51 protein-coding genes and 2 tRNA genes (1 of these 53 running past the window's edge) are annotated in these 57,671 nt (G+C 41.2%); 23 read left to right on the top strand and 30 right to left on the bottom strand.

Annotated features, from left to right (window positions below):
• Nucleotides 1–913: the 5' portion of a phospholipase D-like domain-containing protein gene (locus RI561_RS06090; RefSeq protein WP_395079341.1), read on the bottom strand. Its footprint begins 1,025 nt before the window's first position; only the first 913 of its 1,938 coding nucleotides appear in the window; the start codon lies at nucleotides 911–913; its stop codon lies beyond the left edge, outside the window.
• Between the two features lie 79 nt (nucleotides 914–992).
• Between RI561_RS06090 and RI561_RS06085 the strand changes: the two genes are divergently transcribed.
• From RI561_RS06085 to RI561_RS06075, 3 genes are all read left to right on the top strand, one after another.
• Complete coding sequence (locus RI561_RS06085; RefSeq protein WP_395079340.1) at nucleotides 993–1,298, top strand: septum formation initiator family protein; 306 nt, start codon at nucleotides 993–995, stop codon at nucleotides 1,296–1,298.
• A gap of 78 nt (nucleotides 1,299–1,376) precedes the next feature.
• Entirely contained in the window at nucleotides 1,377–2,321 is a 945-nt protein-coding gene (locus RI561_RS06080; RefSeq protein WP_395079339.1) for an ROK family protein, read from the top strand.
• 12 nt (nucleotides 2,322–2,333) lie between these two features.
• Nucleotides 2,334–5,033 (top strand): putative LPS assembly protein LptD, encoded by a 2,700-nt coding sequence (locus RI561_RS06075; RefSeq protein ID WP_395079338.1) that lies wholly within the window; start codon nucleotides 2,334–2,336, stop codon nucleotides 5,031–5,033.
• On the opposite strand, the gene RI561_RS06070 is transcribed toward RI561_RS06075, so the two are convergent.
• The 6 genes from RI561_RS06070 to RI561_RS06045 all read right to left on the bottom strand — a co-directional run bounded on the left by RI561_RS06070 (nucleotide 5,034) and on the right by RI561_RS06045 (nucleotide 11,233).
• Nucleotides 5,034–5,639 carry a riboflavin synthase gene (locus RI561_RS06070; RefSeq protein WP_395079337.1) on the bottom strand — a complete coding sequence of 202 codons (606 nt, stop codon included), beginning with the start codon at nucleotides 5,637–5,639 and terminating at the stop codon, nucleotides 5,034–5,036.
• Nucleotides 5,640–5,642: 3 nt separating this feature from the next.
• On the bottom strand, nucleotides 5,643–6,770 hold the full coding sequence (ribD, locus tag RI561_RS06065) for a bifunctional diaminohydroxyphosphoribosylaminopyrimidine deaminase/5-amino-6-(5-phosphoribosylamino)uracil reductase RibD (RefSeq protein WP_395079336.1): 1,128 nt from the start codon (nucleotides 6,768–6,770) through the stop codon (nucleotides 5,643–5,645).
• 100 nt (nucleotides 6,771–6,870) lie between these two features.
• On the bottom strand, nucleotides 6,871–8,625 hold the full coding sequence (locus tag RI561_RS06060) for a SurA N-terminal domain-containing protein (RefSeq protein ID WP_395079335.1): 1,755 nt from the start codon (nucleotides 8,623–8,625) through the stop codon (nucleotides 6,871–6,873).
• 153 nt (nucleotides 8,626–8,778) lie between these two features.
• Nucleotides 8,779–9,711, bottom strand: coding sequence for an MlaD family protein (locus tag RI561_RS06055; RefSeq protein ID WP_395079334.1), 933 nt, complete (start codon nucleotides 9,709–9,711; stop codon nucleotides 8,779–8,781).
• Between the two features lie 10 nt (nucleotides 9,712–9,721).
• Nucleotides 9,722–10,471: an ABC transporter ATP-binding protein gene (locus RI561_RS06050; protein ID WP_395079333.1), complete on the bottom strand. Its 750-nt coding sequence runs from the start codon at nucleotides 10,469–10,471 to the stop codon at nucleotides 9,722–9,724.
• A gap of 3 nt (nucleotides 10,472–10,474) precedes the next feature.
• Entirely contained in the window at nucleotides 10,475–11,233 is a 759-nt protein-coding gene (locus RI561_RS06045) for an MlaE family ABC transporter permease (RefSeq protein WP_395079332.1), read from the bottom strand.
• 88 nt (nucleotides 11,234–11,321) lie between these two features.
• On the opposite strand from RI561_RS06045, the gene porQ reads away from it, so the two are divergent.
• The 6 genes from porQ to RI561_RS06015 all read left to right on the top strand — a co-directional run bounded on the left by porQ (nucleotide 11,322) and on the right by RI561_RS06015 (nucleotide 16,263).
• Complete coding sequence (gene porQ, locus RI561_RS06040; RefSeq protein WP_395079331.1) at nucleotides 11,322–12,305, top strand: type IX secretion system protein PorQ; 984 nt, start codon at nucleotides 11,322–11,324, stop codon at nucleotides 12,303–12,305.
• A gap of 43 nt (nucleotides 12,306–12,348) precedes the next feature.
• A complete protein-coding gene (gene aroC / locus RI561_RS06035) occupies nucleotides 12,349–13,536 on the top strand; it encodes a chorismate synthase (RefSeq protein WP_395079330.1) in 1,188 nt (395 codons plus the stop codon).
• Entirely contained in the window at nucleotides 13,529–13,855 is a 327-nt protein-coding gene (locus RI561_RS06030; RefSeq protein WP_395079329.1) for a hypothetical protein, read from the top strand. The genes aroC and RI561_RS06030 overlap by 8 nt, the downstream gene beginning before the upstream one ends.
• 10 nt (nucleotides 13,856–13,865) lie before the next feature.
• Entirely contained in the window at nucleotides 13,866–14,843 is a 978-nt protein-coding gene (locus tag RI561_RS06025) for a LysM peptidoglycan-binding domain-containing protein (RefSeq protein WP_395079328.1), read from the top strand.
• Nucleotides 14,836–15,561, top strand: coding sequence for a CPBP family intramembrane glutamic endopeptidase (locus tag RI561_RS06020; RefSeq protein ID WP_395079327.1), 726 nt, complete (start codon nucleotides 14,836–14,838; stop codon nucleotides 15,559–15,561). The genes RI561_RS06025 and RI561_RS06020 overlap by 8 nt, the downstream gene beginning before the upstream one ends.
• Before the next feature lie 126 nt (nucleotides 15,562–15,687).
• Complete coding sequence (locus RI561_RS06015; protein WP_395079326.1) at nucleotides 15,688–16,263, top strand: sigma-70 family RNA polymerase sigma factor; 576 nt, start codon at nucleotides 15,688–15,690, stop codon at nucleotides 16,261–16,263.
• Here RI561_RS06015 and RI561_RS06010 read toward each other — a convergent pair.
• The 5 genes from RI561_RS06010 to RI561_RS05990 form a co-directional block, all read right to left on the bottom strand.
• Nucleotides 16,250–17,584 carry an ATP-binding protein gene (locus RI561_RS06010; protein WP_395079325.1) on the bottom strand — a complete coding sequence of 445 codons (1,335 nt, stop codon included), beginning with the start codon at nucleotides 17,582–17,584 and terminating at the stop codon, nucleotides 16,250–16,252. The genes RI561_RS06015 and RI561_RS06010 overlap by 14 nt on opposite strands.
• Nucleotides 17,585–17,650: 66 nt before the next feature.
• On the bottom strand, nucleotides 17,651–18,904 hold the full coding sequence (gene clpX / locus RI561_RS06005; protein ID WP_395079324.1) for an ATP-dependent Clp protease ATP-binding subunit ClpX: 1,254 nt from the start codon (nucleotides 18,902–18,904) through the stop codon (nucleotides 17,651–17,653).
• Nucleotides 18,905–18,932: 28 nt separating this feature from the next.
• On the bottom strand, nucleotides 18,933–19,586 hold the full coding sequence (clpP, locus tag RI561_RS06000; RefSeq protein ID WP_395079323.1) for an ATP-dependent Clp endopeptidase proteolytic subunit ClpP: 654 nt from the start codon (nucleotides 19,584–19,586) through the stop codon (nucleotides 18,933–18,935).
• Between the two features lie 18 nt (nucleotides 19,587–19,604).
• Complete coding sequence (gene tig, locus RI561_RS05995) at nucleotides 19,605–20,900, bottom strand: trigger factor (protein ID WP_395079322.1); 1,296 nt, start codon at nucleotides 20,898–20,900, stop codon at nucleotides 19,605–19,607.
• Between the two features lie 68 nt (nucleotides 20,901–20,968).
• Nucleotides 20,969–21,052 (bottom strand) — tRNA-Leu (locus RI561_RS05990).
• A gap of 155 nt (nucleotides 21,053–21,207) precedes the next feature.
• Here RI561_RS05990 and cutA point away from each other — a divergent pair.
• From cutA to RI561_RS05965, 5 genes are all read left to right on the top strand, one after another.
• Entirely contained in the window at nucleotides 21,208–21,549 is a 342-nt protein-coding gene (gene cutA / locus RI561_RS05985) for a divalent-cation tolerance protein CutA (protein WP_395079321.1), read from the top strand.
• 84 nt (nucleotides 21,550–21,633) lie between these two features.
• A complete protein-coding gene (locus RI561_RS05980) occupies nucleotides 21,634–22,398 on the top strand; it encodes an enoyl-CoA hydratase/isomerase family protein (RefSeq protein WP_395079320.1) in 765 nt (254 codons plus the stop codon).
• Nucleotides 22,399–22,407: 9 nt separating this feature from the next.
• The gene (locus RI561_RS05975; RefSeq protein ID WP_395079319.1) at nucleotides 22,408–22,800 is read left to right on the top strand and encodes a DUF2784 domain-containing protein; all 393 of its coding nucleotides are present in this window, start codon (nucleotides 22,408–22,410) and stop codon (nucleotides 22,798–22,800) included.
• 267 nt (nucleotides 22,801–23,067) lie between these two features.
• On the top strand, nucleotides 23,068–24,072 hold the full coding sequence (locus RI561_RS05970) for a TolB family protein (protein ID WP_395079318.1): 1,005 nt from the start codon (nucleotides 23,068–23,070) through the stop codon (nucleotides 24,070–24,072).
• Between the two features lie 175 nt (nucleotides 24,073–24,247).
• Nucleotides 24,248–26,668 carry a T9SS type A sorting domain-containing protein gene (locus tag RI561_RS05965; protein WP_395079317.1) on the top strand — a complete coding sequence of 807 codons (2,421 nt, stop codon included), beginning with the start codon at nucleotides 24,248–24,250 and terminating at the stop codon, nucleotides 26,666–26,668.
• A 172-nt stretch (nucleotides 26,669–26,840) separates the two neighbouring features.
• Here RI561_RS05965 and RI561_RS05960 read toward each other — a convergent pair whose 3' ends face one another.
• The 5 genes from RI561_RS05960 to RI561_RS05940 form a co-directional block, all read right to left on the bottom strand.
• On the bottom strand, nucleotides 26,841–28,718 hold the full coding sequence (locus RI561_RS05960; protein ID WP_395079316.1) for a serine hydrolase domain-containing protein: 1,878 nt from the start codon (nucleotides 28,716–28,718) through the stop codon (nucleotides 26,841–26,843).
• 123 nt (nucleotides 28,719–28,841) lie between these two features.
• Entirely contained in the window at nucleotides 28,842–29,981 is a 1,140-nt protein-coding gene (locus RI561_RS05955; RefSeq protein ID WP_395079315.1) for a DUF2911 domain-containing protein, read from the bottom strand.
• Between the two features lie 531 nt (nucleotides 29,982–30,512).
• Nucleotides 30,513–31,154, bottom strand: a complete 642-nt coding sequence (locus RI561_RS05950; protein ID WP_395079314.1) for a DsbA family protein — start codon at nucleotides 31,152–31,154, stop codon at nucleotides 30,513–30,515.
• A gap of 227 nt (nucleotides 31,155–31,381) precedes the next feature.
• The gene (locus tag RI561_RS05945) at nucleotides 31,382–33,031 is read right to left on the bottom strand and encodes a M28 family peptidase (protein ID WP_395079313.1); all 1,650 of its coding nucleotides are present in this window, start codon (nucleotides 33,029–33,031) and stop codon (nucleotides 31,382–31,384) included.
• Nucleotides 33,032–33,516: 485 nt separating this feature from the next.
• Nucleotides 33,517–34,599, bottom strand: a complete 1,083-nt coding sequence (locus tag RI561_RS05940) for a Kelch repeat-containing protein (RefSeq protein ID WP_395079312.1) — start codon at nucleotides 34,597–34,599, stop codon at nucleotides 33,517–33,519.
• Nucleotides 34,600–34,716: 117 nt separating this feature from the next.
• On the opposite strand from RI561_RS05940, the gene RI561_RS05935 reads away from it, so the two are divergent.
• Genes RI561_RS05935 through RI561_RS05925 form a run of 3 tightly spaced genes read left to right on the top strand, consistent with a single transcriptional unit; the run spans nucleotide 34,717 to nucleotide 37,911 of the window.
• Complete coding sequence (locus RI561_RS05935) at nucleotides 34,717–35,541, top strand: SDR family oxidoreductase (RefSeq protein WP_395079311.1); 825 nt, start codon at nucleotides 34,717–34,719, stop codon at nucleotides 35,539–35,541.
• The gene (locus RI561_RS05930; protein ID WP_395079310.1) at nucleotides 35,538–36,905 is read left to right on the top strand and encodes an aldehyde dehydrogenase; all 1,368 of its coding nucleotides are present in this window, start codon (nucleotides 35,538–35,540) and stop codon (nucleotides 36,903–36,905) included. Before RI561_RS05935 ends, RI561_RS05930 begins: the two co-directional genes overlap by 4 nt.
• Before the next feature lies 1 nt (nucleotide 36,906).
• Complete coding sequence (locus RI561_RS05925) at nucleotides 36,907–37,911, top strand: YhdH/YhfP family quinone oxidoreductase (protein WP_395079309.1); 1,005 nt, start codon at nucleotides 36,907–36,909, stop codon at nucleotides 37,909–37,911.
• Between the two features lie 3 nt (nucleotides 37,912–37,914).
• On the opposite strand, the gene RI561_RS05920 is transcribed toward RI561_RS05925, so the two are convergent.
• Nucleotides 37,915–38,649, bottom strand: a complete 735-nt coding sequence (locus RI561_RS05920) for a hypothetical protein (protein ID WP_395079308.1) — start codon at nucleotides 38,647–38,649, stop codon at nucleotides 37,915–37,917.
• A gap of 534 nt (nucleotides 38,650–39,183) precedes the next feature.
• Nucleotides 39,184–39,585, bottom strand: coding sequence for a response regulator (locus RI561_RS05915; protein WP_395079307.1), 402 nt, complete (start codon nucleotides 39,583–39,585; stop codon nucleotides 39,184–39,186).
• 129 nt (nucleotides 39,586–39,714) lie between these two features.
• On the opposite strand from RI561_RS05915, the gene RI561_RS05910 reads away from it, so the two are divergent.
• Entirely contained in the window at nucleotides 39,715–39,981 is a 267-nt protein-coding gene (locus tag RI561_RS05910; RefSeq protein WP_395079306.1) for a hypothetical protein, read from the top strand.
• A gap of 6 nt (nucleotides 39,982–39,987) precedes the next feature.
• Here RI561_RS05910 and RI561_RS05905 read toward each other — a convergent pair whose 3' ends face one another.
• The 4 genes from RI561_RS05905 to RI561_RS05890 are packed head-to-tail and all read right to left on the bottom strand — an operon-like array spanning nucleotide 39,988 to nucleotide 42,536.
• The gene (locus RI561_RS05905) at nucleotides 39,988–40,368 is read right to left on the bottom strand and encodes a DUF1801 domain-containing protein (protein ID WP_395079305.1); all 381 of its coding nucleotides are present in this window, start codon (nucleotides 40,366–40,368) and stop codon (nucleotides 39,988–39,990) included.
• Between the two features lie 53 nt (nucleotides 40,369–40,421).
• Nucleotides 40,422–41,174, bottom strand: a complete 753-nt coding sequence (locus RI561_RS05900; RefSeq protein WP_395079304.1) for a helical backbone metal receptor — start codon at nucleotides 41,172–41,174, stop codon at nucleotides 40,422–40,424.
• Nucleotides 41,167–42,021: a fructosamine kinase family protein gene (locus RI561_RS05895; protein WP_395079303.1), complete on the bottom strand. Its 855-nt coding sequence runs from the start codon at nucleotides 42,019–42,021 to the stop codon at nucleotides 41,167–41,169. Before RI561_RS05895 ends, RI561_RS05900 begins: the two co-directional genes overlap by 8 nt.
• Complete coding sequence (locus RI561_RS05890; RefSeq protein WP_395079302.1) at nucleotides 42,021–42,536, bottom strand: low molecular weight protein-tyrosine-phosphatase; 516 nt, start codon at nucleotides 42,534–42,536, stop codon at nucleotides 42,021–42,023. The genes RI561_RS05895 and RI561_RS05890 overlap by 1 nt, the downstream gene beginning before the upstream one ends.
• Before the next feature lie 208 nt (nucleotides 42,537–42,744).
• On the opposite strand from RI561_RS05890, the gene ileS reads away from it, so the two are divergent.
• From ileS to RI561_RS05875, 3 genes are read left to right on the top strand one after another with little or no spacing between them, the layout of a single operon-like run.
• Nucleotides 42,745–45,900: an isoleucine--tRNA ligase gene (gene ileS / locus RI561_RS05885; protein WP_395079301.1), complete on the top strand. Its 3,156-nt coding sequence runs from the start codon at nucleotides 42,745–42,747 to the stop codon at nucleotides 45,898–45,900.
• Nucleotides 45,901–45,910: 10 nt separating this feature from the next.
• The gene (locus RI561_RS05880) at nucleotides 45,911–46,312 is read left to right on the top strand and encodes a TraR/DksA family transcriptional regulator (protein WP_395079300.1); all 402 of its coding nucleotides are present in this window, start codon (nucleotides 45,911–45,913) and stop codon (nucleotides 46,310–46,312) included.
• A gap of 8 nt (nucleotides 46,313–46,320) precedes the next feature.
• Nucleotides 46,321–46,914, top strand: a complete 594-nt coding sequence (locus RI561_RS05875) for a signal peptidase II (protein WP_395079299.1) — start codon at nucleotides 46,321–46,323, stop codon at nucleotides 46,912–46,914.
• A 12-nt stretch (nucleotides 46,915–46,926) separates the two neighbouring features.
• Here RI561_RS05875 and ribB read toward each other — a convergent pair whose 3' ends face one another.
• The 6 genes from ribB to RI561_RS05845 all read right to left on the bottom strand — a co-directional run bounded on the left by ribB (nucleotide 46,927) and on the right by RI561_RS05845 (nucleotide 55,498).
• Nucleotides 46,927–48,117, bottom strand: coding sequence for a 3,4-dihydroxy-2-butanone-4-phosphate synthase (gene ribB, locus RI561_RS05870; RefSeq protein ID WP_395079298.1), 1,191 nt, complete (start codon nucleotides 48,115–48,117; stop codon nucleotides 46,927–46,929).
• Between the two features lie 232 nt (nucleotides 48,118–48,349).
• Entirely contained in the window at nucleotides 48,350–48,667 is a 318-nt protein-coding gene (gene yajC, locus RI561_RS05865) for a preprotein translocase subunit YajC (protein ID WP_395079297.1), read from the bottom strand.
• A gap of 315 nt (nucleotides 48,668–48,982) precedes the next feature.
• The gene (locus RI561_RS05860) at nucleotides 48,983–49,894 is read right to left on the bottom strand and encodes a universal stress protein (protein WP_395079296.1); all 912 of its coding nucleotides are present in this window, start codon (nucleotides 49,892–49,894) and stop codon (nucleotides 48,983–48,985) included.
• Between the two features lie 11 nt (nucleotides 49,895–49,905).
• Nucleotides 49,906–51,534 (bottom strand): BCCT family transporter, encoded by a 1,629-nt coding sequence (locus tag RI561_RS05855; RefSeq protein WP_395079295.1) that lies wholly within the window; start codon nucleotides 51,532–51,534, stop codon nucleotides 49,906–49,908.
• A gap of 331 nt (nucleotides 51,535–51,865) precedes the next feature.
• Nucleotides 51,866–53,977, bottom strand: coding sequence for a 3-hydroxyacyl-CoA dehydrogenase NAD-binding domain-containing protein (locus tag RI561_RS05850; protein ID WP_395079294.1), 2,112 nt, complete (start codon nucleotides 53,975–53,977; stop codon nucleotides 51,866–51,868).
• A gap of 216 nt (nucleotides 53,978–54,193) precedes the next feature.
• A complete protein-coding gene (locus tag RI561_RS05845; RefSeq protein WP_395079293.1) occupies nucleotides 54,194–55,498 on the bottom strand; it encodes an acetyl-CoA C-acyltransferase in 1,305 nt (434 codons plus the stop codon).
• Nucleotides 55,499–55,618: 120 nt separating this feature from the next.
• On the opposite strand from RI561_RS05845, the gene RI561_RS05840 reads away from it, so the two are divergent.
• Nucleotides 55,619–55,696, top strand: a tRNA-Val gene (locus RI561_RS05840).
• A gap of 118 nt (nucleotides 55,697–55,814) precedes the next feature.
• Nucleotides 55,815–56,948, top strand: coding sequence for a hypothetical protein (locus tag RI561_RS05835; protein WP_395079292.1), 1,134 nt, complete (start codon nucleotides 55,815–55,817; stop codon nucleotides 56,946–56,948).
• Nucleotides 56,949–57,006: 58 nt separating this feature from the next.
• Here RI561_RS05835 and RI561_RS05830 read toward each other — a convergent pair whose 3' ends face one another.
• The gene (locus RI561_RS05830) at nucleotides 57,007–57,429 is read right to left on the bottom strand and encodes a VOC family protein (RefSeq protein WP_395079291.1); all 423 of its coding nucleotides are present in this window, start codon (nucleotides 57,427–57,429) and stop codon (nucleotides 57,007–57,009) included.
• Between the last annotated feature and the right edge of the window lie 242 nt (nucleotides 57,430–57,671).

The raw sequence follows: 57,671 nt of genomic DNA, 5'->3' as shown, positions 1-57,671 counted from the left end.
GAAGCAGTATCTGCCCATCAGCTGTTTGGTTCCACATAGCTTCACTGAGGGGAATAGTCGGAGTAATGGCAAATGCCTGGAAGTTGATATCATGCTGTGCTTCGTTGTTAACGAGTTGAACCAAACGATCACTTACACTTGGCTTGGAACGGTCTCTGTTAATGGGGGCGAAATACACTTCAACTTTAGTTCCGTCTACATCAAAAATATTTTGGCTGACATTTTCTTTGTCTTTGTGAAAGTCGGCTTGGGAAGCATTGGGAGTTTCGTCGTCATCGCCCCACATTTGCTCAAATTCATCCGTGTACACTTTAGCTATTTCGGTGTCTTTGATGACAATGGTATGATTCGTGTTATAGGGTCCGGTATAGGTCATGTTGGTTGAGCCGGTCCACACATAATCATCATCCGGTGACGGACTGAGGTAGTCAATGACGGCAAATTTGTTGTGCATGTCAGAACTGTTGTTCACCAGGTCATTATCGGTAATGCTGCCGTCAGGATTATAAATGTCTCCGTCGTCATCAATGGAAATAATGCCGGCTGATGCTAAGATAGCCCACACTTCGAGGTCATATTTACCTGCATCCGTTCGGTTATGGTCGTCGGTTACAACTCGAACGCGCATCCCTCTTTCTGCCGCCCGGGAAAGAGCATGAGCAATGCGTTTGTGTTCAATATCATAAATACAGAAATCAACGCTGGTGGTTGCCGAGTCGATTAGGTTTTCCAGAGTTCCAATCAAATCCCAATTACTGTTATTTTCGTTTCCCGGGAGGGCTACAGAATGATCTGCCGGCATATTAAAATAGACTTCGATCCATTCTTCACTTTGTGCTGAGACAGAAAAACTGCTCAAGCCAAAAAGGCATATCATCAAAAGCTTTTTATAGCATAAAATGCTGAGTTTCATAAGAGAATAAACTCTGAATTGTACTTAATAGCCAGATTAATGTATTTTAGAAATATAACTGAAATCTACAGGCTTAAGTATGAATCTACAATTTTTTAATCCACTGCGTTGGAAAAAATCTTTTCTGGTGTTATTGCTCACCGCATTTGTAGTTGCATGGTTTGCCTTTATAGATACCTATAGCCTGAAAACCCGCTGGGACCTTAACTCACAGAAAAAAGAGCTGAAAGAAAGAACCGAACAGTTAAACGCAGACTCTGAAGAGCTAAAGAAAAAGATTGAAGAATTAGAAAACGATCCTGCACTCCTTGAGAAAATTGCCCGTGAAGAATATGGGATGAGAAAACCGGGTGAGACCGTATATAAAGTAAAGCGTGAGAAATAAGAGTTCTGTTTGGTTCGGGCAAGTTTGCCCATTATCTTCTTTCAAAATAAACCAAAGCTTCTATCTAAGATAAACCAAATGAAAGTAATTGGAGTAGACCTTGGTGGCACAAATATAAAAGCCGCTGTAGTTGATCGTGATAAAGGTATTATTGAACAAGTTACCACTCCAACACAAGCTAACCTGGGCAGAGACCATTTATTAGACCGCATTGCCGAGACCATAAAGGATTTGATAAAAAAAAATGATATTGTGGGCATTGGAATGGGTATGCCGGGGATGGTTTCTAAAGATCAAACAACGGTGAATAATCCACCAAATTTACCGGGTTGGATTTCAGTTAATGCTTCCAAAGAAATTGAGGGTCGGATAGGAATTCCCTGTAAAATTGAAAATGATGCCAACATTGCTGCACTGGGTTCCATGCACTTTGGAGCCGGGCAAAATTTCGATAGTTTTATCATGATAACACTTGGCACCGGTGTTGGTGGAGGAATCATTTATGAACGCACCCTTTTTAAAGGAACACAAGGCATGGCCGGCGAATTGGGTCACGTGATTATAGATTATCACGGACCACTTTCAAACAGTGTAACCCGTGGGACTGTAGAGGCTTATTTAGGACAGCGTTTTTTGAGTCGCTTTGCAACAGACCTGATTACCCAGAATCCCGGCAATCCATTGTATAAAAAATTTGCCAACGACTTTGATAAAATGGAGCCTGTTGATATAACAAATGCAGCGAATCAAGGCAACGAATTGGCCATGGAGATTTTAGCCAAAAGTGGACAGCGGCTAGGATATGCTATCATAAATTATGTGCACATGATGGATATAAGAAAATTCGTGGTAAGCGGCGGAGTCTCAAAAGCAGGCGATTATTTATTTGAACCGGCCAGAGAAATTGTACGAAAGCATATGATGGAACCGTTTAAAGAAGGCTTTGAGCTGGTCCATGAAGAATTAGGTAACGACAGTGCTTTATTAGGTGCAGCAGGGCTCGCTTTTGACTCTTTTTCATAACTAACAAGCCGTATGCTTTTTACCATACCAAAAAATATAGGTACCTGCCTTTTTGCTATATGCCTGTATTTTTTACTGTCTGGTACCGCATTCGGACAAATTACCCCGCCCGATCAATTATCCCCGGACACATCGGCGACCTCAAACGCTTCAGCTCCCCTCGATTCTTCGCTGCCTGAAAATGCAGTCCGGTTTCAATCATCAGATTCGTTGGTTATAGATTTTCGGTCTGGTAAAAAGGCTTTTCTGTTCGGTTCTGCACAAGTAAAACATAGTTCGGGAGAGTTGCAGGCCGGTGAAATCAATGTAGATATTGATAACACTACGGTCGAAGCCCGAACGCTAACTCCGCAAGATAGCCTCTCCCGGCCGGTGTTGATTCGGGAATCGGATGAGATTAAAAGCACGCGCATCCTCTTCAACTATAAAACCGAGAAAGGGAAGTTTGAGGAGGCCCAGGTTAATGTAGCCGAAGGAAATTTGATTGGCTCTAAAATCAAAAATGTAAACGACACTGAAGTGTTTATTGAAGATGGCGTTTACTCAACTTGTCCGCCTGAGTATATGTATTATTATCTGAAGGCAAAAAAAATGAAAGTAGTTGATCAGGATGAATTGTTTTTTAGCAATGCGCAGTTGTACATACTCGATATCCCCTACCCTATTATATTTCCGTTTGGGTACGTACCAACTGATATTGAGAAGAAACGGTCAGGTTTACTGACTCCAACTTATGCTTTTCAGGATCAGCAAAATCGTGGGTTGGGTTTACAAAATGTGGGATGGTTTCAGTATTTCAATGATTACTTAACCGGGCAGGTTAGTGGTGATATCTACACTTCGGGGACTATCTACTTAAACAGCTCAGTACAATACAGAAATACCGATGAATATAGTGGATCCGTTCAATTTGGATATTCCAAAGACCGCGGACTTGAGCCTACGGATCCCGGATATACCGAGACCACTCAAAAGTCATTATCGTTGCAGCACAGTCAGACGATTTCACCCTTTGCCTCTTTATCTGCTAATGTAAACCTTCGTACTGCAGATTATAATCGCCGAAATTCCTATGATATTGATGACCGGGCAGAAACAAATTCAAGTTCTCGAATTTCTTATAACTATAAACACCCTGAGAACTTGTTTACCTTTAGTACAAACACTCAGCTGGTTCAAAATTTCACCAACTTTTCTACGCGGGTAAGCGGACCTACCATGAACTTCAGGCTAAAAACTATTTCCCCATTCCAAAGTAATAGTGGGGGAGGCGAACAAAGTTGGTACGAATCCATAAGTTTGAGTTATGATAATACACTGAGGTCCCGATTTAATTTCGATCCCATTGATGCTGACAGTTCCGATATATCATTTTTTGATGCATTAACAGATCCTGATTTGTACGAAGAGGCAACAGGTAATGACGATTATATTCAGGCCGGATTTCAGCAATCGGCGAGTGTTCGGGTTGGGCGGTTGATTCCCAGTCGTTATTTGAACACCTCAGCAAATTTCAATCTTGAGGAAAACTGGTATCCTTCGTATACCCAAAAGACATTCAATGCAGATTCAAACCGGGTTGAAGAAGAGAAAAAATATGGATTTAAAGCGGGACGGGAATTTAGTACCGGATTGAGTTTTAGTACGACCTTTTATGGGGTTTCGAATATAAAGATTGGGAATTTTGAAGGATTTCGACATACCGTACGGCCATCTATTGGTTTCAGCTACAGCCCTGACTTCAGTACAGAAAAATGGGGTTATTACAGAACCGTTCAAACCGATACATCCGGAACAACTCAGAAGTATTCCATCTTTGAAGACCAAATTTTCGGAGGGCCGGGGAGAGGGGAGGTACGATCCCTGAACTTTTCGGTGAATAATAATTTTGAAACAAAGTTAGTAAAAAGAGACAGCACAGGGGAAGTTTCAGAAAAGAATATTCGGTTCATTGACAACCTTTCATTAAGCTCGTCTTATAACTTTGCAGCAGACAGTCTCAAACTCAGCGATTTAAATGCTCGGATAAGCTCAAGTGCTATATCCGGGCTAAATTTAAGTGCAAACGCCCGTTTTTCTTTTTATCAGTTTAATGAGAATGGCAGGGAAGTTGATAAGTTTTTTATAGAAGAGGGTAAAAAGTTGGCACAACTTCAGTCGTTTTCATTGAATGCAAGCACCTCATTTCGGGGTGGACAAAGAGGTGTTGAAGTATTTACACCGGTATATAGAAAACGATATGACCCTTTCAACCAATCAAGGTTTGAAGCTATAGACCCGAATTTTGGATATGAACCGATTGCTCCCATCAGTTCCCCATGGAGCATTTCACTAAATTTCAGTTATAGCTGGAATTATAGGTTTGGGGAAGATCCGCAGAAAAGAGCAACGTTACGGGCATCAAATATTTCATTCAACCTCACCCCAAAATGGCAATTTAATACAGATATGGGATACGATTTTATTGCTAAAGAATTTACTCCTTCCCAATTTTCACTTAGAAGAAATTTAGAGTGCTGGGACCTTTCATTTCAAATCAATCCCTTTGGAGAATTTCAATACTATTTCTTCAGGTTAAGTGTGAACAGCTCTCAAATTCAAAGCCTGTTTCAGAAGCTGCCAATTCTCAAGAATCTTGAAAGAAGTTCCAGTCCATCAGGCCGGGGAAGAAGAGGCGGCGGTATTGGTGGCGGACCAGGTATCTTTAATTGATCAGATAAAATCTTGTCCTAATCCGGAAAGGTATTTGACAACGTATTTTCCAATTACATCGAATTCCAGATTCACAGCATCCCCAAGCTTTTTATCTTTTAGGTTTGTGTGATTCCACGTGTAGGGTATAATGGCCACAACAAATGCGTTCCCCTGATCCCGGGCTACTGTTAAACTAATTCCTTCCATGGTAATGCTGCCTCTTCCCACAATCATATTCTTAAATTCATCGGGGTATTCTATAGTGAGCAGCCAACCGGTTTCTTCCTTTTCCATTTCAAGGATTTTTCCAGTGGTATCAACATGCCCCTGCACCAAATGTCCTTCGATGCCGGTTTCTAAGGTCAGCGAACGTTCAAGGTTTACCGGATCTCCTTTTTGAAGTTCACCAATAGAGGTTTTTCGGAGGGTTTCTTCAATACTCTGTACCGTAAAAATATCTTCATTAAATGATGTAACAGTATGGCAGGCTCCGTTGATGGAAATACTTTCATCCACATGACAAGATTTGGCAAAAGAGCATTGAATGGATATTTCTTTACCGCCCTCATTTAAAGATTTGATAGACGCTACGGTTCCTACTTCTTGTATAATTCCTGTAAACATAAGCTAAAAATATCCGGTTAATAACATGTCATCGCCCACTTTGGTCCAACTTACATCCTTAAGCTCAGCAATTTCATTCATCTTGTTGATCCCAATATTGAGGATTGATCGTGTACCGGCACCTAACAATTTGGGAGCTATAAATAGTTCAAGTTTGTCCACCAAACCTTGCCGTATTAGAGCGGAAGATAATTGCTGTCCGCCTTCAACTAAAATAGAAGAAATTCCTTTTTGCCCTAATTCTTTGAAAGCTTGCCGCAAATCGACATGACCTTCCAGTTTAGGCAGTTGAAGAACTTCACCCCTAAAATAATTTTGTTGCATCATTCTCAGCATGGGATCGGCATCCGTTGCTGAGGCTTCTTTATTCCAAGTCAAGACAATGGTTTTTTCTTCGAATTTATCTGAAAACAAGTTCAGTTCCTTCGGCAGCTCATAAGGGCCGTCAATCACAATTCGCTTGGGTTGACGGCCCGCAACATGCCGTACAGTTAAACTGGGATTATCGACCATAGCAGTAGTGCGTCCAACAAGTACGGCGTCATATTCTGAGCGCCATCTGTGGACCTGTTTTCGAGCTTGTTTGCCTGTTATCCACTGGGAATTTCCGTCGGCAGCGGCTAAAAAGCCATCGGCGGTTTGTGCCACTTTTAAAGTGATAAAAGGACGTCCAAAGGTTTGGTGGTGAACAAAAAACTCGTTCATTTTTTCAGCTTCTTCTTTTAAAACACCAACCTCAACCTCAATGCCTTTATTGCGGAGATGAAGAATTCCCTTGCCATTCACTTCAGGATTGGGATCTTTCATGCCCACAACCACTTTTTTGAGTGGAAGTTTACCCAACATGGTAGCACATGGTGGGGTTTTTCCGTGATGTGAGCAAGGTTCAAGGGTCACATAAACAGTGGCATTTTTAAATTTATTTTTGTCCTTAACCGATTCTATGGCATTGACTTCTGCATGGGGTTTGCCAAATTCTTTATGATAACCGCTGCCAATTTCTTTTCCTTCCTCTGAAACAACCACACACCCTACCATGGGATTCGGAGAAACATAGCCCTTTCCTTTCTCAGCCAGTGCAAGAGCTTTTTCCATCCAGAAGGCATCAGATTGTAGTTGTTTAGGAGACATGAGATTAAACTAAGGCTTTTGTATTAACTGTACATTAGCTAAAACAAAAAAGGGTGAGAAGAAAACTTCTCACCCCTTTAAAATTTCACTCTAAAAATTTTTACTGTAGTAAGCGAGATCGATTATCTGTTATATCTGCATTTTCCCGGAGCTCGTCTAACCAGACGGAAGTGAATTCCTGGAATTTTTGTTGTTCAAGTCGTTCACGAATTTCGTCTCTTGTTTGAGCATCAAGGTTGGCAACATCGGCTTCTGTTTTTTCAACAACTTCCACTACAAATGTTGCGCTGTTTCCGGCAATTGCACCAGATGTTTCGCCTTCATTCAGAGAGAAGATAGCGCCAATCACTATGGGTTCTCTTCCCGCACCGCTGATAACCGTTGCATTAGCACGTAGGTTGTTCGCAGTTTGAATTTCATTTTCAGTTGCTTCAGCAATGGCATCTAAAGTTTGGTACTGTTCAACTAAGTTTTGAGCACGTTCTTTGGTTAATTCTTTTCTGCGCTCAATTTTGACGGCATTTTCAACCTGAGCTTGTACTTCTTCAAAAGGTCGATAGCCCTCCGGAGTGATTTCCAATACTTCTAAAACTACAAAGTTCGAATTGAGTTCTATTACATCAGATACATCTCCCTCATCAGCATTTTCAAGAAAACTCATAATTTGTTGACTGCTTCCAAGTCCCGAGATAAAGGTGTTCCCTTTTGTTGCAAAAGCTTCATCGAGTTCAAGGTTTCTTGATTCCGCTTCTTCTTCAAAACCGGTTTCTTCGGAAGCGAAAAATTCAAAGTCGGCAGCTCGTTCGTTAGCGTCATCAATGGTAGCAGGCAGAGCTTGAATATTATAGCTCATTGTTTGAAACTTAACCTGACCATCCTCTTCAGCTTCTTTCTTTAGAATAGCTGCTTGGTTTGAAGTAAGAATTACATCGCTTACTTCACCAACTTCAAGGTCAAGAACAGCTTGGTATTCTTCGCGAATATCTTCTGGCGCTACAAATGCAGAACGGTAAGGCGTTGAAGAACCCTGGCGGGCAATGAATAGTGAGTCATTTTCAGCATTGGCAAAATCTTCTCGCAATTCCCGTACATCATCAACAATAACAGAGGTATCAGAAGCGGTCGGAAGTTTGCTAAAGGTTACATATTGAAACCGGTAACTTTCTTCACGCTGATATTGTTCTCTGTTTTGGTTGTAATAATCACGGAGTTCACTGTCAGAAATATTTAATTCTTCTTCAGATACCTCACTGTAGGGGAACCGCACATAATTAATAGCTGCGGTACTGTTTGATCGAATAAATTCTTTCTCAACTTCTTCTTCAGTAACCTGAAGCCCGGCAGAAATAAAGTTGTTGAGTTTTTGTTGACGCTTTTGCTCACGCAATTGAAGTTCCAGGGCAACAGCTTGTTGCGAAAATTCATTAGATGAGAGTACCTGTTGAATGGCAGCACGATCAATGGTTCCATCTTCCCTGGTAAAGTTTTGCCGGATTACCGGGGCGGGATTATCGCCAAAAACCATATCCAATACTTCCTGATCGGAAACGGTGATACCGAGTTCATCCATTTTTTGATTGATAAGACGTGAATTAACCAATTCATTCCATGCCTGATTTTCATAATTAGCACGCATTTCGGGAGTAAGAGAATTCCCGGTTTGCTGGCTGTAAGCGTTTGAATAATATTGAACTCGGCTTTGGTACTCTTCATTTGAGATTTTTTCACCGTTTACAGTGCCCAAAGAACTTGGGCCGGCTTGCATAGCATCAAAAAAGTTAACATCAGCTAAAACCCAAAGAAGGCCAAAAGAACCGATCAGCACCCAAAGGATAAAAGCGGTGCTGTTTCTCATTTTTTCCATTAAACCCATAAAAGGTTACCTCTAAAAAAACATTTGTTAGTTTGCGATTTGAAAAATGTCTGGGCAAAATAAGCCACTGACAGTAAGCTGGGAAATATAAGCGAATACCCAAGGAATTGAAAGAAAATTAACCTTAATATTTGGTTAAAATACCTCAATCAGGCGCATATGCTTTAAGTACTTTCCGGGATTCTCGTTTATATTCTTAATCAGCTCGTTAAGATTAACCGAAAGGCTGTCAATATTATTATATAAAGAAGGGTCGTTTACCATCTTCCCGAGAGACCCTTCCCCGTTATTAACTTTGGTAAGCACCTCATTTAAAGTCAGGTTTGTTTCATTTAAACCCTGACTTAGTGTTTCAAGCTCCACACTGGTGGCTTCAAGGTTATTGATGAAAGAGGTCAGCTGTTCTTTATTTTCTGAACTCATTTCATTTAAGTTGCCCAGGGTATTTTTGGCATCTAAGATCATTTGATCCAAATCATTTCTTCGTTTTTCGATCAATTCGCTTAGTGAGTTTGTGGAATTTTCCAGGTTACGGATGATCCCCGAGATATTTTCCTTATTCTCATCATCAAGGGTTTCGTTGAGGCTGCCTACTAATTTTTCAACTCCTTGTATAGAGCCTGAAATATCATTGCTCAATTTTTCGCCTTCTTCTGCAAAGCTATCCATAATGCCCTGCTCAAAAACACCTTCTATAGTACCCTGATCCGGAACCATTTCGGTAGAATCAGATTTTTGAATTTCGATAAACTTACCCCCAAGCACACCACTTGATTTCAATACGGCAATAGATCCTTTTGGAATTTGATAGTCTTCTTCAATATTCATGGTTACTAAGGTAGAATCAGAAATCAGTAAGTCCATCTTTTTTACCGTCCCGATCTTAAAGCCTTTTACATTTACAACATTACCCGGAATGAGGCCATAAACCTGGTCAAACTTAGTATAGATGGTTGTCGAGGTTTTGAATAGCGGTTGATCTTTCATCACACTGTAACCTAAGAACGCCACAATAATGGCCACAATAATGGTAACGCCAATCTTAAGTTCGTTGGAAACTTTTGCCAAAACAGTTCTCCTATGCAGTTTTAGAATTTATTTGGTATTCACTTGCTGTAATAAAGTTAAGCAAACTCTGGTTGCCACTGTGTTTCATATCGTCTGTTTTTCCAAACCAGCTTAGTTTTTGGTCATCCAAGAAAGCAACTTTTTCCGATATAGACAATACACTGTGCATATCGTGGGTAATTACGATGGATGTTATGTCAAGGTTGTCGGCCATGGTAACAATCAGCTCATTTATTTCTTCTGATGTTCTCGGGTCGAGACCGGAAGTTGGTTCATCATACAATAAATAATCAGGTTTAAGTATTATGGCCCGTGCCAAACCCACTCGTTTTCTCATCCCTCCTGATAGTTCTGAAGTAGATTTATTTCCAGCCTCTACCAGGTTAACCATTTCCAGAGCTTCATTAACATTATGTGTTATTTCTTCTTCACTTTGTTCTGTAAAATACCGCAGAGGGAAAGCAACATTCTCGAAGGTACTTATGGAATCAAAAAGGGCGCCCCCCTGAAAAAGAATACCGAACCGTTGCCTAACTTTTCTCAAAGCGGAATAGTTCAGGTCAAAAACATTTTCACCATCAATAAGCACTTCTCCTTCGTCGGGATAAAGCAAGGCATTCAGGTGTTTGAGCAACACAGATTTTCCGCAACCTGAACGGCCAATTACTGCCGTGGTCTCTCCGTCTTGAATCTTGAATGAAACATCACTCCATACAAGAAGATCACCAAAACTTTTTGTGAGGTTTTTAATCTCTATCATGGTTTATAATAATATAGCGGCTAATGCAAAATCGGCCAATAGCACAAAGATACAACTTAAAACTGTGGCTTGTGTTGTTGCTGTTCCTACGCCTTCGGCTCCTCCAAAAGCGTAGTATCCTTTATAACAAGCGATGGATGTAATCACGAATCCAAATACAATCGATTTAATCAAACCAAAAATAATATCTGATTCAAAAAAGAAGGCTCTTGCTCCTTCCAAAAATTCCGCAGCAGGTAAAATGCCGTCCACTGCACCGGCAGTAATACCGCCAATAATTCCAAAAACAGCAGCCGTGACATAGAGAATGGGAAACATCATAATACCTGCCATAATACGAGGGACAACTAAAAAGGATACGGAGTTAAAGCCTAAGGATTCCAACGCATCAATTTGTTCGCTTACACGCATAGTCCCCAACTCGGTTGACATTCGGGCGCCTACTTTACCCGCCAACACCAAGGCACTTATTACAGCGGCTAACTCAATGACTATTGATTGCGCTACAATGGACCCAATGATAGTACTTGGATAAATATCGGTATCTAATTGGTAAGCAGTTTGCAGGGTAAGCACAGCTCCGGTGAATATACCCGTGAGAAAGATAATGGGAATAGATTCATAGCCTACCTTAACAAATTCCTGGAACAGGTTTTTGTGGTACGTGCTATACTCGGTAGAGGATCGTAGTGCCTGATAAAGTAGTTGGGCATACCGGCCAAATTCTCTCAGCCCGGCAGCCCCCGGAAAGTTAGAAATCATTTCTTAATTAATAATCTTGACGTATTGCCGAAGCATTTGATTATATTACAAAACATTTTCACCAATTGTGATTTTAAATATTTAAATAGTGCGACTGTTAACGTCTTTATTAATATTATTAGTTGCTACCCAACTTACGACAGCACAATCTAATACGTCAAATATTTTTCGATTTTTAGAATTAACACCAACTGCTGCTTCTGCCGCACTGGGTGGGAATCATGTGGCTGTGTATGACGGTGATTTTAGTTTAATTCATTTAAATCCAGCTTATTTGGGTGAAGATGATTCCGGTCATGCATCCGCTTCATATATTAATTTTTTGGCTGATGTAAATATGGGATTCACCAGCATGGCATATGACCTTGGCTCAAAAGGCATGCTTGCAGCAGGCATCAGGTATGTTGGATATGGTGAATTTGATCGCTTAGACGAAGACGGAAACAACTTGGGGAATTTCAGTGCTAATGATGTTTCGCTAACAGGGGCGTATAGCATTATTTTGAATGAAAATCTGAGAGCAGGGGGAGCACTTGATGTTATATACTCCTCTTATGCCACATTTAAATCTATGGCTTTGGCGGTTTCAGGCGGAGTGTATTATCAGGATGAGACAAATAATTTTAGTGCGGGAATTTCTGTGCGCAATGTAGGTACCCAAGTAAAAGCTTTTGATGACAACCGGGAACCCTTGCCGCTGGATATCTCCGCCGGTATTTCAAAAAAACCTGAAGCTTTTCCATTTCAGCTTATACTTACATTAAAGCAGTTAAACAACTGGGATATGCGTATTTTTGGTGAAACAGAAAGGCCGACATTCGCAAATAATTTATTTCGCCATGTTTTATTTGGTGGAGAAACAAATGTTGCAGAGGTCATGCGTGTTCGGTTAGGATACGATCACTACCTGCACGAGCAAACAAAAACCGGTAAGAATTTTGATTTAGCCGGACTCGCTTTTGGAATTGGTTTTGATATCAAAAATTTTACTTTCGACCTGAGCCGTAATTCTTATAGTAAATTAGGAGGAATTACGAGACTCAGTATTAAGACAAGCATATTTGAACAATAGATTTTATTAATAACTAAATGTCATTTTAAGTGACACCTATTTTATGATACGATATTTAACAGCGGGAGAATCTCACGGACCGGCATTAACTGGAATTGTGGAAGGCGTTCCCGCGGGACTGCCCATTACAGAAGAAGATATTGCAACCCATTTAGTGCGACGCCAAAAGGGATATGGTCGTGGTGGTAGAATGGCTTTTGAAAAAGATTTTGCCACGATATCCTCAGGTTTGCGTTTCGGAAAAACCATGGGCGGCCCTATTGCTATGACCATGCCAAACCGAGCATTCGAAAAAGATGATGCCGGGTGGCCTACCGTCATGAATAAGAAGGAAGAAGCCGAAGGCATTGAGAAAATCACCTTGCCCCGACCCGGACATGCAGATTTAGTAGGTGTTCAAAAATATAATTTTGATGATATACGTCCGGTTATAGAACGTTCAAGCGCCCGGGAAACTGCGATGCGTGTAGCTTGCTGCAGCATAGCCCGACAATTTTTGAAGCATTTTGGAATTGAAATTGGTGGACATGTAATGCGTATTGGGTCCATAGGGTACGAAAGTTGGGATGAAGTCAGAGAGATAGCAGACCCACTTGCTGAACATGGAGCAGAAACAATTTATAAAGCCGCCGATAAATCTGATGTGCGCTGCCTTGATGAAGACCTTTCAGCCCAAATGAGAGAAGAAATAAAAGTTCGCCGAAAAGAAGGATCTTCACTGGGCGGTATTTACGAGATTGTGATCACAGGCTTACCGGCCGGATTGGGAAGTTATGTCCATTGGGATCGAAAACTTGACGGGCAGTTGGCCCAAGTAATTATGGGAACACAAGCCATGAAGGGGGTTGAAATTGGCCTTGGGTTTGAATCCGGCCACCGCCACGGCCAACAGGTTCACGATGAAATTACCCATGACGGTAATACCTTCAAAAGAAAAACAAATCGGATGGGAGGTATTGAAGGCGGAATGAGTACCGGCATGCCCATTATTATTCGCGGAGTGATGAAACCCATTCCCACCATGCTTAATCCATTAGGCACGGTTGATATGGAAACCAAAGAACCTAAAGAAACCCGGTACGAGCGCTCGGATGTATGTGCCTTGCCGCGGGCTATTGTAGTGGCGGAAAGTGTAGTGGCGCCCGTATTAGCGAATGCTTTTTTAGAGAAGTTTGGTGGAGACTCTATCTCGGAGATTGAAGAAAATTTCAAATCTGCCCGCAATGAATAAGCGAATTTCAACGTTGGCTAAAGCAGTGAAAGAGAATCCCGATGATTCCTTTTATAAGTTTACTTTAGCATTAGAAATGTTGAAAATAGATGAAACCGGGAAGGCCAAAGTATTATTCGAAGCGATTAAGAATAATGACCCGGAATATGTAGGAGTGTATTACCATTTAGCTAAATTGTATGAGAAGCTGGACGAAAACAAAAAGGCACTTAAAACGTACAAGGAAGGAATAAAGATAGCTGAGAGCCAAAACGATTTACATACAAAATCAGAATTATCCTCGGCACTGCTAAATTTAGAATTTGAAATAGAAGATTAGATCTAAAGCGATGATCAAAGCATTTGTAAAATATGGGTTGCTATCGATTCTGCTTTTTGCAGGAACGGATATATTAGCTCAAGAGAAGGCAACATATACGGTTAAACAGGGCGATACTTTATACGGAATCTCTAAAAGTTTAGATGTTACCATTGCCGAACTCCAGGAGTGGAATAATCTGTCAGGTAATGAAATAGAACTCGGGCAAGAGTTAGTGTACTACATCCCACAGGAAGATTCTGATGGTACGGACTTACCTGAAGAGAACGGGCAGTCGCTGGTAAATCAATCACCGGAAACACAAAATGTATTCTATACGGTAAAAAGTGGTGATACCTTATATCAAATCGCCAGAGATCATGACATGACGATAGATCAGTTGAAAGAACTGAATAATCTCACAAGTAATACCTTGAGGATAGGTCAGCAGTTAGCAGTTAAAAAAGGAGCAGAAGCACCACCCTCAGTTTCTCGATTTTCGGAAGAGTCTTCTCCGCAGGGAGTTTTTACAGTTTATGAAATGCAGCGGGGGGAGACGGCCACGGAGTTATTTGATAGATTTAAAATGACGCAAGATGAATTCAAAAAACTGAATCCCGAATTGAATATTGACCGCCTTGCAACAGGGCAAGAAGTGACAGTGTTGCTCCCTCCCTCTCAAAATTATGAGAACCCTTTTCTACAAAAAGCCAACTTGCAGGATTTGGGAAGGGTTCCCGTTTTTACTTACCAAAGTTCTGAATCCGGAGAAACTACTACAAACGGAGAGCTTTACGACCCACAGGCATTGACAGCAGCACACTCTAACATTTCGTTGGGAAGTATCATATTTGTTGAAAATACTGAAAGCGGCAACGGCGTATATGTCAGAATTAATGATCGTATAACCAATTCAGGGCTTAAGCTTTCTGAAAAGGCATTCAGTATTTTGAAGCTAAGTAATGCAGCGCAACCGGCAGTTACCATTTATACGGAAACGAATGACTAACCAAATATCAAAATATTTTAAGGATACCAACACCCTCCTGTACAGCTTCTTGGTAAGCCTGCCATTATTTTTGTTGTATGAATTATTGATTGTAATATCTCAGCCTTCCGGTGATGCTATTGTACGCATTAGTGTTGATGTTTGGATTAAATCGTTGTTTACCTTTTTGGGTGTAAACGCCGTTTCATTTTCATTGCTGATCGTTGTTTTGGTAGGCCTTTTTATTCTATATAAAGAACGTCACCGGCTGAAGGAGCTACAGGTTTCGTACTTTCCTGTGTTGATTTTAGAGGCAACTGTATACGCCATTGTGGTTGCATTTATTACTCAGTCAATGACTTCACTAATTGTCAATATTGCAGCTTCAGATCCCATTGAAAGTTTATCAACCCTTCAGCAGTTAGCACTTTCTTTAGGGGCTGGCTTATATGAAGAATTATTTTTTAGAGTGATTTTGGTAACCGTTTTCATTCTGGGGTTTACAAAATTATTTGGAAAAAAATGGGCCGGTATAACTGCTGCAGTCGTGCTATCAGCGCTGTTATTCTCTGCGGTACATTACATTGGCTCAATGGGAGATGCCTTTACCTTTGGTTCTTTTTTATATCGCTTTATATTTGGATTAATTCTAAATGGAATTTATGTTTGGAGAGGGTTTGGTGTTGCCGCATGGACGCATGCCATTTATGATATAATGGTGATCGCCTTTCTATCATAAAGAAAAATATTAACGGGTTTATCAATACAATCTATTTAATATTGAAGTATTCTGTAGGTATTATTAGGTAATATTATTAGTCAATAAAACAGAATTATATTTTTATTTACGAAAAGGGATGGTTTAATGTCTCAGTTAACGAGGGATGAAATACAGAAACAAAAGGATTTTGATGAAGAGATCATACCTCACATGGATGCGTTGTATAACTTTGCCCTTCGATTAACAACAGATCCAAACGATGCCGAAGATCTTGTACAAGATACGATTGTAAAAGCTTATCGATTTTTTAGCAGTTACGAAAAGGGTACCAATGCGAAGGCGTGGATGTTTAGGATTTTAAAAAATTCGTTCATCAACAATTATCGTAAGAAATCAAAGAAACCGTCTCAAGTAGATTATGACGAAGTTTCATCCTACTACGAATCAGTGCGGGCTGAACGAACAGAAACTTCAGATTTAGAAAGCCTGATGTTTCGTGAGATGATGGACGATGACCTTTCTGAGGCGTTAACAAGGTTACCGGAAGATTTCAGAACGGTAGTATTGCTTTGTGATGTAGATGGCTATACCTATGAAGAAATAGCAAATATGCTTGATGTTCCTATTGGAACTATTCGTTCGAGGTTACACCGGGGCCGGAATTTATTGAAGACAGAGTTACTCGAATATGCCAAGAAGCGAGGCTTTACTGGCGACTAACCGTTTGTATAGGAACGTTACTTTTCTTCCCCAATGTTTTCAGTGTAAGTCGCATAGTAGTCCCCTCATCCAACTCAGATCGAAGTACGAATATACTTCCTTCATGATATTCTTCTATGATTCGTTTAGTCAGGCTTAGCCCAAGTCCCCACCCTCTTTTTTTGGTGCTGAAACCCGGCCTGAAAATATTTTTCACATTTTTGATATCTATACCACTTCCGGAATCTTCTATGTCAATTATGACTTCTCCCTCTTGTACTTTGGATGAAATAGCAATGTAGGTTTCGCCTTTTGACTCCCGGAGAGAATCCATGGCATTTTTAACCAGGTTTTCGATTGCCCACTGCAGTAACTCAGGGTTGGCTTTAACTGTAGCTGCGGCTTGAAGGTCTTTTCGAACTTCAATCGCTTTACCAAGCCTTGGCAAGCGACGTTCCATATAGCTCATGACTTGCTCAAGGATGGGAGCAATCTCTATTTCTTTCAACTCCGGCTCAGAACCAATTTTTCCAAACCGCTCGGCAACTCCCCTCAACCGCTGAATATCCTTTTCAATTTCATTCGCAATATTGACAGCCGTTTCTTCATACCTATATTCGTCTTTAAGGAGTTGCAGCCAACCATATAAACTCGAAATAGGGGTCCCCAGTTGATGTGCAGCTTCCTTAGCCATTCCAACCCATAAATTTGATTGTTCTGACCGGGTTATACTTCGATAGGTTGTATAGCCGATGCCAAGAAGTAATCCCAGTAGAATGAACTGGATGTATGGAAAATAGCGCAACATTTGCACGGTAGGGCTTTCTCCATAATGCACAAATTGGGTTATTTGCCGATTTTTATCTCCGATTACAAATTCTATTGGAGGATTCATTCCTTTAAGTTCACGAATAACTTCTTGTGTACCCTTCTGCGTTTGCATTCGAAGAGAATCAATATTTTTGAAACCAAGTAGCATGTCATTAGAGTCTAACATAACGGTTGGTATGTTAAATCGGTCCTGAACGATAATCTCTTCGGCAACAAAATCATTACTTCCTTTAGCCGCTTCTGCATCTTCAATCATGCGAATTACGGTATCAGGTACCTCTTCAATACCCTCTAAAATCCGAATGGCATTAAGCAGTTTTGTTGAAGCTTCTTCATTCACAAGCTGGCTGTTGAACTCAATTCCCTTAGTCCACAGTTGTACACTGGCTCGTTCCTGTTCCAATATTTTTGAAACGAGATACTGATTATATGCAATAGAGCCAATGCCCAAAAAGATGAGAAGGAATATCAGTATAACCTTAATTCTATTTGAAGGGAGAAGAAGTTTCATGAATGAAGGGTACTCATTTTGGGCAAAAATAAAAAAGCCTGTCTTTTAAATAGACAGGCGGTGTATTTAAGCTGAAGCTTTTTGTTTTTCGTAAACCGGGGGAGCTTCTTTCTCAATGGTATCTTTTGTAATTACACATCGGGCAATATTCTTCATGGATGGAAGTGTAAACATAATATCAAGCATGGAAGCTTCCATAATGGAACGTAAACCGCGGGCACCGGTCTTGCGTGCCTTGGCCTTTTTGACGATAGCCTCAAGTGCTTCTTTTTCAATTTCCAGTTCAACATCTTCCATGTCAAACAACTTGGTGTACTGTTTAACGAGGGCATTTTTAGGCTTGGTCAAAATTTCAAGCATAGCATCATCAGAAAGTTCATGGAGACCCGAGATAACGGGAAGCCGACCAATCAATTCCGGAATCAACCCATAATGCTGCAGATCTTCCGGTTCCACATGCGTGAAAATGGCAGGGTCTTCTTTGTTGAATTTAACCTGCTCAGTGGTATTGAAGCCCATAACGCTGGTCGACAATCGACGAGAAATAATATCTTCCAGCCCGGAGAAGGCTCCGCCTACAATAAATAAAATATCTGCCGTATCCAGCTGAATAAAACTTTGTTCAGGATGCTTGCGTCCTCCTTTTGGCGGAATGTTAGCAACAGTACCTTCCAGAATTTTCAACAAAGCCTGCTGTACACCTTCACCACTAACATCACGGGTTATGGAGGGATTGTCACTTTTGCGAGCTACTTTATCCACCTCATCAATATAGACGATTCCGCGACGGGCACGTTCTACATCATAATCGGCCGATTGCAGGAGGTTACTTAGAATACTTTCCACATCTTCACCCACATAACCCGCTTCCGTTAAAACAGTAGCATCAGCAATAGTAAAAGGGACGTCAATAATACGAGCCAATGTACGGGCCAGCAGGGTTTTACCGCTACCGGTAGGCCCCAGCAGCATGATATTTGATTTCTCTATTTGAGTGTCATCCAGATCAGTATTTTCGGAAGAAATTCGTTTGTAATGATTATAAACGGCTACGGATAAGGTTTTTTTAGCCAGTTCTTGCCCTATTACATAATCATCAAGCTTACTTTTAATCTCTACGGGCTTCAGAAGGGGCTTATAGCTTTTCTCTCTTCGACGTGCAAGGGAAGCTAAATCACTTTCAATGATGCTTGAGGCATCTTCCACACATCGATCACAAATATAAACTCCGGGACCGGCCACCATGCTGTTCACTTCCAGGCTGGAGCGACTGCAAAATGAACAGTGTACAATATCGCTGTTTTTATCTTTCTTGCTCATACCAAGCTTAATTTAATGAAAATGCGGATTATTTAGAATTTTTGGATTTTTCAATCACATTGTCAACTAATCCGTAGTCTTTAGCTTCATCGGCCGTCATCCATTTGTTACGGTCAGAATCTTCTAATACCTTTTCCACATCGTTGTCACTGTGGTCGGCTATAATTTGTCCCAATTCCTTTTTAACACGGATTATTTCGCGGGCTTCAATTTCAATATCGCTGGCTTGTCCCTGAGTACCGCCCAATGGCTGGTGAATCATAACGCGGGCATGTGGAAGACAGCTTCTTTTGCCTTTAGTTCCGGCCGTTAACAGCACTGCACCCATACTTGCAGCCATCCCCATGCAGATGGTAGCCACATCACATTTGATATGCTGGATGGTATCATAAATAGCCAACCCTGCTGAAACAACGCCACCAGGACTATTTATATAAAACTGGATATCCTTCTCAGGATCTTCACTTTCCAGGAAAAGCAGCTGAGCCATTATAGAACTTGCAACGGCATCGTTAACCGGAGTTCCGAGGATGACGATACGATCTTTTAAAAGACGAGAGTAAATATCATAAGCACGCTCGCCCCGGCTGGTTGTTTCCACAACCATAGGAACAAGGTTGTTTTGAACCGGTTGAACAGAATCTAAATTAGGATCTTGAAAAAGGGGTTGCTTAGTAATCATGGCTTCCTGATTGAATAATTAGTTATTCTTTTTGTCTTTCTTTTCTTGCTGTTCGCGGTATGCGTCTTTACCTATTTCGTTAATTTTAACTTTATCCTGTAGGATATCAAACACCTTATTTTCACGAATACTGCTTCGCAGTTGTTCTAGCATTTCGGGCTGTTGCGCATAATACTGCTTCAGTTGGTCGGTAGGCATTCCGTATTGAGCTGCCTGTACCGCTAAATGCTCGTCAATATCTTCGGGCTTTATTTCGATATCTTCAAATTCTTCCTGAAGTTGTTGACTGATAAATGACCATTTGGCTTCCCGAACTGCTCGGTCCTTCATTCCGGCTTTGTACTGCTCAGCATCAAAGTTGGCCGGTAATTCCCCGCCTTGCTGTTGTTTCAGTTGATCAACATAAGAACCTTGAATTTGAGCAACAAAAGTTTCAGGCACTTCAAAATCATGAGCTTCAACAAGCGCATCGGCTACGTCATTTTTAAATAAATCTTCAGCTGTCTTGTCATAATATTCTTGCATGCGGCTTTTGATATAACTGCCGAATTCATCTTCGTTATCCGCTTCGCCGTTGCTTTGCTCTTCGATAAGTTCGTCATTCAATTCAGCTTTATGAAGCTTCTGAACTTTCTTGAGGGTCACGCGGAAACTATCGGTTTCATCGCCTTCGCCCATTTCCATATCAACGATGTCGCCGGGCTTTTTGCCGACCAGTTCTCCGCGGAATTCAGCAGCGCCATCCTGACGAAGGTCTATTTCCTGATTTTCATCCATTTCACCTTCAACCGGGTTACCCTCTTCATCTAATGTGACGACATCCACGAGCAGCTTGGAATCTTCTGTGGCTTCTTCATCAACATCTTCCCAATTGCCTTGGCGCTCGAGGGTACGCTCAATTTCTTCTTCAACCTCTTCATCGGTCACATCGTGAACCATTTTGTTCACTTCAATTTTGGCAAGATCACCAACTTCAACTTCAGGTTTTGAGCCGATTTTAAATTTCACTTCCAGCTCGTCGTTCTCCCAATTGAAGTCGAGCATTTCAGTTTCGCCAATTGGGTTATACTCAGGTACAACCTCTTTCTCAAAAACATTTTGAACAATACTGTTTATCTCTTCCTGCTCAATCTCTTCACCAAAACGCTTTTTAATGATTCCCATAGGAACTTTACCCGGACGAAATCCCGGCAGCTGAATTTGGTTTTTATATTTTTTGTAAGCTTTGTCGAAGTCCTCTTGAAGATCTTCTCGATTGGCTTTTAGGGTGACTTCTTTATCTACAGATGTGATCTCTTCTACAGAAATATCCACGTGTTCTCCGCTTTAATTATTTTAATTCAGTAAGTAATCGGTATTCAAAATGTATTACCGGGAAGGAGTACGAGAGGGGGGACTCGAACCCCCACATCGGTTAAGATACTAGATCCTAAATCTAGCGCGTCTACCAATTCCGCCACTCTCGCAAAATTTCAGAGCTTACAAAGATAAAGGTTTCAATTTCTGAATTCAACCTAATTGAACAAGAAAGTGGCAGACAAATTACATTTGGTTGAAGGAGGAAAATCATAGTCAAAAAGAATTGGATATTGAGTGTTGAAATAAAGAATTTTAGATCATCATGTATAGAAATTTACGTCTGATTTACGTTACAACGCCCGATATTGAAGAAGCCCGAAAGATTGGCCGTGCACTGGTTGAGGAAAACCTCGCTGCCTGTGCCAATATTATAGACGGGATGAATTCCATTTATAAATGGAAGGGTGAAATACAGGAAGACAATGAGTGTGTCCTTATCATAAAAACACACTACTCCCGAGTTAAAAAAGTGACCCGGCGCATCAAAGAAATGCACAGTTATGAAGTGCCTGCGGTAATTTCACTTACTATCACTGAAGATGAGGGTAATGAAGAATACCTCGACTGGCTGGAGAAAAATTCAAAGCAGCCGTTTAAATTATAGATTTACTTTCCTCCATTTCTGAAATTTTCGAAAGAAACTTTCACATATAAACATCTCTCATTTTTCTATTTTGAAAAGAAAAACATGGTGTTAGAAAAAGAGCGAATTTCCGATCATATTTTATGGGCAAACATCAATCGCCCCAAAGCCCTGAACGCGATTGATTTTGAGGTGATGCAACAGCTGGAAGATTTGGTCAAGGAAATAGAAAATGACGAACGTATCAGGGTTTTTATTTTAAGTGGAGCCGGGGAAAAGTTCTTTGTGTCGGGTGGCGACCTTAAAAAATTTCATACTATTAAGTCCAAAGAAAAGGCGGTAGGCAAAGCAAAGCGAATGCAGGATTTATTGCTCCGGATAGAGCAACTGCCCTGTTGGACAATAGCTGTCGTAAACGGAGACGCCTACGGTGGCGGCATAGAGCTCATGCTGGCTTTTGATTTTCGTTTATCTAAACCCGGGGTGAAATTTGGGTTTACCCAGGGACGCTTTTACCTGGTACCCGGCTGGGGCGGACTAACCCGACTGGTAGAAAAAGTGGGAAGAGCCAAAGCCCTGGAATGGTTGGGGAAATCTGTAGTGACGGATGCCCACCAAGTATTAGCACATGGATTGATAGAGCATATTTTGCCAGGAGAGTCATTGCAAAAAGAAGTATTGGAATGGACGGAAAACCTGACCAAAAACGACCGGAAGTTCATTCAGATCATAAAAGAAGGCGCAGACCGATATTCAGCAGCAAACCGTAAAGAAGCCCTGGATGCAGAAGTAGAACCTTTCTCAAAATTGTGGGTGGATGAGCAGCATATCAACCGGGTAGAAAAGTTTATGAAGAAGAGATCGAAGTAAAACAAAAATATGGATGATCAGCTTTTATATCACGCACTGGACTACCTTTTTGTAATCTTCCACTTCAGCCTGATTGCATTTAATCTTACCGGCTGGATTTGGCAAAAAACCCGGCGGCTTCATCTATACGTTATTTCTGCTACCATTTTCTCTTGGGTTGGACTCGGCTTTTTCTACGGCTGGGGATATTGTCCCTGCACCGATTGGCACTGGCAGATAAAACGAAAGCTTGGAGAGACGGATTTGCCTCTTTCCTACATCAAATATTATTTAGATCAAATTTTCTGGTTTAGCTGGGATTCATTGGTAGTAGATGTATTGGTGGCAGGATTGGGAGTTGGGGCTTTTCTCATTTCCATCTTTTTGAATTACAGAGATTGGCAGACGCGGAAAAGTCAGTAGCGGTGTTGTTCTTTTGTGCCGACAAAAGAACCAAAAGTTCTTGGCTACGAAAAAAGGGCTAAAGTTGACTCTCCCGAAAGCGTTCTTTGGACATTTTGGAGCAAATATGCTGGAAAAAACACTTGGTTTTTTGCTTTAAAAATCTTTTTTAGCGAGACCTCATTGTGGCAACAAATAAAAAAAATCTGAAATTATTTTGTAACATTTGGCTAAGTTATGACTCTATTACATAGATCTAAAGTCAAAAAAAAAATAGATAAGAGAAGTATGAAAAAAGTAATACAGCTTATTTTATTTGGTACAGTGTTTCTGTTTTCTGGCTGTGGTGTGTTGGAAAGTGATGATAAAACATTTGATGCAGGACCCATTCTATTTATTTCTGATGAGAGTGGTACCAACCAATTATATAGCATGGACGAAGACGGAAATAACATTACACAACTGACCAATGATCCAAACTTTCCTATCTATGAAGCCAAATGGTCTCCGGATGGGCAAAAGATCGCGGTCATTTCTGAGGTGGGAGACTCAAATGATTACTCAGAGTACAGGCGTGCTGTTTTTATTATGGATGCGGATGGGAGCAATCGATATCAGCTAACACCACAATGGATAACTGTACAGGACTCTGTAAGGGGAGCTTTAAACTATGCGGGAGCATTGGGGATAACTTGGAAGCCTAATTCTAAAAAGATAATTTTTTCAAGGCTTATGGCACCTGAATCATTTGGTAATTATGACGTATTCCTGATTAATTTAGATGGAACTAACGAAAAGAGAATCACAAAGACTATTGACCTTACCGAAGGAACTTATGATTGGTCAAGTGATAGTGACGCTTTCTGGGGTGTAGTAGTTGATTACTCTGCACAGGATTCCAGTGGGCAGGGGATCCAGTACACAAGATTAGTGCTTGTAGATTTGGATGGAGAAATTTTGAAATCTTGGGGAGAACCTGGAGAAAAATGGCAACATCCTGCTTATTCTCAAAGTGAAAGTAAAATTGCATATATATATGTAAACAAAAGCCAAAACCGAGATGTTTATATAATAAATTCAGATGGAACAAGACGGTCTAATCTAACCAACGGAATGTGTCAATTTTCTGCACCAATCGCGTGGTCTCAGGACAATAAACAAATTCTGTTAGACTGTTATAATCAGAATGCTGATGGACACAGAATATTTATAATAAATGCTGATGGAACAGGTGTGAAAAATATCACACCCTTTAAAGATGTATTTCTTCAAGCACAAAGCTGGAGGAGGTGATACTAATCAAAAAAAGCAACAAATAATAAAGAAAGCCCTTGTCCCTGCATAGCAGGAAAAAATAAATCCCCGGCCCGGGATATTCATTCCAGGATATTACATCCTGCAAGGGCTTTTTATATCTACAAAATAATTCGGGCTAATCACCAAAAATAAAAATTAAAGGTAACAAATTATGAACAAAAGTATAATTGGTACAGCTATAATTGCACTGATAATGACAACCTTGTCTGTAGCTCAGGAAGCAAGAAAACCCGTAATTGATAAATACGGAAACCATTTAATTGTACACACAAATTCGAGCACAGATTTTTCTCAACGGGTGTATGGACAAATGCCAAATATTAGCCTTTTAGGTATTCAACGAGAAGGGCTAACTAAATCATCTATACAAACCCTGTCATCAAAACTCTTTTTTGATTACAAGGACATTCTTAAGATTGATCCTAATGAGGTAAAACTTCGAAAAGTTGATACCGATGGTCAATTATGGTTTGTTTCATATCAGCAAACAGTCAATGATATTCCGGTATTAGGGACTCAAATTGGATACACTGTTGACCAAAGTGGAGATATTGTAGCTTTAGGGACAGATACTTATCAAGATATTGAGGTCCCTAAAACTCCCAAAGTTTCAAAACAGGCGGCACTACAAACGGCACAAAATGCATTTGGGGCAGATTCCTCTCAAATATTGGAGCCTGGTACACTAACCATATATCCAATGATCGAAGACAGTGTTATAACTTTTTACCTAACATGGAAAGTGCATTTATCTTCACGGAAGCAATTAAAAAATTGGGTTTATTTTGTGGATGCTACAAATGGAAAAATAGTAGAGCATTTAAATTACTTGGCTGAGCAGGAAATTTCAAAAGATAATACTTCAGTTCCGAAAAGGTCTGATAAATATATTTCTATTAAAACAGATACAACCACATCTAAATCAAATACAGATATCTTACAGGTACACACACAACAAAAATTAATCCTAAATTATAATGTTAACGGAACTGTTACAGGTGATTATTTTCCAGAGGATTATTCTGATACTCCTGTAAGTACTAATTTTGAGATAACTGGGATAAAAGTGTATGACTCGATTGGTCGGCCACTTGATCAGGGAGATTCGGATAGCAACGGCGATTATTCAATAAATTATACTTCCTCTTTTTCAACACATTACATTCACATTCCTCTTCAAAATGATTGGGTAAAAGTTACAGAAAAAGACCAAACTATCGTTAATCCAATAAATACAGAACCTATTAAACAAGTACATTCATATACCCCAGGATCAAGTGTACAAGTAAATGCCGATTTTGGTGCAGGAGATGCCTCAAATGTAAAATATCATGTGACCTTAATCCATGATTATTTTAAAAACAGTCATAACTATAATGGAATGGATTATCAGATGGAGGCTGCAATAAATTTTGGTTCCGGAACCAATGGCTCAGCCGATGGGACGAAGATTATGTTTGGTTCTCAAGATGGAGAAAAATGGGCACAAGCTAGTGATGTCGTTTATCACGAGTATACACATAATGTCATTCATCATATTTATGATGGTTGGACCGGTGGTGGAGTCCGAACATCAATAGATGAAGGCATTGCAGATTATTTTGCCTCTACGCTCACAAACGATCCTGATCACGCAGAAAGTGTAGGTGGTACTAGAACATTAGATAATAATTTTAGCTATGATGAATTTGCATTTGATCCAGTACACTGGAATGGTCAGGTTATTGGCGGTGCTGCTTGGGATGTACGAGAAGAGGTTGGATCAACTATAGCAGACAAACTTGTATTTAAGGCGCTGCAACTCACTCCTCAAGCGGATACATTTGATGAATTCATGCAAAATATGATGAATGCAGATCAAATTCTTTATTATGGTGCACATGCGGATGAAATTATTGATGCAGCTCAAAATCATGGGATAACAGCGCCTTCATTTCCAGCCCCCTCATCCCCAACCAATGTCACCATCACCAACCCAACCGGTTTTAGTAACCCCAATATAGACTGGGATGATAACCCGGAGCCCTATATTGGTTACTATGAAGTTTGGCGCCAGAAAAAGCGGATAAGCGATGGGATTATTTTCCCGGAAACCCTCCTCGCATCCTCTACCTCCAGTTCCTACACAGATACCAACTTGTTCATGAATCCCATGCAACATATTTATGAATGGAGGTATGCAGTTAAAGCCGTTAGTACCGATAGTGCAGCATCCGGGTTGTCGGGTTATACGCAGTGGATAGACGGTATCTCCCAACACAAACAACGCCCGGAAATAACGGATGCCACTCCGGAGGAGTTTGCCTTGCAGCAAAACTACCCGAACCCGTTTAACCCGTCCACCCAGGTTAAGTTTGCTTTGCGTGAACAGGCGGAGGTAAGCATACAGGTGTACAACATAATGGGGCAGCAAGTGGCAACGCTAACCAATAAGACCATGCAGGCGGGCTTTCATCAGGTAGAATTTGACGGCTCCGGCCTTTCAAGCGGCGTATATATTGCCCGCATGCAAGCTGTTGGAACATCAGGTAAAGCGTTTACCGATGAGTTGAAGATGCAGCTTATTAAATAGGCAGCGAATAGACGTTCAGTTCTTTAAAGTCCACGTATTTTGCGTGGGCTTTTTCTATAAAGATCAGATTGGTTAACGAGCCGGATACATTACCGATATTTTGAGGCGGATCCCCCTGCAAGCATTGCGGAGCAGAGCCACCGAAACGAGGGATAAAGAACAATCATTGACCTTAATAAACCCAAAGCCTGATCCCAATCAGGTTCCAGTAGCCCATAAAAATGATAAAGCCGATCAATGTGATTGACAACAGGCTGTAAACGCCTAACAACCAGCGAGAGATATCCTCTTTAAAGGCCAGATAGGTAGCATAACCGCTTAATATGGAAAACACGGCAAAGCCTAAGGAACAGAGGGTAATCATGACCGACGGAACAGTAGCCATGCCAATGGTTGGAAATTCAAGCAGGTAGGCGAACCCAATAATGGCCGGTATACACAGCGAAGCCAAAAAGGGAAAGGTAATCATAGAAATTGCAGGAAAGGCTTTCCGGGAAGAACTGACAAGTCGATACAGCTCAAACGGCAACCAAAAAAGACTCACAAGACCGACAAGGCCAATCACAAAGAAACTCCAAAAGAAACCGAGTCGGGCAAGGTAAATTTTTACCGGCGAATCTTTTTGATAAAAGATATTATCAATCTGAATAGCCTTTCCGAGATCTTCACTTTCCATCAAAATGGCATTGGCAGTGTGGCGGTTTTCATTTCTGAGCAGTTGCTCACCGGCCGGAACTAAAGGAACCTCGGCTTGTAAAAAGCCCTGTGAATAGAGCGTATCATCTTGGACGCTGAAATTCCGTCCTTCAAACAGGTACGTTAAAAAGCCAAGCAGTTGATTTCGGGGATTGGCAGCACGATAATAGCCGGAAAATTCGCGGTACAGTTCAGGCTGGGGTTCATCTGTGATTTTGTCCATAGGCTCCGAATCCTGAAGCATAAAATCCCGGATGATGTTCCTCACCGGAGTCATAAAACTTCCTCCCGTGGAGTTAATAAGAATCACAAAACCGATTTCAGGATCATCGCTATATGCATAAGAGCTGACGAACCCATCAATACCCCCATCATGTCCGTGCCAGATAAAGCCTTTGTTTTCTGTGGTGGAAATCCCTAAGCCATACCCGTTTCTTAATCCCTTTTTAGCAGCCAATGTGGTTTTCGGATACTCCATGCGCTGGATAAGAGAGTCGGTTGCAAAAGCAAGATTTGAATCGTTCGGATTTTGCAAAAAGCGAACCAGCTTCGCTAATTCCTCAGGACTGGTATGTAAGGCCCCGGCCGGGCGATAGTAAATGTTTTGGTAGAGTGCTTCTTTATTCTCTCCCAAATATCCCATGGCCAGTTCCGAAACAACTTCATCTGTTTTTAAGAAACTTGAATTATTCATTCCAAGAGGATTAAGGATTTCCCGTTGAACGTATTCCTCAAAAGTTTCCCCCGTCACTTTTTCAACAAGGTATCCTGCGAGGGCATAGCCCGGGTTTGAATACGCGTATCGGGTGCCCGGCTTCCAGCGTGACTTGAAAGCCTTAGGGTTTTCGTCAAAGGCTTCGTTAAGGGGAAAGAGATAGTCATCTTCATAGTTATGCACCATACTGAAGTGCATGTCGTCGAAACCGGCGGTGTGCTCCAAAAGATGGGCAACTTTGATGTGCGCTTCATCACTCCAGGCATTGTTGATCTCCACTTCAGGGGCAATGTCAGACACGTTGCTGTCCAGAGAAATCTTTCCCTCTTCTGCCAACTTCATGATAGCCAAAGCCACAAAGGTTTTGGATACCGACCCGGCCCGAAACATAGTTGAAGCCGTCACCGGTTGTTGGGTTTCTGTGTTTGCGAAACCCACACCGCCCGACCATGCCACAGAATCACCGGCAACCAAAGCGATTCCAATTCCGGGGATGCCGAGATCCGTTCTCACTTTTTCAAGGGTGTCTAAAAGAGCGGTTCTTTGTTCCTGATCAAAAGCGGGATGGGTTTGCCCAAAGGCTGTATTGGTTAACAGGAAGCATCCTAAAAGAAAGAAGAAAGTGATAATACGTTTCATGGCGGTCAATTTTTTAATCTGCATACGGAAAAACAGGTAAAAGAAGTTACACTTTTGTCAAAACAAAAAAGCCCTTTGAACCGTCAAGTTCAAAGGGCTTAATTATGGATGCATTACAAATCGTTAGTGGATCTCAAAATCCCGGTAATAAACGGTATTTCCCCAAATCAGGTTAATTCGTCCGCCTTCATCGGTTTCTTCTACCGTGATGGTGAAGGCTTCCGTTACATCTTCCTTGGTGTTAACGTTCATTGAAACCCGGCCAAGGTCCTGACTTTCATCATAAGAATTTCCATTTTGTCCGGTTTCGCTGTTAATAATCAGCGTGCCGCCATCTTCTTCCGGGATAGTGAATAGCGTATATTCTCCGGCCGGCACTTCAAGGTCTCCAAAGGTTAAATCATTGGATGTATAAAAGTGGGTGGCGCGATTTGCACCGGTTCTCCAAACTTCACCGTAGGGAACAATATTTCCAAAGAGTACCCGATCCCGCTTTTTAGGTGAACCGTAATCCACTCTGAAATTGGTTCCGCCAAAAGAAAACTCCGTACTGACAGCACCGGATAATTCCCCAATGGGATTAGAAGAAAAACGTTCACTTAAAGCATCCATATCAAGAGCATCGTGGCGGTACACTTTCAGTTTCCGGGTAGTCAGGCCGGCATCAAGGTGTTCGAGGTTGCCTTCGGGACTTACGTTCACTCCCATCACTCCACGAAACGGATGACGGATAGTCATGGAATCTCCCTCAATAGCTGCAATGACAAAGTTAGAAATACGCTTTCCGCTTAATAACGGCTGATTTACCGTATCCTGTCCGGTTTCCACGGCATTATTAAAGGCGATTTCAAATGGCCAGTGTACCATGTCAATGAATGGAAGTACGCCTTCTTCGTAAGGAGCTTTATAGGAAATGCGCTCCTCATCGCGAGTAATTTCAATATTCAGGCTGTCACCATCTCTGATAATCGTTTGAACAATATTCCCTTCCCCGGCAAAACCTGTTGAGGCCGGATAATCGGTGCGGGCCATTTCCTCGATACCGCCATTTTCATCCCAATCAAGCAGATACGTAGAGAACCTGGTTTCGGGACTTCGCAAAATGACTTGGGCGGCAATACTGGTATCTGTTTTTTGAAATTGCTCAACCGCCAGGGTGTCGCTGCCCAACATGGTAACAAAAGCAGCATTTTCTGTGGTATCAGAAGTACTGCAGGCAGCGAAAAGTGCGACTGCAAATAGTGTAATTAATACGTTTTTCATAATCCTATAAATTGTTTGAGTTAGTATTAAAATCTAGCTTAAAAAGCTTTATTCAGCAATTTTTGAGTTATAAAGTTTGCAAATAATGAATGTTGGTTATCACTTTTGTAGATGTTAGATAATTCGAGGACAGTTTTTGCAATTAAAAGGTCCTGAAAGGACCACATATGAATAGCCCCGGACAATGAAATGCGACAGCATGGAAGCAGTCCGGGGTAAATTAGTAGAATAAAAAACAAAGCTTCGCCCGAAAGGTGATTTTAACATCTGTGGGTTAACGAAGCTTGGGCAACCATTTCTTTTAGGACTGTCTTGCCGCAACCCTGCGAAACCCAACTCAACGTTGAAACCAACGAGCCTTGGGTTTTTTAGTTGAACCCATTTACCCCGCCCTGCGGACGGGGCTATTCATATGTAACCCTTTCAGGGTATCCTCTCACTTAAAATAGTTTCCAATTCCAATTATCTAACATCTAAAAGGATGAAAATTTCTTAAAGCTTATTTCAAATTCATATTTATTTGTATTGAAACTAAGAAATCACTTTTTCTTCATTAATCTCAGTAAGTGCTTCCACAAAAACCTCAACCGGTTGGGCACCGGATAATCCGTATTTGTCGTTGATATAGAAAAATGGAACGCCCTGAACCCCAATACGATGAGCTTCTTCCACGTCGCTCACCACTTGGTTTGAATAGGTATTCTCATTCAACACCGTTTCAATATCTTTGCTGTTAAGTCCGACGGACTTCCCAATTTCGGTCAATGTTTCCTTATGCCCAACATGTTTGCCTTCTTCGAAATAAGCTTTTAACAAAGCCTCTTTCATCTCATCCTGCTTGCCCTGCTCATTGGCCAAGTGAATGAGCTGATGGGCATTAAAGGAATTAGTGGGTTGAACCTGGTCCATGTTGAAAGTGAGTCCGGCTTTATCGGCCATTTGAACCATATTATCATTCATTTGCTTTGCCCAGTCACGGTCGCGGCCGTATTTTTTGGCGAGGGTGTCATAAATATCAAGATCAGAATGTACCGGCGCATTAGGGTCGACCTCGAAACTTTTCCAGGTAATTTCAGGCTCTATATCCGGGAGTTGTTCTAAGGCTTTTTCCAGGTGTCGCTTGCCGATATAACAAAACGGGCAAACCACATCCGACCAAATTTCAATTTTCATAGTGCTGTTTATTTTGTTGTAATCCAATAACTTATTTGAAAGGAATAATGTTCATTATGTGGCTAATCTTACAGAATGAATCGAAAGCGAAGCCGCTATAATCATGGAACAGGATCTCAAAGCATGAATTAGCTATGATGTTATGCTTAGTTTGAGACTCTTCGCGTTATACATCGGAAGTATTTGAAAATTATGATGCGCTCAGAGTGACAACAGAGATTCTTTTATTACTGTGCCACCTGGTCCAGCATCTCAAGTCTCTTGGCTTCAAATTCATCGCCCGGTTTCCAGGACTGGAGTTCGGGGGCATTAAGGGCTCTGAAGCCGGTCATGAAAAAGAGGCGGGTATCGAGTTCGGCTCCGGCTAAATCCCAGTATTCATTGATCTCATCATTTACGGTATGATAGTTGGCATCGGCAACACTGTCTCGCAGGGCTAAAAAGTCTTCACCCTTCCCAATATATTCCGTTCCCGGATTTGGGAAAATTGCAGGTATTCCCACTTTGGCCATATTAAAATGATCAGACCGGTAGAAATAGCCTCGCTCGGGATAAGGATCCGGTTTAACGGTTCGGCCTTGTTTGGCAGCTTCTTCTTCCAGTAAATCGCTGAGCGTGGTGCGGCCATATCCAACTACCACTACATCCTGCGTTTCCCCATATACATTCATACCATCCAGGTTGATGTTGGCCGTAACTTTGCCCGGCTCCACGGTGGGGTTTTGTGCCCAATACTGAGATCCCAGTAAGCCCACTTCTTCCGCACCAACCACCACGGCCAGTACGCTTCGTTCAATTTCGCCCTGAATGGATTTATAGGCCTCCATCATTTCCAGCAAAGCACTTACCCCGGCGGCATTATCGGAAGCACCGTTGTTGATGGAGTCGGCCTCAATGGGCGTTGTGATACCCAAATGGTCATGATGTGCCGTAAGCAGCAAGTATTCGTCATTGATATTTTCGTCACTGCCTTTAATTTCAGCGATTACGTTTTTGGCCATGATTTCACGGTAATCGGCATTCATGCTGACATTCATTCGGACTCCGCTAAGTTCAACCGGTTCAAAATCAGGACTGTCGGCTGCTTCCATCTGTTCCTCCAAATTCAATCCCGCTTCCTCAAAAAGTAGCTGAGAAGTTTGGTAGGTCATCCAGCCATTAAATTTGGTTGGGGAATTTGAGGTATCTCCCTCTCCTTTAAGTGTAAACCGCTCGCGACTCCAGCTATTAGAAACGACATTCCAGCCATAACCGGCTGTCTCATCGGTATGAATGATGATGGCCCCTAAAGCTCCCAGTTCTTTGGCTTTTTCGTATTTGTAATCATAGCGTCCGTAATAGAGTCGTGCATTGCCGGCAAAAAGTTCGGGGTCATATTCCGGATCGTTGTTTTTGAAAACCAGGATTTTGCCGGACATATCCATGTCTTTATAATCATCCCACTGCTCTTCCGGAGCCTGAATTCCATACCCTACATACACCAATTCTGCGTTCTCGACCTCCACTCGTTCTGCCTGATTTGCCGGCCAGGCCATGAATTCATCAAAATATTGAAGAGCGAAAGGGGTGCGTCCATCAGTAGAAACCGACATCTCAGCGTTAGAAGTTTGCTGACCCAGAAGTGGAAATTCCTGCACATAACGTTCTCCATTTACACCGGGCTGAGCACCCATTTCTTCAAACTGTTCAACCAAATATTCGACGGTCATTTCTTCACCTTCTGTCCCAGTTGCTCGACCCATAAAGTCATCATCGGACAGGGTTTCAATATGCTGAAGCATAGCTTCTTTTTCGATGGATTGAGCCGCTTTTTCAGCAGGACTTTGGCAGCCGGCTAAAAGTAATAAAATGGTTAGAAGGACAAATGAAGATTTCATACAGTGTGAATTTGTTATCGGAAATGTAGAAGGAAGATAATGCACAAATGCGGAACAATAAAAGGATGGTTTTGTATAATGCTCCGATCAACGAATCTTGTAATAGCAGCATGTTTAACCATGATTTTCTTGATGGGAGGATTTCTATGATGGAGTGGGATAAATCAAGCACATCGCTTAATCCAATAAATCATGGTTCAGCCGGAGAAATTTCTAATAATTTGAGGCGGAGTCTCCTGCACCCATTGCGGAGCGGAGCCGCCACAACGAGTGTAACGAGGGTAACCGACTAAAAAATTCACCAAGGCGTCCTCTTTCCCTGGCGGAGTGATAACGAGGTTAGGGAAAGAGACAGAGAAAGGGTCCTGTTGCTAAGGGTTAGAAGTCTAAACTATACCCACCCAATTCACATCTAAAAACAAAAAAAAAAGCGAAAGGCTATTAACCTTTCGCTTTCTCTTAAAACTCAAATTAAATAGGAGAGCTTAATTCGCCGGCTCAAGCTCCACAGTAAATTTCTGAACCATGTCAGTTACTTGCTGATTATTTAACATTCCGCCAATAATATAATATTCACCATTAGCTTTGGCAATGCCTCGATGGTCCATGCTTGGAGTCGGTTGAGCTCCTAATTCAACCCACTCTTCGGTATCTAAACGGTAGGCAAATACGGTATTTTCAGGAGTGGAAGGTCGGAGGTTATAACCAATGCCATTATAGTTGTATGGATTAGTAGAACCGCCCACAAAAACTACCATTTCAACCGGGCTTTCAATACCTATTGCAGCCATTCTATAGCGAGCATTTCCGGGATGCTTATTAATTCGGGTCCATGTGATTTCAGTTGGGTCTTCGGCGTTAATCTCCCCTTTGATACTTCCGGGAGACATATTAAAGATGCGCTCGCCTTCATCAACGATAGCCTGTACACCATCAGAAAGAATCATAGTGTTTCCAACAATTCCACCTGCATGACCAAATACAGGAGGTCCCGGATAAGGAGTGGCATGTTCCCAAGAGTTGGTTTGGGTATCATAAACCTGAACATTGGAAACATTATTAGTATTAGTCCAACCGCTTACCAGGTAAATATAACGGTCCTGATAGACCAGGGAAACGGCATCTTCAACCGGCAATAGCATATTGGCTACTTGCTCATAAGAGCTATCAGCAGGATTGTATTTGAATACCTCGTGGGTAGAAACTTCACTTCCGTCTTCAGCTACGGTATATCCGCCGAAAATGTAGATGTTGCCGTTTACCATTTCTGTGGTACTGCCCAATCGGCCAATTTCGTCAGGAACCCCTGAAATTTCTTCCCAGGTTTCATTTTCTACATTGTAACGAGCAGCAAAGTCGCTTACATCCTCATAGGATTTTCCGCTTTCAAGTCCCAGGAATGTATAAAGGTAGGGATTGCCATCAATAACTGTTGAAGTAACAGCATTGTTTGAAATCGGCATGGGTAGTGGCTCCGCTTCAGACCAGTTTAAGGTCACCTGCTTAGGTGATTGCTGGCAAGACGCTACAAAAATTGCAATAGTTAGTAGAGATAATATTCTTTTCATTTGTTTAAAAATGGACTTATTGTCTGTTTTTATAATTACCCTGAATCACGACTTTTTTGTATAAACAATTGTGATCAGTTTTTGGTTAATTTCAAGCCCTAAATATAAGGTTTTTATATGTCCTCTTTTAAAAATAAAAATGTTTTAATCACCGGTGGCGCCAGCGGCATTGGTTTGTTAATGGGCAAGAAATCACTTCGCCGAGGTGCAGATAAATTAATTATTTGGGATGTGGATGAATCGGCTCTTGCTTCCGTCAAAAATGAGTTAACCGATCAAGGTTATACTGTAATAACAAATGTAGTGGATGTAAGTGACCACAAAGATGTTCTAAAATCTGCTGAAAAAGTAATTGAAGAGCACGGACCTGTAGATATTTTATTCAATAATGCAGGAATTGTAGCTGGAAAAAATTTTGATGAACAAAACATGGAAGAAATTAAAAGGACCATGGATATAAATAGCCTTGGGTTAATGTATGTGGCCCGGGCTTTTCTGCCTGCTATGCAAGAAAAAGGCAGCGGACATATAATCAATATCGCATCTGCAGCAGGACTTACTCCCAATCCCGGAATGACCGTTTATGCCGCCAGTAAGTGGGCTGCGGTAGGTTGGTCAGAATCGTTGAATTTAGAGCTTAGAAAAAATAAAGCTTCCGTTAAAGTACTTACCGTAATGCCCAGTTATATTGACACAGGAATGTTTGAAGGTGTAACAGCCCCATTGCTGATGCCGTTGTTAGATACTGATGCCATAACCAATAAAATTTTAGACGCTGTAGAATCAGGTAAAGATCGGTTGAGAGAACCTTTTATGGTAAAGTTAACTCCATTCATCAGGGGGGTACTACCGGCTAAACTATACGATTTTGTGGCAGGTAAAATCTTTGGAGTGTATGATTCTATGAGTACTTTCAAAGGTAGAAAGATGGAGGACTCATGAATGCAGAAGAGTTATTGCAAAGGCAACACACCTATTTCAAATCCGGTGCTACTAAATCGGTTGAATTTAGGATTCATCAGCTCGTAACACTTAAGAAGCTATTGAAGGAACATGAACAGGAATTCATGGAAGCCGTGTATGCTGATTTTAAAAAACCTGAACTGGAGACGTATGCTACGGAGCTCGGTATTTTGCATGATGAAATTAGTTATACCATCAAGAAGCTTAGAAAATGGGCAAAACCACAACGAGTATCCGGCTCACTCATAAACTTTCCGTCATCCAATTATATCGTTAAAGAACCTTATGGTTCGGTATTAATTATTGCTCCCTGGAATTACCCAGTACAACTTGCATTGTTGCCTCTTGTAGGAGCCATAGCAGCCGGAAATACCGCTGTTATCAAGCCATCCGAAATAACTCCAAATACTTCTTCGGCCCTGTCTGAGGTTTTAGGGAAATGGTTTAAGGAAGAATTTGTGGCGGTAGTTGAAGGCGGTGTAGCGGTAAATCAGGATTTACTGGATCAGGAATTCGACTATATCTTTTTTACAGGAAGTACGCGGGTTGGTAAAATAGTTATGGAGGCGGCTGCCAAGAATCTGACTCCTGTGACGTTAGAATTAGGCGGTAAAAGTCCCTGTATTGTTGATGAAACCACGGATCTTAATACTGCTGCCAAACGAATAGTATGGGGGAAATTCTTAAATGCGGGCCAAACCTGTGTGGCTCCGGATTACCTGCTGGTACAGGAATCGGTGAAGCCCAAAATGCTCCAACTACTCGAAGAACATATTCAAAAATTTTATGGAAAAGATCCTGAGAAAAGCCCCGATTATCCCCGAATTGTGAATAAAGATCACTTTGATCGATTGAAAGGATATTTGAAAGACGGGGAAATATTTTATGGCGGTGAAGCGGATAAGGAAGAATGTTTTATTGAACCGACTGTCATGACGGATATTTCCTCGGATGCTAAGGTGATGGAAGAGGAAATTTTTGGTCCCATTCTTCCGGTTCTAGGTTTTAATGAAATTTCAGAAGCTATTGAAATTATCAACGTAAAGCCGAAGCCGCTGGCGTTTTATATATTCACAAATGACAGCAACACGGAAGAGCTGGTATTGGAAGCATGTTCATTTGGAGGTGGGGCCGTGAACGATGTAGTGGCACATCTTGGGAACCATAATCTTCCATTTGGCGGAGTGGGAAAAAGCGGAATGGGGGCCTATCACGGAAAATATAGTTTCGATACTTTTTCGCATACCAAAAGCATCATGAAAAAACCGATTTGGCTGGATATTCCTTTTCGATACGCTCCCTATAAAGGAAAATTAAAATGGATAAAAAAATTATTGAAATAAAATGAGTACAGATACTTTTAGAGCATTTTTGGTGGAAGAAAATACGAAAGGTGAATTTGTGTCTGAAGTCAAAGATGTGCCTTTCTCTTTTTTACCTGATCATGAAGTGCTGATAAAAGTGCATTATTCGTCATTGAATTATAAAGACGCATTATCGGCATCCGGCAATAAAGGGGTGACCCGAAACTATCCGCATATTCCCGGTATTGATGCGGCGGGAGAGGTCGAAGAAGATACTTCCGGTACATTTCATAAAGGACAAAAAGTAGTAGTAACGGGGCGCGATTTGGGCTCCAATACTTCCGGAGGTTATGGAGAATACATTCGTGTTCCGCATGACTGGGTTGTTGCTCTGCCGGATGGGTTAGACTTGAAAAAATCTATGAAATATGGAACCGCCGGCTTTACAGCCATGTACGGGGTAAAGCGACTTCAGCGTGAGTTAATTTCACCCGAAAACGGCAAAGTCTTGGTTACCGGAGCCACAGGAGGGGTGGGGTCCTTGTCGGTATTTTTTCTTGCTGAACTTGGGTATGAAGTTGTTGCTGCCACGGGCAAAATGGACAGAGAGGATTTCCTAAAAGGGCTTGGCGCCAAGGAAGTCATACACCGAGATGAGGTGACAGATGTAAGCGATAATTTCCTGCTAAGCCGTGAATGGAACGGAGCGATTGAAACGGTAGGCGGAAGCATGTTGGATGCGGTCATTCGCCAAACCAATCACGATGGAGCAGTGGCTTGTTGTGGCAATATTTTGGGGCATAAAGTGGACACGAGTATTTACCCGTTTATTTTGCGCGGAGTAAGTTTGCTTGGGATCGATTCAGCCATCTGCAAAATGCCGATGCGATTGAAAATTTGGGATACGATAGCCGGAATGAATCACAATAAATTGCCGGCCGACTTTACTTCTGAAGTTGGATTAGAAGGTTTATCAAATGAAATTGACAAAATCTTAGAAGTTGAGCAAGCCGGTCGGGTAGTTGTAAAGCACGAAACTTCTTAAAAGTTAAAGCTTTTCAATTTCATTAATAACTTCTTCAAGTTGTAATGCCTTTTTTTCAATTTGATTGTAAGTAACTGACAATTTTTCCAACTCTTGTTTTGATTTAGATTGATATGCTAAATAAGATTCACTTTCGGAAAGTTGAGATTTAGCGGTTTCTAAAAGTTCTTGTTTAGCGGTGGCAATTCTATCTTCACTCCAATAATTTTTTAAGTGATCTAAGGTGTTGATTTGTAAATCAAAAGTTGAGTTTTGGTTCTTTAAAAGAAGTTCAGCGTAATCAGAAGCCTCTTTATAAAACTTTTCATCAGATTTAATTAGTAAGGGGAGCATTCTGCAGGCTGCAACCTGTTCTAAGATAGATTTTTGGTAAGAGGTGATTTCATCCTCATTTAGTAATTCACTGATCTCATCATCCTTTTGTTGCAAACTTTTATTGTCATCAAAATAAATAGTATTAATTATATCAATATGAGGCTGAACCTCTTTCATGATGTTTTTCCATTGATCCTTTGAATTAATAAAATCTTCTTTCAGCACAATATTATAGCTGTTTTGATCTGATTGGTTTGGATTAAAGAATGAACTGTTGGCGCTTTTACCTGAAAAAGAATCACTGAATGTAATTTCATTTATGAGTGGAGCATCTTCTGGTTGAAAGTCATTTTGATTTTGTCCCTGACAGGCGGTTAGTATGATAAGCGAAATGATATAAGTTGCTATTTTTAAATGTCTCATAAGGCTTCTCCTAATTTTTATATTAACTAAACGGGTTGGATTGAACAGTCGCAGGGTAGTGCAGAAGGGCTAGCCATTGTAGATTGCCCTCCGTTTGTAATTGTTCCGGAACAAAGTAATTCTCCGAAGTAACAAAATATAGCATCCGAAGTTGGTCCACACGCCCCACCTCCCGTGTCATTCCAGGCAGCTGTATAAAAATCACCTGCTACTGGGTCATAGCCGGTGCAAATATAATCCCATTCTTGTGTTTGAGCTTGTGATGGTACAATAGAACACAAGCAGGTGATATTAAAAATAACAATGCTTTCTTCATAACAATATGTTTCATTATATGTTTAACGTTTATTTACACATATATACGTATAATTGCAAATTTAAAATCTGGACTGTATGCCACTAATTTGAAAAATAGAAAAGCCCACTGTTAGGGGAAACAGCGGGCTTTTCAGATAGTCATAAAGCAGCGGTCAAACTACTTTATAGGATGTTATGGGTATTTGTTTGATCTAACTACATTTCAAAAAGGAAAAATTAAGCCGCATTTTGTGAAAGCGGGGATGAGTATTTTGAAGCTTTAGTCAAGGAGTCAGAAAGTGCTTTGGGGGAAACAGGTTTGAGCAAGAAATCAACATAGTTCACATCTTTTGCTTGTTTAAGTACAGACTCAGAATTATCTCCAGACAAAAAGATCACCGGGATGTTCTTATGACATTTTTTAAGTTCTTCAGCGGTTTGAATACCATTTAAAGATCCGGCAAGCTGCATATCCAACAATAGAATTTCGGGGTTAAATTCCTTGATCATATCCAGGGTTTCTTCCCCGCTTTTTGCTTTCCCAACGACTTCATATCCCAACCTCTTAACCATCTTTTCTTCCACGATGGAGAGAAGCGGATCGTCTTCAACTATCATTACTTTTTTTAGAGTGTCCATAACACCGAGATGAATATTAAAATTTTCTAATATTAATATATTAGAATTTTTTAATGTTACCAAGAGAATTAAATTTTATTTGTTTTATAGCTGTCATTAATGTGTACGAAGTCACTAAAACTTTACCCTATGATTATCCTTCACAAAAAAGAATCGCATAAGCCGTCAAGCGAATTAGAACAAGCGCTGGATGAGTTGGTTATCGCTTATGAAAAAGAAATTCACCCTGAAAAAGATGATTCTGACCTGCCATATATAGAAGAAGATGTAGCCTTTTATAAGGAAACAGATGAGATTAAAGATTGGCTGCAAAAATTGAGAGGTGAGCTAAACTGGCAGCGCTCCCTGAGTGGCGATGGATGCTATATTGATCCAAAAGATGGAGAAATCTGCTAACAGTTTTTATTCCTGTATTTTTCTCCCTTTTGGCTTATAGGGAATATTTTCATCTAAAAACAACGCCTCATTGATTACTTCCCGTATTGCTCTTTCCGGGATTTCAGCTACACTTCCAAAATCTACACTAAGTACCTGTTTCCCGCCCTTACTCTCCAGAAGCCCTTGCTCATTAGAAAGTTCATATCCTCGAATAAAACACAACGATACTTTTCCGTTTTTTAAAGGATTCAAATAACAAACCCATGTTTTTTGATCGTAGAAAGGAATCCGGTATTTGATAGAGGATGTCACGGTAGGGAATGAGGTTAGCAAATTATGGAAATAGTACATCACCTCTCGCTGGTTGCCATTATGACTATCAATAAAGTCTAAAACTTTGGACATTTTTTGATGCTAAAGTAATTTTAAGTCCAAAATAATCTAAGGCAATATCAAAGTCAGCTTTTAGTCAAAGATTTTCTCCAACTGTTTAATGCAGTGAAAGCTTCAATCATACGAGATCCGTACCAACTGAACCATTCTCCATTTACAAGTTCAATCTTAGAGGCAGGACAAACTTCTCTTATTTCGGCTTCGTGTTTTTCTTTGAAGGGATAAGGTTCACTGCTTAATAGAATAACATCCGGATTAAGTGAGCTCAGTTCTTCTAATGTGGTTTTGGGATAACGGATTAGGTTTCGAAAAACATTTTTTAGATTATAGGCATCCAATACGTCGTGAATGTAGGTATCTTTGCCAATAGTCATCCAGGGATCTTTCCAGATAAAGTAAGATACAAATAATTCAGGCGCTTCCGGCTTTTTGGAAAGTAGATAGTCAATTTTCTCAACAAGATTTTGGGCTTTATGTTCAACTCCAAGTAATTGGCCTAAGTTGGCGATGGTAAGTAAGGCATCCTGAATAGTATCAATTTCAGTTACATGTACCTTTGAGTATTTGCGGAGAATTTCGATGTCCTCTTTCCGATTTTCTTCTTTATTGGCAATGATTATGTCCGGCTGCATTTCAATAATTTTCTCCAGCCGGGGATTTTTGGTCCCGCCCACAATTTCAACTTCTTTTACTTTATTTTCGGGGTGAATGCAGAAGCGGGTTCGACCTATAACCTGGCCTTCCAGCCCCAGGTCAAACAGTAATTCGGTGAGGCTTGGAACAAGACATACAATTTTTTGATAAGGTAAATCAGGCATATCTTTTTATGATATTTTCGGCTTGTCGGGAATAACTGCCACCAAATAAATTGGCATGAACCAATATGGGGTATAGGTTACAAATATTCACGCGTTCATTAAAGCCAGGTTCAAGAGGGAACTCAGCATTATAGCCTTCATAGAAGTTGGCTGAAAATCCCCCAAAAAGACGTGTCATTGCAAGCTCCATTTCACGGTGACCATAATAAACCGCCGGATCATAAATAGCGGCACCGCCTGTTTTAGTAAGCATATAATTACCGCTCCATAAATCACCATGAAGCAAAGCAGGTTTCTCAGTGGGAAAAATGGAGCCAACTTTACCGTACAATTTTTGAACATCTCGTAAAATGGAACTGGTGAGTTTGCCCGATTCAACGCCCATTTTAACTTGGGGCTCAATACGCTCTATTGTAAAGAAATCGGGCCAGTTGCTGTGCCGGTTATTACTCTGTGGAAGCCTGCCAATGAAATTATCATGATCCAAGCCAAAAGAGTCAGATGAATGTTGATGAAATTTGGCCAAATAAACCCCAAAATTATAGGCAGAATTGGGCTTGCCTCCTCCTTCCTGAATCCAGTCCAGGACTAAGAAACTCGATTTTTGCAGCTTTACATTTGGGATGACTAAGTCCGTGTTAGCATCACTTAACAAGGATAATCCTTTTGCTTCCACCTCAAACATGGAATCGGGAGCGTCAGTGTTCCATTTCACAAATAGCGTATCCCCGGATTCCAGCTTAATTTTAGCACCCTCATTAATATCTCCGCCATGCACACTATCTACTTGTGTGACGGTTTCTTTAAAAAAGTTTTGAATGGCCTCTTGAATAGATGCGGGTAACATTAGCTTTTGATATAGGGTTTAAGTTCCTCAAGTAAAGCTTCACTACTTCTTTCTAAAACTCGGAATACATTTTCAAATCCCTGCATTCCGCCGTAGTATGGATCGGGCACTTCACCATTTCCAGGTTCAGGATCAAAGTCTCTCATCATTTTGATTTTATTCTCGAACCGTGACTTACGATCAAGCGCATTAATATTGGAAAAATTTTCAGAATCCATCGCTAAAATAAGGTCAAATTCTTCCAAATCGGCATACTCAAATTTCCGGGCTTTTGAAGGAAGGTGAATGCCATGCTTATTCGCCGTAGCCTGACTTTTGCTATTTGCTGATTCTCCAACATGATAGGCCGCCGTGCCTGCGGAATCGATATAAAAGTAATTCTCCAATCCTTCCTCTTTAACTTTATGAAGGAAGATGCCTTCGGCTGTGGGGCTTCGGCAGATATTCCCTAAGCAGACAAAAACAAGTTTATAAGGGGTTTTAAGGTCAATGGGGCGTAAATATGGTTCAGACATAAATAATGTTTGAGATATTAATTTTTCTGAAAGTTAGGGCTTACTGATGTGCATTTCATACAATCCTCACAAACATATATGATATTGATAACACTCCATAAGCTTTTATGGGTAAGCAGTAAATTTTTTTGATGGAACTCAATACATGGTTTTCCATGAGAATTTGTATATTTGAGGCTTAAAATGATTCGCCGGAACTAAGTTTTTTATGGCAAAAAAATTCGAAGAAATAAAACAATTAAGCTTCCCGAAATCAGAAGTAGAAACTCTGAATTGGTGGAAGGAACACAAAATTTTCAAAAAAAGCCTCGAAACGCGAGAAGACGGGATTCCCTATACTTTTTATGAGGGTCCGCCCACCGCAAACGGGAAACCGGGTATCCACCACGTGATGGCCCGGACCGTGAAGGATATGTTCTGCCGCTACAAAACCCTGAAAGGATTCAGAGTTGAGCGAAAGGCCGGTTGGGATACGCACGGATTGCCCGTAGAAATTGAGGTTGAAAAAGCATTGGGACTCGAGGGGCGTGCCCAGGTAGAAGAATATGGCATTGAAAAATACAATGCGGAGTGCCGCCAAAGTGTACTTAAGTATAAAGACCTGTGGGATGAGCTGACCTCACGAATGGGCTACTGGGTAGATCAGGATGAGCCTTATATCACTTTTGAGAATAATTATATAGAATCAGTTTGGTGGGCTTTTAACAAGCTTTTCGAAAAAGGATTGGTTTACAAAGGGTATAAAATTCAGTGGTATTCACCGGGAAGTGGAACGGTACTTTCATCGCATGAAGTGAGTCTTGGTTATAAAGAAACGCAAGATCCTTCCATTTATGTGAAATTTAAGCTGGATGATGAAGATGTGTACTTCCTTGCCTGGACGACTACTCCGTGGACCATTGTTTCCAATATGGCGCTCGCGGTAAATCCAAATTTGAATTATGCCAAAGTTGAACACGAGGGCGAAAAGTACATACTTGCAAAAGACTGTATAGAGGATTCATTGGGTGAGGATTATACCATTCTTGACGAATTTAAGGGCTCAACATTATTGGGAAAAACCTATCAGCCGGTGTTTGAATTTGCCTTTGAAGAATATGACAAGGCCGAGGCATGGAGAGTGATTCCTGCCGATTATGTGACTACTGAAGACGGTACGGGTGTAGTTCACACCGCTCCTGCTTTTGGTGCTGATGATTATACTTCCTGCCAAAAAGCGGACATCCCAATGTTTAACCCCATAGATCGGGATGGAAAGTTTACAGATCAGGCTCCTGATTTTGAAGGGCAGTGGTTTAAAGAAGCTGACAAAGATATTTCGCGCGCCATCAAAGAGAAAAATTTGATGTACAAGCACGAAACCATGGAACACAACTACCCGTTTGACTGGCGCAAAGGAACGCCATTGATGTCGTACCCGGTAGAATCCTGGTTTATTGAGACGACCAAAGTGAAAAACCGGATGGTTGAGCTAAATAAGAAGATTAACTGGAAACCGGAAAGTACCGGAAGCGGTCGTTTCGGAACCTGGCTCGAAAACAATGTAGATTGGGCCGTTTCTCGTCAACGTTATTGGGGAACTCCTATTCCAATTTGGGTAAGCGATAAAGATCCTGAATATGTAGAATGTATCGGTAGCGTAGAAGAATTGCGGGAAAAGGCAGGTCTTGATGAAGATGAAGAGATTGATCTGCACCGTCCGGTAATTGATGAAATTACGTGGGAAGCACCTGACAGTGGAACCATGCGCCGTATTCCGGATCTGCTGGATGTTTGGTTTGATTCCGGCGCAATGCCTTTTGCACAATGGCATTATCCATTTGAGCACGATCATGATTTTGAAGTGAACTATCCCGCCGATTTTATTGCGGAAGGGGTCGATCAAACCCGTGGCTGGTTCTATACACTTCATGCATTAGGGACTATGCTTTTTGATGAAGAAGCTTATAAAAATGTAGTTTCAAACGGCCTGGTGCTCGATGAAAATGGCGAGAAAATGAGTAAATCAAAAGGAAATACCGTAGATCCTTTTGAAGTGATTCAGGAATTTGGGGCGGATATCGTGCGATGGTATATGATGAGTAACTCCTCCCCTTGGGAAAATCTCAAATTCAGTCACGACGGACTTAAAGAAGTTCAGCGCAAGTTTTTCAACACCATCGTAAATACCTATTCATTCTTTGCGATGTATGCCAATATCGATGAATTTACCTTTTCAGGAACGGCCATCCCAATCGCAGATCGACCCGAAATCGATAAGTGGGTGATTTCGAGATTGAATACTACCGTTAAACTGGTTGAAGAACATCTGGAAGATTATGAGCCTACCAAAGCTGCAAGACAGCTCGAAGAATTTGTGGAGGAATTAAGTAACTGGTATGTGCGCCGAAATCGACGACGTTTCTGGAAAGAAGGAAACACACTGGATAAAACGGCTGCCTATCAAACGTTGTACGAATGCCTGTTGAGTATTAGTAAATTGATAAGTCCTATTGCTCCGTTTGTGGGTGAATGGCTATATCAAAAACTGAATGATGTTACCGGACAAGATGAAGAATCCGTACATCTTTCCTTCTTCCCAACCGTTGAAGAAACGGCTATCAATAAGGCCCTTGAGCATAAAATGGAAATGGCTCGCCTTATTTCCTATATCGTGCTGCGGGTTCGTAACCAAATTGAGATGAATGTTCGTCAGCCATTGGCGCGTATCATACTCCCTATAAAAGATGAAAGTGAGCGACAGGCCATTGAGTCGGTTCGGGATATAATTTTAGAGGAAGTTAACGTTAAAGACATACAATTTGTGGATGATGATTCCGGTATTGTTCGCAAATCAGCGAAACCTAATTATCCCGTTTTAGGGAAACGATTGGGACCAAAAATGAAAGCTGTTGCAGCTAAAGTGGGTGAATTATCGACCGAAGAAATTACCCAATTTGAAAAAGAAGGGTATATTGATCTGGAAGTAGATGATGAAACCATACGCATTGATTCAGAAGGACTTGAAATAATCAGAACCGGACTGGAAGGCTGGACGGTAGAAACTGAAGGCGGCTTAAGTGTTGCTGTAGATACCGATTTAAGTGAAGCCTTAATTCAGGAAGGTATAGCCCGGGAATTTGTGAACCGGGTTCAAAATATGCGTAAAGAGGCAAATTTTGATGTAACCGACCGAATAGCAATTGGCTTTACAGGATCTGACAAGGTTAAAGAAGCCGTTGTTTCTATGAGTGAGTATATTAAGAAGGAAACATTGGCAGAAGAAATTCAAATATCGGAATTGGAAATCTCGGATTTTACTAAAACCTGGGAAATTGGTGAGGAAGAATGCACCATTTCAATCCGAAGAAATATTAATTCATAACTAAGCAGCTATGGCTAAAGAAGAATCAAAATCAGAAGAAAGAGTATCTCCATATAGTGATGAAGAGCTGGAATATTTCCGTGATATTATTATCAAAAAAATGGAAGATGCAGAAGAAGAAATGAACGCTCTGCAAAACACGCTGCGTGAAAGTATGGAAAATGCTTCGGACGAATCTGCCTATTCTTATCACATGGCTGATGCCGGAACAGATGCCCAAGAGCGTGAAAAAACATACATGCTCTTCAACAGAACAAAGAAATTCTTGAAGTACCTGGATGATGCTTTGCAACGCATCGATAATAAAACATACGGTGTATGTAAAGTAACCGGGAAAAAGATTTCCAAAGGACGTCTTGAAGCCGTGCCTCATACACAGCTTAGTATTGATGCAAAACTGAAACGCAGGTAAGAGCTGATTTGACTCCTAAAAAACTGAAGGCCATTTTTATTCCAGCCGTTGCCGTGCTGGTTTTAGACCAAATCACGAAGTGGATGGTCAGAACTACGCCCGAGCTTCAAAATAAAACGATTATTGAAGGGTGGCTGCAATTCTATTTTACCAAAAATCCCGGTATGGCATTGGGTATTGATATCCTTTCAACCCCCGTTGTTAGTGTGATTGCCATCCTGGCGGTAACAGGAATACTGGTGTACATTATTAAAAATGCCCAAGAGGCTTCTGTAGGATATCTAATCTGTATGGGCCTGATAGTGGGAGGGGCTTTAGGAAATATTTCGGATCGCCTTTTTATGGGATTGATCATGGATTATGGCGGAGTTTTAGAGGGGCATGTAGTTGACTTTATTTACTTTTCTCTTCAAATCAATGACTGGACTGTATTCCCCTATATCTTTAACGTAGCTGATATCGCAATCTCTGTATCCCTGATTATTCTAATCTTATTTAATAAACGTTTTTTCATCAACCCGGAAGAAGAAGTGGATGAGGCTGAAGCAGCGAGTATAGCAGACACCGATCAGAATTTAGGATCGGTAGAATCTCCGAAATAAAAAAATATTTAACTACTCTTTTTCTTGTCCCTCAAAGGGATAGCGCTGGGTTGAAAAGTCAAAGTTGTGTTCGATGGGCACCTGATCAACGATTTCCAGTCCAAAGCTTTTGATCCCAATTCTTTTGACGGGATTATTGGTCATCAGCTTTAATTTTCTGATACTCAGTGAGCGCAAGATCTGAGCTCCAACCCCATAATCACGAGTATCTCCGCGGGGACTGATATCTTCTTCACTGTCGTTGATTTTACCTTGTTGTAGAGCTTTTAATGTTTTTAGCTGATTGACTAAAACTGAGCCCCGCTGATTTCGGTTCATATATAAAACCACGCCCTTACCTTCGCGCTCTACCTGCAACATCGCTTGGTGAAGTTGCTCGCTCGTATCTTTATTGCGGGCACCAAAAATATCTCCAATTAAATCCGAGGAGTGAACCCGGGTTAGTACTGGTTCTTCTTTTGTCCAATTTCCTTTGGTCAGGGCCAGGTGGATATCGCCGGTTAGTTTCTCTTCAAAAGCACGAAGGCTGAAATCGCCATACATGGTGGGCATGTTCACGTCCATGACTTCACTCACCAAAGTCTCATTTTCATTTCGGTATGCAATGAGGTCTTTGATCGTGATAATCTTCATCTCAAATTCTTCAGACATTTGGATGAGTTCAGGAACACGAGCCATCTCGCCATCTTCCTTCATAATCTCGCATATGATTCCAACGGGTTTAAGTCCGGCAAGGCGTGCCAAATCAATAGCAGCTTCCGTATGACCGGCTCTTCTCAGCACCCCACCTTCTACAGCAAGAAGGGGAAAAACATGTCCGGGGCGACGAAAATCAACGGGTTTGGAATCATCACTGGCAAGTTCCCGAATAGTGTTGGCCCGATCCGCAGCAGAAATCCCAGTAGTTGTTAATCTTTTGTGGTCAATAGAAATGGTGAAGTTAGCTTCATCAGGATCTGCTCCCTCTTGAACCATGTGTTGAAGCTTTAATTTATCAGCTTTTTCTTTGGTGATGGGAGCACAAACAAGTCCGCGGCCATGCGTCACCATCAGATTGATGGCTTCGGTAGTAACCTTCTCTGCAGCCATCAGGAAATCGCCTTCGTTTTCGCGGTCTTCGTCATCTATGACAATGACCATTTTGCCATTTCTAATATCCTCAATGGCTTCCGGAATAGTGTTAAAAGTGAATTCCTGATTCATAAAAATATGTATAGTTTTAAGAAGACTCTGTAAGAAAGAACCTCAAATGTTGTCACCCTGAGCGGTATTTAATTTTGTGTGCTTCAGTTGTATTTCGCGAAGGGTTTCAAAGTTTATTTAAGAAGATATATCTGACTTTGAGATCTCGCCGATAGTCGGGTCCTTCGCGTCAGATATTTAATCCTCTATTTAAGCGCTCAGGATGACACCCTTAGTATCTAAAAGGCTTGTATTATTTATCCTGTTTATTAGGATTTACATCCGTAATTGCAGACTTCAACATGCGAATCTTGGTACCGCTGTCAACATCAACGAGCAGTTCATTTTCTTCGATTTTGTCTACAATACCAATGATTCCTGATGAAGTAACAATTTTGTCACCCTTTTTCATTTCAGAAACTTTCTGTTGAATTTCTTTCTGACGCTTGCTTTGCGGACGAATGATAAAAAGGTAAAAGACCAGGAAAATGGCTCCAAGAAACACCAGGTTGATAATACCGGCGCTTTCATCACCGGGAGCTCCCATAAAAAATAAAGGTAAAAATTGCATAGCTGTAATTTATAGTTCGATTGTATTTAAGCGGGCAAAAGATACAAATTCCTATACTGAAAGACGATTGTCTATTTATAGGTAGAAAAGCAGTTATGGTATTATTACCCAAAAGGGTCTTTCTGAGCATACTTCTGGTGTACCCTCAGCTTTAAAGATGTTAGATAATTCGAAGACAACTTTAGTATTTTTTCAAATAATACGGTAAAGTCCTCCCTTGAGGGAGGTGTCGGACTGAGCGGATACGAAGTCTGGCGGAGGGTGTAAGATTTTAATTCAAATAAATGAATCTTATCCAGTGTTAACAATCCATTTTCAACTAAACAACGACTTAAAAAACTTCTGATGTTTCTCTTTGTTCTTGAGGATTAAAAGCGGGATACCGAACGAGTAGTAAGTCATCTTATCTGTAAAATCATCCCTCAATATGCTGGTGATTTTCTTCGAAGATTTGGCTCCCACCATTATTAAATCGGCCTGATTTCGGACCGCTTCATCATACACCTCATCCCCCATGCGCCCTTCTTTGTGCAGGGTAAGTGTGAAGTTGACATCATCAGGAATACTATAATCAGAAATGAAGTCTTCCTTCTGCTCTTCGATATGTTCATTTATCTTCTTCTTTTCCTCGTCGGTGGGCATATATGGGAAAAAGTGTGTGGGATACTTAAAAATGTGTTGTGCCCGTACAGAGCCATTATTTGATTTCATCATTTTTGAAGCCACCTGAACCGCTTTGGCCGACTGCTCAGAGAAATCCACCGGGGTTAATATGGTATCAATAGAATAGCGGCTGTTTTCAGGAACAAACAAGATAGAGGCCGGAACATATTTTACGATACGGCGGGCAATCACGCCTTCTCCCACATATCCCGTTTTTTTACCCATTACCAGCAGATCCGGATCCATGGTATTCATCATTTCAATGATTTCATCTGTAGGACGCCCTTTTTTGATGATAATCCTTGTTTCCACATCGGAATCCTCAAATTCTGAATTGACCTTCTTGGTTAACTCTTTGCGTATGGCATCCTCGAAATCATCTTTGTTCTCAAGGTCAGGAAAAAGCTCTACCATTTCCTGGGCTACTGAGCCTGATTCCACCACATGCAGAAATGAAATGGTTTTGGGTTTTATTACGGAAGTTAAAAAGTGAGTATATCCAATAAGAATGTCATCCATTTTGGATAAATCTGTGCATACAAACCAGTGTTCGAAATTTTTCATAGTAAGACTCCTTATTCGTTCTCTTCTTCTTTTTGTTGATTTTTAATGGCGTCCTTGACGAGTGTTTTATATGAATCTCGTTCTTTGTCTTTGACCTTCTGCTGATTTTCTTTGTACTCGCGCTTTAATCCTCTGTGTAAACTGAAACACATGACCAGAAGTATTAATGCAAAGGGAAGCCCGGTACTTATGGAAGCTGTTTGCAATGCCCCCAATCCACCACCAACTAATAGTATAGCGGCGACTAATCCCTCTGTTTGCGCCCAGAAAATACGCTGACCAACCGGAGCATCCAGTTTACCGCCACTTGTAAGTCCGTCTATAACTAAAGAGCCGGAGTCAGAAGAGGTAACGAAAAAGCTGAGTATGAGCGCAATTGCAATTACGGATGTAACCATTCCCAAAGGAAACTGTTCAAGAAATACAAAAAGTGCAGTAGCCACATTTTCATTTACGGCAGAACTGATCGTATCCACGCCCGACATGGCCAGGTTGATAGCGGAGCCCCCAAAAGCAGACATCCAGAAAAAAGTAATAATACTTGGGACAATCAGTACCCCTAAGACAAACTCTTTAACCGACCGACCTTTAGAAATTCGGGCGATAAACATTCCCACATATGGAGACCATGAAATCCACCAGGCCCAGTAGAAAATAGTCCAGGAACCCTGCCAGTTAGTGCCGGCATAAGATTCTGTCCAGAAACTAAAGGTAGCGACAGAGCTAATATATCCCCCAAAGTTTTGTACGAAAGAATCAAATATAAAAATGGTGGGTCCTACTAGTACTACAAACAATAGAAATAAAGCTGCAATCCGGACATTTAATTCACTCAACACCCGAACCCCTTTGTCAATACCCAACACAACAGAGCCGGTAGCCACCATGGTTATGACTACAATAATACCGACTTGCATGTAGATATTATCGGGAAGCCCGAACACCTGATCTAATCCAGCACTGACTTGTAAAACACCAAGGCCCAGTGAGGTTGCCAGTCCAAAAAGGGTTGCTAAAACAGCCAGAACATCAATCACATCGCCCATCCAGCCTTTTATCCGGTCCCCTATAAGTGGGTAGAAAACTGATCGGAAGGAAAGCGGTAAATTCCGGTTGAAAGCAAAAAAACCTAAAGAAAGTCCTACAACAGCATAAATGGCCCAAGCATGAAATCCCCAGTGAAGATAGGTAAGATTCATTGCTTCCTGAGCCGCAGCTACAGATTCTGGGTCAGCCATAGGGGGCGATAAATAATGAAAAATGGGCTCGGCCACCGACCAAAACATAATCCCAATTCCCATTCCAGCACTGAATAACATGGCAAACCAAGCCAATGTACTGAAATCCGGTTCGGCATCTTGTCCTCCCAGCCTAATACTGCCAAACCTGCTAAAGGCAATAAAAAGTGAAAAAACGATAAATACATTAACTGCGATCACGAAGAACCAACCTCCGGTATCAGTAATGGAGGTTTGAACGGTATTGAAAAGTGATTCGGCCTGATCACCAAGAAGTAGTGTTCCAGCAATCATCGCTGTAATAAGTATCACCGAAGGCCAAAATACCGGTTTATGGATATCAAAGTATTTGTTTATACCCGTCTTTTTACCGGGTTTTTCTTCATCTCCACGAATTGCCATTTTGTAAAGTTTAAAAAGTTAGAATTAACCAAATTGAAACTTCAGCTTTGTACATGGATTGCATAAACAAAGGGATAGAACTGTCCCGAGAATAAACTATTTTTAAGCCCAATAACTGATTTGTACCAACCATAACATCGTGTCTACTCACCTTTTTCATTCATTTATACTACAATGTGGTTGCAAAACAAAAAATCAAAATCGATTATTTGTTGAAATAACTGTTAATATGAAAGATATACAGCGCTAAATAATTCCCTTAAGCCTACACAAAATGACGGTGAGTTTCAAATTTTGTCATGTTTAGATAAAAATGGGATAAGAAGGTGGCTCAATAGATGTTAATTCCTTTACTAACATAATCCTGCAAAATCCCGGCTGACTTAAATCGTGCCCCAAACTCATTTTCAAACTCCTTTAGCTTATCTATCACCTTATCCACTCCGGTTTGATCAATATAGCGGAAAGGGCCTCCAAGAAATGGAGGAAAACCTAAGCCTAAAATAGCTCCCAGATCACCATCAGTTGGGTTTTTGATAATGTCTTCCTGTAAGCACCACGCAGCTTCATTAATCATGGTCAAGGCCATACGAAGCTGTGCTGTTTCTTTATCGGGGTTTGTACGGTTTTGTCCGCCAAAGTGCTTGTAGATTTCCGTATTTACTTTCTTGTCGCTGTCATCAGAATAGACATACATACCCCTGCCGTTTTTGCGTCCCTTGTAGCCGGCATCCAGTAATTCCTGGGCGCGATTGGTGGTATCCACACCTCGCTCAGTAAACATGGGCGACATTGTTTCGGCTACATGTGCCCCCACATCAATTCCCACTTCATCAAACAGAGCCATTGGTCCGACAGGGAGGCCCCAGTCTTTCATGATCTTGTCGAGGAATTCGATGGAGGCTCCTTCTTCCAGCAGTTTTAAGGCTTCATTCATGTAAGGAGCCAAGATTCGGGTGGTATAAAAACCGGGACCATCTTTAACTACGATTACATTTTTACCCTGATTCACTCCTACCTGAATGGCTGTCTGGGTTACCCAGTCTGCAGTTTGTTCGGTGGTGATGATTTCCAACAACGGCATTTTTTGTACTGGGGAGAAGTAATGCATACCAATAATATTTTCGGGCCGACTTGCTCCTTTGGCAATTTCAGAAATCGGCAGGGAGGAAGTATTGGAGGCAAAAATGCATTGTTCGCCGGTAGCTGCTTCTACTTCTTCTACAATATTTCGTTTCAGATCCAGGTCTTCAAATACTGCTTCGATAACGAGGTCTACCGAGCCAAATCCATCGTAGGAATCAACGCCGGTTACTTTACTCATGGCTTTGTCTCGCTCAAAAGAAGAGATGATTTTTTTGCTGACTTTCTTATCGAGTTCTTTCCAGATTTCTTTTTCTCCTTTGGCAGCCTGATCAATGGTTTGATCTTTGAGAAGCACGCGGTAATCTCCTTTATTCATACTTACATCGGCAATACCTGAGCCCATTAATCCCGCACCGAGAACTCCTATTCTTTTGACGGACTTTGCAATATCAGGATTTGGTACTTTCTTGGAGGCGTTCATCCCAAAGAATAAATTCACTAAGTTTCGGGATTCCTGCGTTGCTCCTAATTCCCCGAATAACCGAGATTCATTTTCAAGTCCTTTTTGAATACCTTTTTTGAGACCGTATTCAACCGCATCAATGATTTGTGGTGGAGCCGGATAGTTTCCTTTTGTTTGACCGGCCGTCTTTTTGCGGGCTTGGGAGAAAATAACTTTACGTCCGATCGGATTTCCTTCCAACAATTTCTCAAAAAATGACCGTTTATCTTTGCGATCAAACTTTCCAGCTGCAATTTTATGTACGCCTTTGATGGCTGCCGTTTCGATTGCATCTTTATGTGTAACTTCATCTACCAGTCCCATTCTTTTTGCCTGACGGGTGTAGATATTTTTACCGGTAAGCATGTAGGTGAGTGCTTTTTGCAGGCTGATGGTTCTTGGGAGCCGTTGGGTACCTCCGGTTCCGGGCAGCAAGCCTAACTTCACTTCCGGCAAAGCAAAAACCGTATCTGAGCTATCTGAGCAAACTCGATAATGACAAGCCAATGAAAGCTCCAATCCCCCTCCCATACAGCTACCATGAATAGCTACTGCAATCGGCTTTGAAAAGTCTGCAATCCTGTTCAAAATTTTATGACCGTCTTTACTGAGCTGCTCAATTTCCTCTGCCGTATCTCGCTCCTGGAACATATCGATATCGGCCCCGGCAATAAAATTATCTTCCTTACCCGAAATCAGAACAGCTCCTATAAGATCATCACTGGACTCAAGTTCATCTAAAAAATCAGAAAATTCATCCATCAAAGATTCATTCAGTTTATTCACCTTTTCACCGGGTAGGTCGAGGGTGATAATGGCGACGTTCTCTTTTTGGGAGGTAATGAGGTAGCTCATGGTGTTATAGCTTGAAATGAATGTTGAGTTAGTTCAGTATTTCGAGGTCTATACTTCGACCTCACCTAAATCCTCTCCTTCAACAAGGAGAGGACTTATTCTAATCTTGTAATATTTCAGAGATTGAATCATATTAATTAACATTATCAACGCGTTTTTCTCCTTGGTGAAGGAGAAAACAAAAGAGTTCGGAAGTAAAAGCCCATAGTTTTTACTTTAGCCTCCATACCTCTCCAAAACTACCGCATGTCCCTGTCCGCCCGCTGCACAAGCAGAAACCAACGCAAATCTTCCACTTTCACGAATCAAACGGTTAGCAGCGGTGGTTACTAACCGAACACCGGTGGCTCCAAATGGATGCCCTAAAGAAAGGGAGCCACCGAGTGTGTTCAGCTTATCAATAGGAATATGCCCGACTTTTTTATCTCTTCCGAGAGATTTTTTGGCGAAGGAATCGGAGTCTAAAGCAGCTAAAACCGACAATACCTGACCTGCAAAAGCCTCGTGCAATTCAATAACATCCATATCACTTAATGAAAGCTCCATAGCATCTAAAACTTTTGGGATGGCATAAGCCGGACCGAGAAGAAGCTCCTCACCAGGATCTTGTGATACAAAGTTGTATTCCCGGATATAGGCTTTAGGCGTCAGCCCCAAATCAAGAGCTGTTTGTTCTTCCATAATAAAACTGGCTGATGCTCCATCCGTCAAAAAGGAAGAATTCCCTGCGGTGACGGTTCCATGTGGTTTAATAAAAGCCGGACGCAGTTTCGCTAATTTCTCCATAGAAGTATCTTCCCGAAACCCATTGTCATGCTCAACCACTTCAAATTTAGGAGGAATTTTAGCTGGAATAACTTCATCATCCAGTAATCCTTCCTTGGTTGCCTTGGCGGCCAGCTGGTGGGAACGAAGTGCATATTCATCCTGATCTTCCCGGCTCACCCCAAAACGGGCAGCCATACGGTCAGCACTTTCCCCCATCACTTCTCCGGTGGAGAACTCAGCAATGGCAGGCAGTTCGGGTAAAAAATCTTTGATTCCCAGTCCTTTAAAAAACTTCAGAAAATCGAGTGGAGACTTATACTTTCGGGCTTCAAGTACTTTTTGCCGGAATTTCTTTTTGAACCGTACCGGGATGTCGGACATGGTTTCGGTTCCCCCCGCCAAAATAATTTTAGCCTGTCCCGAGCGTATCAGGTCTACGCCGCTGGTGATGGCTTGATTAGAAGATATACACGCCATGGTAGTTGTGAAGGAAGGAACGGTGTCAGGAATTCCGGCTCCCAAAGCACTTTCGCGGGCGACGTTGCTGGTTTTGACCTCTTGTATAACCGTACCCATGATGACGCGATCAATATCGGCAGGATCAACAGGATTTCGGGCCAATAAACCCTCAATTGCCATGCGACCTAAATCATAAGCCATTAGATCATTATAGTTCGTTCCGGATCGTTGAAATGGAATTCGGCATCCATCTACAAGAACGGCTGCCTTAGAATTTTGTGAGCTTGATTTCATAAATATGGTCTTTAGTTATACCCGTAAGTTAACAGTGTTAACCAATAAATCAAGAAGGTTGATTATTTTTTTTTGTCGGAGTTATAAATGTTCTTATATTTGTCGCCCTTCGAACAAGTCGGGCGGTTAGCTCAGTTGGTTTAGAGCACCTCGTTTACACCGAGGGGGTCGGGGGTTCGAGTCCCTCACCGCCCACCACTACAAGCTTTTCGGTTTATTCCGAAGAGCTTTTTTTGTTTCAGCCTGCCAGAAAATAGTTTGAAATTTATTGAACTGATTCCATAAAATATCTTTCAGTTTGCGTAGTTTTATATACATGAAATTAGCCAAGTTATTTATCGTTTTGGTGATCTTTATTACCGGGTGCCGTGGAGAGGACGAGCTTTCTCAAAGAATCAATGCTGCAGAACAATTTGATTTAACGAAAGCTAATTCTGCTTACCTGACTGAGGATACAAACTATTCTGTTGGGTCAGGCGAAACCGTAAATAATATTGGTGATATAGCAGTTGATGAAGCCGGGAACTTGTATTTGGTGAATAACCATAAGAAGCGAATTGAAGTTTTTGGTCCTGGAGGCGAAAAAGTAACCAATATAGGCAAGCCGGGCAGTGACCCCGGAGATTTTCAAAAACCGGTGTATCTGCAAGTTGTTGGAAATCATTTATACGCATACGACAATAGCTTGAACAGGGGATATCAATATTCGTTATCTGCTTATGATTTGCGTAATACGACCTATTTTAGAAGCGTGGTCCAATCTATAGAGACAGATTCACTAAAAGACGCACAGCCATTTTCTATACGAATAATGGAGGATGAAAACTATCTGGCTGTATTTCAGAAAGTATATGCACCGGAAAACCGACAATTGTTTATGTATCGGGTGAATTTGGAGGGAGAATTCATATCAGATCAATTGCTTTCATTCAAAAACAGGAACTTATATGTGGATGAAACAAAAAATCCTCCCCTGATTATGATGTTACCCTATGAACCGGAAACGTTGTTTGCCACGGATTCGCAGAGTAATCTCTACTCTGCATTCAGCGAACAATTTCTGATTGAAATAAGAAATTCAAAGGGAGAGCATATGGAGGATAGGTATTATCCATTTGTGAAACAGAATTTAATCAGGAGTGATGCTATTGAGTTGTTCACAGACACCTTTCAACGCAGAGCAATAAGACGAGCGGACCTTCCGGAAAAATGGCCGGCTTTATCTAAGATCTTAATTGATGATGAAGACCGGCTTTGGGTGGCTACAATTGTAAATGATCTGAACACGTATCGCTGGTACGTCATGGAGCCTTCGGGGGAGCCGCTGGCAACCTTTGTGCTGCCACGGGATTTGGAAATAGAAGTGGTCAAAAATGGCTACGTTTATATTAAGCAGTATAATTCAAGAGCTTTTTTTGATCAGGTGAAGCGCTACACGTTTGATTTTTAGAATTTTACAAAGTAAGGCAGATCTCGATTTCTAAAGCTTCTTAAGGTTGCCCATTTTTTTATGTGGCAAAAATTTGTTCTTTATTGGCAAACGCTTTGAACTCGAGTGCATTTCCGCTTGGATCGAGAAAGAACATGGTCGCCTGTTCGCCGGGCTCACCTTCAAACCGAATGTAAGGCTCAATCACAAAATCGATACCTTCAGTTTCCAGTTTATCAGCCAGCTCTTTCCACTCGTCCATTTCTAAAATTACTCCAAAGTGACGGACCGGCACTCCTTTTCCATCAACGGTATTCATGGCAGATTCCTTGGCTTCTTTAGGACTCAAATGCGCCACAACCTGATGCCCCCACATGTTGAAATCAATCCAGGAATCAGAACTTCGGCCGGTTTCACACCCAAGTAAATCATGATAAAATTGATAGGCTTCGTCAAGATCTTTTACAGGAAAGGCAAGGTGAAATGGTTGAATGTCGCTCATGATAAAAAGGGTTTTTTGATTTGAAATTCAGAATGAAAATAAAGCAGTAAACAAACAGAAACCACTTCAACCCAAAAAATTATCAGTGGACAGTTATCAGTGATCAGTAAACAGTGAACAGTTTTGGTTTTTTAATTTGACTACTGAACTCAAATCGAGCAGCTTCTGCTAACTGCTAACTGCTAACTGCTAACTGCTAACTGCTAACTGCTAACTGCTAACTGCTAACTGCTAACTGCTAA

Source organism: Gracilimonas sp., from assembly GCF_031581265.1.
Taxonomy (GTDB): domain Bacteria; phylum Bacteroidota; class Rhodothermia; order Balneolales; family Balneolaceae; genus Gracilimonas.
Note: the sequence above shows the minus strand (reverse complement) of the source record. Positions and strands in the feature narration are given on the sequence as shown.

What these genes read in the sequence shown, in the direction of transcription:
- RI561_RS06045 (WP_395079332.1), bottom strand. Translation starts at nt 11,233, where the DNA reads ATGATTTCTAACTTTCCGGGGGCTGCCGGGCTGAGAGAATTTGGCCGG.
- RI561_RS05900 (WP_395079304.1), bottom strand. Translation starts at nt 41,174, where the DNA reads ATGCCTGATTTACCTTATCAAAAAATTGTATGTCTTGTTCCAAGCCTC.
- RI561_RS05895 (WP_395079303.1), bottom strand. Translation starts at nt 42,021, where the DNA reads ATGTTACCCGCATCTATTCAAGAGGCCATTCAAAACTTTTTTAAAGAA.
- RI561_RS05980 (WP_395079320.1), top strand. Translation starts at nt 21,634, where the DNA reads ATGGTGTTAGAAAAAGAGCGAATTTCCGATCATATTTTATGGGCAAAC.
- aroC (WP_395079330.1), top strand. Translation starts at nt 12,349, where the DNA reads ATGATACGATATTTAACAGCGGGAGAATCTCACGGACCGGCATTAACT.
- clpP (WP_395079323.1), bottom strand. Translation starts at nt 19,586, where the DNA reads ATGATTACTAAGCAACCCCTTTTTCAAGATCCTAATTTAGATTCTGTT.
- RI561_RS05965 (WP_395079317.1), top strand. Translation starts at nt 24,248, where the DNA reads ATGAACAAAAGTATAATTGGTACAGCTATAATTGCACTGATAATGACA.
- RI561_RS05830 (WP_395079291.1), bottom strand. Translation starts at nt 57,429, where the DNA reads ATGAGCGACATTCAACCATTTCACCTTGCCTTTCCTGTAAAAGATCTT.
- RI561_RS05935 (WP_395079311.1), top strand. Translation starts at nt 34,717, where the DNA reads ATGTCCTCTTTTAAAAATAAAAATGTTTTAATCACCGGTGGCGCCAGC.
- ribB (WP_395079298.1), bottom strand. Translation starts at nt 48,117, where the DNA reads ATGAATCAGGAATTCACTTTTAACACTATTCCGGAAGCCATTGAGGAT.
- RI561_RS06015 (WP_395079326.1), top strand. Translation starts at nt 15,688, where the DNA reads ATGTCTCAGTTAACGAGGGATGAAATACAGAAACAAAAGGATTTTGAT.
- RI561_RS05850 (WP_395079294.1), bottom strand. Translation starts at nt 53,977, where the DNA reads ATGAGCTACCTCATTACCTCCCAAAAAGAGAACGTCGCCATTATCACC.
- RI561_RS06010 (WP_395079325.1), bottom strand. Translation starts at nt 17,584, where the DNA reads ATGAAACTTCTTCTCCCTTCAAATAGAATTAAGGTTATACTGATATTC.
- RI561_RS06060 (WP_395079335.1), bottom strand. Translation starts at nt 8,625, where the DNA reads ATGAGAAACAGCACCGCTTTTATCCTTTGGGTGCTGATCGGTTCTTTT.
- RI561_RS05905 (WP_395079305.1), bottom strand. Translation starts at nt 40,368, where the DNA reads ATGTCCAAAGTTTTAGACTTTATTGATAGTCATAATGGCAACCAGCGA.
- RI561_RS06050 (WP_395079333.1), bottom strand. Translation starts at nt 10,471, where the DNA reads ATGATAGAGATTAAAAACCTCACAAAAAGTTTTGGTGATCTTCTTGTA.
- RI561_RS06080 (WP_395079339.1), top strand. Translation starts at nt 1,377, where the DNA reads ATGAAAGTAATTGGAGTAGACCTTGGTGGCACAAATATAAAAGCCGCT.
- RI561_RS06070 (WP_395079337.1), bottom strand. Translation starts at nt 5,639, where the DNA reads ATGTTTACAGGAATTATACAAGAAGTAGGAACCGTAGCGTCTATCAAA.
- RI561_RS05925 (WP_395079309.1), top strand. Translation starts at nt 36,907, where the DNA reads ATGAGTACAGATACTTTTAGAGCATTTTTGGTGGAAGAAAATACGAAA.
- RI561_RS06030 (WP_395079329.1), top strand. Translation starts at nt 13,529, where the DNA reads ATGAATAAGCGAATTTCAACGTTGGCTAAAGCAGTGAAAGAGAATCCC.
- RI561_RS05940 (WP_395079312.1), bottom strand. Translation starts at nt 34,599, where the DNA reads ATGAAAAGAATATTATCTCTACTAACTATTGCAATTTTTGTAGCGTCT.
- RI561_RS05920 (WP_395079308.1), bottom strand. Translation starts at nt 38,649, where the DNA reads ATGAGACATTTAAAAATAGCAACTTATATCATTTCGCTTATCATACTA.
- RI561_RS05930 (WP_395079310.1), top strand. Translation starts at nt 35,538, where the DNA reads ATGAATGCAGAAGAGTTATTGCAAAGGCAACACACCTATTTCAAATCC.
- RI561_RS05890 (WP_395079302.1), bottom strand. Translation starts at nt 42,536, where the DNA reads ATGTCTGAACCATATTTACGCCCCATTGACCTTAAAACCCCTTATAAA.
- RI561_RS05950 (WP_395079314.1), bottom strand. Translation starts at nt 31,154, where the DNA reads ATGAAAATTGAAATTTGGTCGGATGTGGTTTGCCCGTTTTGTTATATC.
- RI561_RS05880 (WP_395079300.1), top strand. Translation starts at nt 45,911, where the DNA reads ATGGCTAAAGAAGAATCAAAATCAGAAGAAAGAGTATCTCCATATAGT.
- clpX (WP_395079324.1), bottom strand. Translation starts at nt 18,904, where the DNA reads ATGAGCAAGAAAGATAAAAACAGCGATATTGTACACTGTTCATTTTGC.
- yajC (WP_395079297.1), bottom strand. Translation starts at nt 48,667, where the DNA reads ATGCAATTTTTACCTTTATTTTTTATGGGAGCTCCCGGTGATGAAAGC.
- RI561_RS06020 (WP_395079327.1), top strand. Translation starts at nt 14,836, where the DNA reads ATGACTAACCAAATATCAAAATATTTTAAGGATACCAACACCCTCCTG.
- ileS (WP_395079301.1), top strand. Translation starts at nt 42,745, where the DNA reads ATGGCAAAAAAATTCGAAGAAATAAAACAATTAAGCTTCCCGAAATCA.
- RI561_RS05955 (WP_395079315.1), bottom strand. Translation starts at nt 29,981, where the DNA reads ATGAAAAACGTATTAATTACACTATTTGCAGTCGCACTTTTCGCTGCC.
- RI561_RS06085 (WP_395079340.1), top strand. Translation starts at nt 993, where the DNA reads ATGAATCTACAATTTTTTAATCCACTGCGTTGGAAAAAATCTTTTCTG.
- RI561_RS06025 (WP_395079328.1), top strand. Translation starts at nt 13,866, where the DNA reads ATGATCAAAGCATTTGTAAAATATGGGTTGCTATCGATTCTGCTTTTT.
- cutA (WP_395079321.1), top strand. Translation starts at nt 21,208, where the DNA reads ATGTATAGAAATTTACGTCTGATTTACGTTACAACGCCCGATATTGAA.
- ribD (WP_395079336.1), bottom strand. Translation starts at nt 6,770, where the DNA reads ATGTCTCCTAAACAACTACAATCTGATGCCTTCTGGATGGAAAAAGCT.
- RI561_RS05915 (WP_395079307.1), bottom strand. Translation starts at nt 39,585, where the DNA reads ATGGACACTCTAAAAAAAGTAATGATAGTTGAAGACGATCCGCTTCTC.
- RI561_RS05845 (WP_395079293.1), bottom strand. Translation starts at nt 55,498, where the DNA reads ATGAAATCAAGCTCACAAAATTCTAAGGCAGCCGTTCTTGTAGATGGA.
- RI561_RS05855 (WP_395079295.1), bottom strand. Translation starts at nt 51,534, where the DNA reads ATGGCAATTCGTGGAGATGAAGAAAAACCCGGTAAAAAGACGGGTATA.
- RI561_RS05945 (WP_395079313.1), bottom strand. Translation starts at nt 33,031, where the DNA reads ATGAAATCTTCATTTGTCCTTCTAACCATTTTATTACTTTTAGCCGGC.
- RI561_RS05860 (WP_395079296.1), bottom strand. Translation starts at nt 49,894, where the DNA reads ATGAAAAATTTCGAACACTGGTTTGTATGCACAGATTTATCCAAAATG.
- RI561_RS05970 (WP_395079318.1), top strand. Translation starts at nt 23,068, where the DNA reads ATGAAAAAAGTAATACAGCTTATTTTATTTGGTACAGTGTTTCTGTTT.
- RI561_RS06075 (WP_395079338.1), top strand. Translation starts at nt 2,334, where the DNA reads ATGCTTTTTACCATACCAAAAAATATAGGTACCTGCCTTTTTGCTATA.
- RI561_RS05960 (WP_395079316.1), bottom strand. Translation starts at nt 28,718, where the DNA reads ATGAAACGTATTATCACTTTCTTCTTTCTTTTAGGATGCTTCCTGTTA.
- RI561_RS05975 (WP_395079319.1), top strand. Translation starts at nt 22,408, where the DNA reads ATGGATGATCAGCTTTTATATCACGCACTGGACTACCTTTTTGTAATC.
- RI561_RS05835 (WP_395079292.1), top strand. Translation starts at nt 55,815, where the DNA reads ATGAAATTAGCCAAGTTATTTATCGTTTTGGTGATCTTTATTACCGGG.
- RI561_RS05910 (WP_395079306.1), top strand. Translation starts at nt 39,715, where the DNA reads ATGATTATCCTTCACAAAAAAGAATCGCATAAGCCGTCAAGCGAATTA.